The sequence below is a fragment of the Tenacibaculum agarivorans genome (assembly GCF_001936575.1).
In the GTDB taxonomy this organism is placed as follows: Bacteria; Bacteroidota; Bacteroidia; order Flavobacteriales; family Flavobacteriaceae; genus Polaribacter; species Polaribacter agarivorans.
The window spans coordinates 115,343-173,013 of sequence record NZ_MSMP01000002.1 but is presented as its reverse complement, the minus strand read 5'-3'; the positions used below and the strand labels follow the sequence as shown (position 1 = coordinate 173,013).

The 57,671-nt window shown below is 30.9% G+C and carries 49 protein-coding genes (2 of these 49 running past the window's edge); 17 read left to right on the top strand and 32 right to left on the bottom strand.

The window, feature by feature from the left end:
- The 7 genes from BVC87_RS02395 to BVC87_RS02365 form a co-directional block, all read right to left on the bottom strand.
- Positions 1–1,120, bottom strand: partial view of a DUF6443 domain-containing protein gene (locus BVC87_RS02395; RefSeq protein WP_075340753.1) — the beginning only. 4,769 nt of this gene lie to the left of the window's left edge; 1,120 of the gene's 5,889 nt are visible here — the first part of the coding sequence; it begins with the start codon at positions 1,118–1,120; the stop codon falls past the left edge of the window.
- Positions 1,121–1,147: 27 nt separating this feature from the next.
- Positions 1,148–2,365, bottom strand: coding sequence for a hypothetical protein (locus BVC87_RS02390; protein WP_075340752.1), 1,218 nt, complete (start codon positions 2,363–2,365; stop codon positions 1,148–1,150).
- A 277-nt stretch (positions 2,366–2,642) separates the two neighbouring features.
- Complete coding sequence (locus BVC87_RS02385; RefSeq protein ID WP_159439308.1) at positions 2,643–5,234, bottom strand: CHAT domain-containing protein; 2,592 nt, start codon at positions 5,232–5,234, stop codon at positions 2,643–2,645.
- Positions 5,235–5,271: 37 nt separating this feature from the next.
- Positions 5,272–5,892: a hypothetical protein gene (locus BVC87_RS02380; protein ID WP_075340750.1), complete on the bottom strand. Its 621-nt coding sequence runs from the start codon at positions 5,890–5,892 to the stop codon at positions 5,272–5,274.
- 40 nt (positions 5,893–5,932) lie between these two features.
- Positions 5,933–6,550 carry a hypothetical protein gene (locus tag BVC87_RS02375; protein ID WP_143569697.1) on the bottom strand — a complete coding sequence of 206 codons (618 nt, stop codon included), beginning with the start codon at positions 6,548–6,550 and terminating at the stop codon, positions 5,933–5,935.
- 12 nt (positions 6,551–6,562) lie between these two features.
- The gene (locus tag BVC87_RS02370; protein WP_143569696.1) at positions 6,563–7,156 is read right to left on the bottom strand and encodes a hypothetical protein; all 594 of its coding nucleotides are present in this window, start codon (positions 7,154–7,156) and stop codon (positions 6,563–6,565) included.
- Positions 7,157–7,170: 14 nt separating this feature from the next.
- Positions 7,171–7,764 carry a hypothetical protein gene (locus tag BVC87_RS02365; protein ID WP_075340747.1) on the bottom strand — a complete coding sequence of 198 codons (594 nt, stop codon included), beginning with the start codon at positions 7,762–7,764 and terminating at the stop codon, positions 7,171–7,173.
- Positions 7,765–7,859: 95 nt separating this feature from the next.
- On the opposite strand from BVC87_RS02365, the gene BVC87_RS02360 reads away from it, so the two are divergent.
- Together BVC87_RS02360 and BVC87_RS02355 are read left to right on the top strand one after the other, a co-directional pair.
- Positions 7,860–8,420, top strand: a complete 561-nt coding sequence (locus BVC87_RS02360; protein ID WP_075340746.1) for an RNA polymerase sigma factor — start codon at positions 7,860–7,862, stop codon at positions 8,418–8,420.
- Between the two features lie 2 nt (positions 8,421–8,422).
- Positions 8,423–9,232 (top strand): tetratricopeptide repeat protein, encoded by an 810-nt coding sequence (locus BVC87_RS02355; protein ID WP_075340745.1) that lies wholly within the window; start codon positions 8,423–8,425, stop codon positions 9,230–9,232.
- A gap of 433 nt (positions 9,233–9,665) precedes the next feature.
- Here the strand turns inward: BVC87_RS02355 and BVC87_RS23645 are convergent, their stop codons facing one another.
- From BVC87_RS23645 to BVC87_RS02340, 4 genes are all read right to left on the bottom strand, one after another.
- Entirely contained in the window at positions 9,666–9,836 is a 171-nt protein-coding gene (locus BVC87_RS23645) for a hypothetical protein (protein ID WP_200799154.1), read from the bottom strand.
- Between the two features lie 5 nt (positions 9,837–9,841).
- Positions 9,842–12,523 (bottom strand): leucine-rich repeat domain-containing protein, encoded by a 2,682-nt coding sequence (locus BVC87_RS02350; RefSeq protein ID WP_159439307.1) that lies wholly within the window; start codon positions 12,521–12,523, stop codon positions 9,842–9,844.
- Between the two features lie 133 nt (positions 12,524–12,656).
- Positions 12,657–13,397 (bottom strand): LytR/AlgR family response regulator transcription factor, encoded by a 741-nt coding sequence (locus tag BVC87_RS02345; RefSeq protein WP_075340743.1) that lies wholly within the window; start codon positions 13,395–13,397, stop codon positions 12,657–12,659.
- On the bottom strand, positions 13,378–16,281 hold the full coding sequence (locus BVC87_RS02340) for a sensor histidine kinase (protein WP_159439306.1): 2,904 nt from the start codon (positions 16,279–16,281) through the stop codon (positions 13,378–13,380). Before BVC87_RS02340 ends, BVC87_RS02345 begins: the two co-directional genes overlap by 20 nt.
- Before the next feature lie 360 nt (positions 16,282–16,641).
- Between BVC87_RS02340 and nirB the strand changes: the two genes are divergently transcribed.
- The 7 genes from nirB to BVC87_RS02305 all read left to right on the top strand — a co-directional run bounded on the left by nirB (position 16,642) and on the right by BVC87_RS02305 (position 31,347).
- Positions 16,642–19,158: a nitrite reductase large subunit NirB gene (nirB, locus tag BVC87_RS02335; protein WP_075340741.1), complete on the top strand. Its 2,517-nt coding sequence runs from the start codon at positions 16,642–16,644 to the stop codon at positions 19,156–19,158.
- A complete protein-coding gene (nirD, locus tag BVC87_RS02330; RefSeq protein ID WP_394331625.1) occupies positions 19,149–19,550 on the top strand; it encodes a nitrite reductase small subunit NirD in 402 nt (133 codons plus the stop codon). Before nirB ends, nirD begins: the two co-directional genes overlap by 10 nt.
- A 10-nt stretch (positions 19,551–19,560) precedes the next feature.
- Entirely contained in the window at positions 19,561–20,145 is a 585-nt protein-coding gene (locus BVC87_RS02325; RefSeq protein WP_075340740.1) for a DUF4202 domain-containing protein, read from the top strand.
- Between the two features lie 20 nt (positions 20,146–20,165).
- Entirely contained in the window at positions 20,166–21,983 is a 1,818-nt protein-coding gene (locus tag BVC87_RS02320) for an ATP-binding protein (RefSeq protein ID WP_075340739.1), read from the top strand.
- A gap of 172 nt (positions 21,984–22,155) precedes the next feature.
- A complete protein-coding gene (locus BVC87_RS02315; protein WP_083629203.1) occupies positions 22,156–29,559 on the top strand; it encodes an Ig-like domain-containing protein in 7,404 nt (2,467 codons plus the stop codon).
- 214 nt (positions 29,560–29,773) lie between these two features.
- Positions 29,774–30,418: a hypothetical protein gene (locus BVC87_RS02310; protein WP_075340737.1), complete on the top strand. Its 645-nt coding sequence runs from the start codon at positions 29,774–29,776 to the stop codon at positions 30,416–30,418.
- Between the two features lie 26 nt (positions 30,419–30,444).
- The gene (locus tag BVC87_RS02305) at positions 30,445–31,347 is read left to right on the top strand and encodes a hypothetical protein (RefSeq protein WP_143569695.1); all 903 of its coding nucleotides are present in this window, start codon (positions 30,445–30,447) and stop codon (positions 31,345–31,347) included.
- An 81-nt stretch (positions 31,348–31,428) separates the two neighbouring features.
- On the opposite strand, the gene BVC87_RS02300 is transcribed toward BVC87_RS02305, so the two are convergent.
- The 3 genes from BVC87_RS02300 to BVC87_RS23315 form a co-directional block, all read right to left on the bottom strand.
- Complete coding sequence (locus BVC87_RS02300; protein ID WP_075340735.1) at positions 31,429–32,847, bottom strand: exonuclease domain-containing protein; 1,419 nt, start codon at positions 32,845–32,847, stop codon at positions 31,429–31,431.
- The gene (locus tag BVC87_RS02295; protein WP_075340734.1) at positions 32,847–33,617 is read right to left on the bottom strand and encodes an XRE family transcriptional regulator; all 771 of its coding nucleotides are present in this window, start codon (positions 33,615–33,617) and stop codon (positions 32,847–32,849) included. Before BVC87_RS02295 ends, BVC87_RS02300 begins: the two co-directional genes overlap by 1 nt.
- Positions 33,618–33,796: 179 nt before the next feature.
- Positions 33,797–33,958 carry a hypothetical protein gene (locus BVC87_RS23315; RefSeq protein ID WP_159439305.1) on the bottom strand — a complete coding sequence of 54 codons (162 nt, stop codon included), beginning with the start codon at positions 33,956–33,958 and terminating at the stop codon, positions 33,797–33,799.
- Between the two features lie 207 nt (positions 33,959–34,165).
- On the opposite strand from BVC87_RS23315, the gene BVC87_RS02290 reads away from it, so the two are divergent.
- Positions 34,166–35,455 (top strand): IS3 family transposase, encoded by a 1,290-nt coding sequence (locus BVC87_RS02290; RefSeq protein ID WP_075340733.1) that lies wholly within the window; start codon positions 34,166–34,168, stop codon positions 35,453–35,455.
- 355 nt (positions 35,456–35,810) lie between these two features.
- Here BVC87_RS02290 and BVC87_RS02285 read toward each other — a convergent pair whose 3' ends face one another.
- Both BVC87_RS02285 and BVC87_RS02280 read right to left on the bottom strand, forming a co-directional pair.
- Entirely contained in the window at positions 35,811–36,260 is a 450-nt protein-coding gene (locus BVC87_RS02285; RefSeq protein WP_075340732.1) for a hypothetical protein, read from the bottom strand.
- 3 nt (positions 36,261–36,263) lie between these two features.
- Entirely contained in the window at positions 36,264–37,922 is a 1,659-nt protein-coding gene (locus BVC87_RS02280; RefSeq protein WP_083629201.1) for an RHS repeat domain-containing protein, read from the bottom strand.
- A 237-nt stretch (positions 37,923–38,159) separates the two neighbouring features.
- Here BVC87_RS02280 and BVC87_RS02275 point away from each other — a divergent pair, with 237 nt between their 5' ends.
- The 3 genes from BVC87_RS02275 to BVC87_RS02260 all read left to right on the top strand — a co-directional run bounded on the left by BVC87_RS02275 (position 38,160) and on the right by BVC87_RS02260 (position 41,155).
- Entirely contained in the window at positions 38,160–38,528 is a 369-nt protein-coding gene (locus BVC87_RS02275) for a DUF7222 domain-containing protein (RefSeq protein WP_075340730.1), read from the top strand.
- A 333-nt stretch (positions 38,529–38,861) separates the two neighbouring features.
- Entirely contained in the window at positions 38,862–39,287 is a 426-nt protein-coding gene (locus BVC87_RS02265; protein ID WP_075340728.1) for a hypothetical protein, read from the top strand.
- A gap of 425 nt (positions 39,288–39,712) precedes the next feature.
- Positions 39,713–41,155 (top strand): hypothetical protein, encoded by a 1,443-nt coding sequence (locus tag BVC87_RS02260; RefSeq protein ID WP_075340727.1) that lies wholly within the window; start codon positions 39,713–39,715, stop codon positions 41,153–41,155.
- 78 nt (positions 41,156–41,233) lie between these two features.
- On the opposite strand, the gene cap12 is transcribed toward BVC87_RS02260, so the two are convergent.
- Genes cap12 through BVC87_RS02245 form a run of 3 tightly spaced genes read right to left on the bottom strand, consistent with a single transcriptional unit; the run spans position 41,234 to position 43,471 of the window.
- Entirely contained in the window at positions 41,234–42,154 is a 921-nt protein-coding gene (gene cap12, locus BVC87_RS02255) for a CBASS system CD-NTase-associated NAD(+) hydrolase Cap12 (protein ID WP_075340726.1), read from the bottom strand.
- 3 nt (positions 42,155–42,157) lie between these two features.
- Positions 42,158–43,219, bottom strand: a complete 1,062-nt coding sequence (locus BVC87_RS02250; protein ID WP_075340725.1) for a nucleotidyltransferase domain-containing protein — start codon at positions 43,217–43,219, stop codon at positions 42,158–42,160.
- Between the two features lie 6 nt (positions 43,220–43,225).
- Positions 43,226–43,471, bottom strand: a complete 246-nt coding sequence (locus BVC87_RS02245; RefSeq protein ID WP_075340724.1) for an HNH endonuclease signature motif containing protein — start codon at positions 43,469–43,471, stop codon at positions 43,226–43,228.
- A gap of 453 nt (positions 43,472–43,924) precedes the next feature.
- Here BVC87_RS02245 and BVC87_RS02240 point away from each other — a divergent pair, with 453 nt between their 5' ends.
- On the top strand, positions 43,925–44,149 hold the full coding sequence (locus BVC87_RS02240; protein WP_075340723.1) for a hypothetical protein: 225 nt from the start codon (positions 43,925–43,927) through the stop codon (positions 44,147–44,149).
- Positions 44,150–44,279: 130 nt separating this feature from the next.
- Positions 44,280–46,265 (top strand): matrixin family metalloprotease, encoded by a 1,986-nt coding sequence (locus tag BVC87_RS02235; protein ID WP_075340722.1) that lies wholly within the window; start codon positions 44,280–44,282, stop codon positions 46,263–46,265.
- Here the strand turns inward: BVC87_RS02235 and BVC87_RS02230 are convergent.
- Together BVC87_RS02230 and BVC87_RS02225 are read right to left on the bottom strand one after the other, a co-directional pair.
- The gene (locus tag BVC87_RS02230; RefSeq protein ID WP_075340721.1) at positions 46,262–46,729 is read right to left on the bottom strand and encodes a hypothetical protein; all 468 of its coding nucleotides are present in this window, start codon (positions 46,727–46,729) and stop codon (positions 46,262–46,264) included. The genes BVC87_RS02235 and BVC87_RS02230 overlap by 4 nt on opposite strands.
- Positions 46,729–47,133, bottom strand: coding sequence for a hypothetical protein (locus BVC87_RS02225; protein ID WP_075340720.1), 405 nt, complete (start codon positions 47,131–47,133; stop codon positions 46,729–46,731). Before BVC87_RS02225 ends, BVC87_RS02230 begins: the two co-directional genes overlap by 1 nt.
- 54 nt (positions 47,134–47,187) lie before the next feature.
- On the opposite strand from BVC87_RS02225, the gene BVC87_RS02220 reads away from it, so the two are divergent.
- The gene (locus tag BVC87_RS02220) at positions 47,188–47,613 is read left to right on the top strand and encodes a hypothetical protein (protein ID WP_075340719.1); all 426 of its coding nucleotides are present in this window, start codon (positions 47,188–47,190) and stop codon (positions 47,611–47,613) included.
- Positions 47,614–48,101: 488 nt separating this feature from the next.
- On the opposite strand, the gene BVC87_RS02210 is transcribed toward BVC87_RS02220, so the two are convergent.
- The 9 genes from BVC87_RS02210 to BVC87_RS02170 all read right to left on the bottom strand — a co-directional run bounded on the left by BVC87_RS02210 (position 48,102) and on the right by BVC87_RS02170 (position 54,791).
- Entirely contained in the window at positions 48,102–49,448 is a 1,347-nt protein-coding gene (locus tag BVC87_RS02210; RefSeq protein ID WP_075340717.1) for a type IV secretory system conjugative DNA transfer family protein, read from the bottom strand.
- Between the two features lie 4 nt (positions 49,449–49,452).
- Positions 49,453–49,770 carry a hypothetical protein gene (locus tag BVC87_RS02205; RefSeq protein WP_075340716.1) on the bottom strand — a complete coding sequence of 106 codons (318 nt, stop codon included), beginning with the start codon at positions 49,768–49,770 and terminating at the stop codon, positions 49,453–49,455.
- A 32-nt stretch (positions 49,771–49,802) separates the two neighbouring features.
- Positions 49,803–50,117 (bottom strand): hypothetical protein, encoded by a 315-nt coding sequence (locus BVC87_RS02200; RefSeq protein ID WP_075340715.1) that lies wholly within the window; start codon positions 50,115–50,117, stop codon positions 49,803–49,805.
- Positions 50,118–50,153: 36 nt separating this feature from the next.
- Positions 50,154–50,480: a hypothetical protein gene (locus tag BVC87_RS02195; RefSeq protein ID WP_075340714.1), complete on the bottom strand. Its 327-nt coding sequence runs from the start codon at positions 50,478–50,480 to the stop codon at positions 50,154–50,156.
- Positions 50,481–50,495: 15 nt separating this feature from the next.
- The gene (locus BVC87_RS02190; RefSeq protein ID WP_075340713.1) at positions 50,496–51,281 is read right to left on the bottom strand and encodes a relaxase/mobilization nuclease domain-containing protein; all 786 of its coding nucleotides are present in this window, start codon (positions 51,279–51,281) and stop codon (positions 50,496–50,498) included.
- Positions 51,275–51,823: a plasmid mobilization protein gene (locus BVC87_RS02185; RefSeq protein WP_143569694.1), complete on the bottom strand. Its 549-nt coding sequence runs from the start codon at positions 51,821–51,823 to the stop codon at positions 51,275–51,277. The genes BVC87_RS02190 and BVC87_RS02185 overlap by 7 nt, the downstream gene beginning before the upstream one ends.
- Before the next feature lie 126 nt (positions 51,824–51,949).
- A complete protein-coding gene (locus BVC87_RS02180; protein ID WP_075340711.1) occupies positions 51,950–52,672 on the bottom strand; it encodes a hypothetical protein in 723 nt (240 codons plus the stop codon).
- An 85-nt stretch (positions 52,673–52,757) separates the two neighbouring features.
- Positions 52,758–54,032: a hypothetical protein gene (locus BVC87_RS02175; RefSeq protein WP_143569693.1), complete on the bottom strand. Its 1,275-nt coding sequence runs from the start codon at positions 54,030–54,032 to the stop codon at positions 52,758–52,760.
- A gap of 204 nt (positions 54,033–54,236) precedes the next feature.
- Positions 54,237–54,791 carry a hypothetical protein gene (locus BVC87_RS02170; RefSeq protein WP_075340709.1) on the bottom strand — a complete coding sequence of 185 codons (555 nt, stop codon included), beginning with the start codon at positions 54,789–54,791 and terminating at the stop codon, positions 54,237–54,239.
- A 57-nt stretch (positions 54,792–54,848) separates the two neighbouring features.
- Between BVC87_RS02170 and BVC87_RS02165 the strand changes: the two genes are divergently transcribed.
- Positions 54,849–56,429: a WG repeat-containing protein gene (locus BVC87_RS02165; protein ID WP_075340708.1), complete on the top strand. Its 1,581-nt coding sequence runs from the start codon at positions 54,849–54,851 to the stop codon at positions 56,427–56,429.
- Positions 56,430–56,484: 55 nt separating this feature from the next.
- On the opposite strand, the gene BVC87_RS02160 is transcribed toward BVC87_RS02165, so the two are convergent.
- Both BVC87_RS02160 and BVC87_RS02155 read right to left on the bottom strand, forming a co-directional pair.
- Positions 56,485–56,958, bottom strand: a complete 474-nt coding sequence (locus BVC87_RS02160) for a hypothetical protein (protein WP_075340707.1) — start codon at positions 56,956–56,958, stop codon at positions 56,485–56,487.
- Positions 56,937–57,671, bottom strand: partial view of a hypothetical protein gene (locus BVC87_RS02155; protein WP_075340706.1) — the 3' end only. It continues 870 nt past the right edge of the window; the window shows 735 of its 1,605 coding nt (coding positions 871–1,605); its start codon lies off the right edge, out of view — the gene reads right to left on this strand; it ends in the stop codon at positions 56,937–56,939. The genes BVC87_RS02160 and BVC87_RS02155 overlap by 22 nt, the downstream gene beginning before the upstream one ends.

The window sequence follows — 57,671 nt, the reverse complement described above, 5'->3', positions numbered from 1 at the left end:
TAGAAGTACCAACAGCACTACTATTTATATTTTCATCGGCATCTTGACTTTGACTATTAGAAACCGTTATCACTTTATAATACTTTGTTCCGCCCCCAACTGTAATAGGATAGGTTTTCCCGACTGTTAAAGTATTTCTTGTTAGAATATTTACTTTAAAATCCCAATCTTGAGAAGTATCAGCACAATAGTTTGCTGCAATAACTGTGGTATTACCAACAAATTTCATTCGGTGGTATTTATAAGAAGGATAATCACAAGGGTTAATAGACGCACCGATAGCAGTCCCATTAATATTTTCATCTGCATCTTGACTTTGATTTCCTGAGGCAGTTATGACCTTATAGTATTTTGTTTGATTATTGATTGTAATAGGATAAGTTTTACCTATTGGCAATAGATCTTTAAGTAATAGATTTGCTTTTAAATCGTAGTTTGTAGCATTATCATAACAATAGCGTCCAGTTTCTTGAGGCGAATTCCCTACAAACTTTAAACGATGATATTTATACGATGGTAAACTACAAGGATCTATAACACTACCAACCGCATTGATATTTATATTTTCATCTGCATCTTGATTTTGATTATTGGATGTAGTAATAACTTTATAATATTTAATTTGACTACCTATAGTAATAGGATAAATATTCCCCACAGGTAAGCGATCATTGGTAAAAATATTGACTTTAAAATCATAATCTTGTGAGGTATTTTGACAGTATCTTGCGACATCTATAGTTGAAGTACCAACAAATTTCATTCGATGATACTTATAATTTGGTCCTGGATTACAAACATTTGATAATTCAATTTGTGCTCCTGGTCCTACGGTTTCGTCAGCATCATTAGTAGAAGTTTGTGCAGCAGATTTAATAAAATAATAACCTAAATCTCCACTAACTTCCATAAAATAAATTTCACCTTCAGTTAGCGGTCTATTCCCCCAAATATTAAATTTATTGCCTCGTTTACTACCATTATAATTACAATAATTTTTGGCTTGTGCTTCTGTTGCACCAGCATAGATTGCTCTATGATAATAATACTGTTGGGCAAAGGATTCAAAAAACACTCCTAATACAATTAGGAGTAATAGTCTCGTTTTTAAGTTTTGCATTTTAAGATTTTTGGATTGATCTTCTTTTTACTTTTTCAACAATAAAGTCTCTAGTCTAACTAATCTAGCTTCAAGGTCTTTGTTTTTACTTTCAAGCTTATTTTTAGTCAAGATCATTTTTGAAATTGACGCTTTTTGTTTCTTTAATTGCTTTTCTTGCTCAATTGTATATAAAGTCAATTCTTCAATTTTTTCTAATAACTTCATGTTCATAACTCCTAAATCTACTCCTTCTGTTTCCATAATTTTAGCCGATGGAATATTAGGCAAGTGTCCTTCTTTTTTGATATAAGCCTCTACTTCATCAATAGATTTTAAATCATAATCATGTAAAAACACATAATCAGGTGCAGGTACACTTAAATCTATTTTCACTTCTTCTGCATGTACTCTTCCTTTTACGGTTAGTTTTGCATCTGGATTATTAGTACCAATTCCTACTAGTCCTCCAGATCTAATAACCATCCAATCTTTTTTGATGCTATCTGTTGATGAATATCCTCTAAAAACAAATCCTCCATCAGTATTACCATTAGTAGCATTTACATCTTGCATTTCAAAAATGATCCCATCTCTGTATTCTCCAAAATAATTTATATCACCAAAAAGTTTAAAACCTTCCCCTATATTCATATAAAAATCACCATTAACATGTAGTTTTGATTTTGGATCATTAGTACCAATTCCAACACTACCATTTATATCATCTATACGTAATCTTTCTGCTCCTTTGGTTTTAAAAATTAGATCGTTATTATATGATGAAAATGCATTGGTTGTTGAGTATACATCTTTATTGAAAATTATTTTAGGTCGATCTGTGTATATATGCGCCCAAGAAGTATTTTGAGCACCAACATCTATATAACCATGTTCAGTTTTTACTTTTAATGCTCCTCCTGGTGCATTACCTCTAATATTTCCATTTATGTGTAATCTTTCTGCAGGATTTGAAGTTCCTATTCCTACATTACCTCCTTGTGTATTTAAAAATGTATTGGTTTTACTATAATGATTGATATATGTATTTCTTCCATCTTTAGAATCTAAATGTAAATTCCCATTCGTACTTACAACAGAAGCTTTTGTTGTTTCTCTACCATTTCCTCCTACTTTTAAATATTCTCCCCAAGTTGAATTAGGTCCGTAATAATGAAATCCATTCCCTTTAACAGGTATTGACTGTGCATTTGTAGTAAAAGTAAGCCCCCAAACTATAGTAGAAATTAAAATGCTTTTTTTCATTGTTTTTAGTGTTTAAATAGCTGTTCTGATTTTATGTATTAAAATTTTATAATTATTTGCATTTTAAATAGTCATTTATATTCCCCGAAATGACCAATTCAAATTATGCTTAATACGTATTAAAGAGTTTTAAAATCTTCTAAACAAGACTGTGTTTATTCACAATTTTTATAAAAATGGAATACTTTAAAACTTACATACAAAAACACGTTCCTGTATGGTTGAAATTGTTACTAAAACAAAAAGTTTTTTTTATGAAGTAATTATTTAGATGGGCTTAAGACCTAGAAAACTTTTTTCGAAAAAGAAAAATTAGCAGTATTAAAACTAAAAGTAGTACCGCAATTTTAAGATAAACTCCATAATGGGTTTGAGGTACAATAGTGGAAGTATTACCGATTACAATTAATGACGCCCAATAATAAGGTGAGGCTTCGGCATCTGAGTTATTTTGTAGATAGTTCAATTTTGCATTTCGCAATGCTTCTGATTTTGTTTGTCCTTGACTTAAGTAATGATAAAAATCTGAAGTGATTGTTGTGGTAGCTTTATCATTCACTTCCCATAATGATGGAATTACTGACTTTGTCCCAGATGTAAAAAAACCTCTTGCTAAACTCATAACACCTTCTCCCTTGCTAATTTTTCCTAATGATGTATTACAAGCACTTAAAAGCACCACTTCTGCATTTGTTTTTATAGTATCAAATTCAGTAAAATTTAATTTAGTATCCCTAAAAGCAATCCATGGATTGATAGTATCTGATGCATTAGCATGGGTAGCTAAATGTAAAATTTTATAGTTTTTAGCATCTCTTATAAAACTACCTAAGTTTGCTTTTTCTCCTACTAATATAGTACCTGAATAAATTTTATTTCCTTTCGTAATTTCCTTTTCACTATTTTTCAAACTGATTAGATTTTTAGGGAAATCAACCGGGGCTACTCCCAAAAAATCATAAGAGGCATTATTAATTTTTTCAGTGTTTTCTTTTTTAAAAGTTAATGAATAATCGTAACTAATTTCATTCGTTTCAATAAGGTAACTTTGCGTATTAGCTATAGGTACTAAAGATTCAAATGGAATAAAATTAATAATATGATCTCCTAAAATAGTGATATGTCTATTTTTTAATTGAGACTGTATATCTTTCGGAATTAAGGTATTATAAATTTCATTAGCTAACTTGAAATACTCTTGTTTATCAGACTCTTTTTCAAAAGGTTTATCTAAATATCTCCTCAATTTTTTAACCGCTGAAATTAATGTTTCAGTTTGTACTACTTTAAATAGTTTTTGATTTGAATTTGATAACAAGAAGCCATAGGCATAAGGGACTTCCCCTGCTAGTCGTTCTGCCATGATATAATTTAAAACAATATCATTTTCATCTAGCACAACATCTTTTAACTCAACAATTTTAGTGAGCTCCGGATGTAAAAAATAACTATTTTGATTAGCAATAGTAGAATCTTTCTTAATGTTTAATTTTTCTTTTCTTAAATCACTTAAAAGTAACATTGCTTTATTTTTCTCAATGAAATAAAAAGCATCTTCTGTTGCATTTACTTTATAACATGCTTCTAAAGCTAAAATGTAAATTTCTGAAGCTAAATCTCTTAACAATAATTTTGAATTATAAGATAAATCTTCTTTCAACATTACATTAACTAATTGATCACTTTGCTTTGCTTTAGTAATGATCAGGTTTGCAACCTCATCTGTATGCTGTTCAACCAACATTCGATCCCAGTTCTCCATTTGACTTCTAAACAACTCTAGTAAAAGCTCTTTATCTTCAACCTTCTTCAATTGTGCTATGGTAATTTTTCTAGGTTCTTTTGTTATCGTTTCATTTAAAAATAATGAAAGTGAGGTTAGAAAATACTGCTGGGCTATGTTAAACTCTTTTCTTAATGAAGCATTTTCAGCTATACCTAAATAGGTTCTAGCTTTTAAGACATCTTTTTCAGACTGATTTTTTAACGATTTTAAGTAATAGTTCTTTGATTTTTCCAAATCAATTTTCTTGTATGTCACTCCAAGATTGAAATAAACTTCTTTTAATTGTTCAGAATCATTCGCTTTTTCTGCTAATTGTATGGCTTTGTCAAAATAGTGTAATGATTTCTCAAAGTCATCATTTTGTGAATACTGTGCTGCTATATTATTGTAAATATCATATTGTATTTTTTCTTCTTGATTTTCGAGTCTACTATATATTGAATCTACTTGTAAAAAATGAAATAATGCTTTTTCTCCAGAAGCTTGACTTCGAATATTCTTATTTGCCACTCCAGCATTACGATGTACTCTTCGCTTGAATTCACTTTCTTCTTTATCAATAAAATGAAGTGCTTTCTCATAATGTGATGCTGCAGCATAAAAGTCAGATTTTGAATCAAAACCTTCACCCAGTTTAGTATAACAATATGCAATGTATTTTCTTGATTTTTTATCAAAATTCCTACAATCTTTAAATTCTAATGCTTTTTTATAACCTTTAATAGCAGCCGTGTAATCTTTTTTAAATTTATTGTAGAAACCAACATTATAATAGCTTGTCTTTAAAGCACAAGAGTCCAGAGGAATTGATTTCTCCTTGGCTTCCGCTCCTAAAGCATTATAAAAAATGGCAGCGTCTATACTATCCTTATAGATTTTTTTGGCTAATTCATGAGCATCATCTCCTAGTTGCCTATAATTTTTTTCTTTTTTATGTTGATCAAATAGATGATTATACAATGTAAGTTTCTCAATATCTTTTTGAGGCAATGCTCTTATCGAATCATAAGTTTTAGAAACTTCTTGTGCTATACCTTGATATATTAATGTAAAAAAGACCAAGATGGAAAATAGTATTTTCATCTTGGTCTTTTGAGTATGATTAATTAAGTCTTTCAATTTATTTTTTAGGAATATTTTTATCGTTATCTCCTCCTCCTTGGTCAATAGTATCATCGTCTTGAAAAATTTCTATTACTCTCACAGGTAATGGTACTTGATCACAACTATCATAAAAGAAACGTCTGCTCCCACCATTTGTTTCCCCTGGTCCATCGTCTCCACCACTGTCTATTTCTATCTTATCAGAGTTAGAAGCTACAATTAAGTTTTTTTCTCTATCTGCTCGAGGAGGAAATGCTTTAGTCTTTTCAATAAACCACGTATCCACATAAGGACAATGGTCTAAAGCTACGAATATATCTACACCTAACCTAGCTTTTACTTTCTGTAAAAATCGAAATCTTTCATAAGCCATCCATTCATACGGAAATAAAACATAATATTTCTTATATATAGGTTTTGGCTTTACCGTTGTTGATTGCCTTTTAAAGCTACTATTCTTAATTCCATTTTTCTCTAATAATTCAGTAGCATTTATTACTCCTTTAGGAAGCTCAAATCTTTCAAATTCAGATTGTTCTAAATTTTCTTCGATTCCTACGGTTTCTTTTTCTTCACTACAACTAGCAATACATACTAAAGAAAATAATAGTATTGTTTTTAAAAAAAATCTCTTCATTTTATTTTGTTTTATTTACAAATCATCTCTATTATCCTAATTATTTCTTAGGGGTGTTTACGTCTTCATTAGTTGTATCATCTCCTGTATCTTCACCATCATTTGTAGGATCTCCTAGAGTAATTATCGGGGCTCTTTGTGGCAAAGGAACCTCATTACAATTACTGTAGAGAAACTTTGGCAAACCAGGTCCATCATTATCTTCTTCCAATTCTATATCTTCCGAATCTGAAGCTTTAATTAAATTTCTTGTCCTATCCAAGCTTGGAGGAAATATAGTAGTTTGTTGTATATACCATGTGTCTACATAAGTACATAAATCAAATTCTACAAAGACATCTGATCTTTTCTTAACCTTATTTAAAAAGTTTAGTCTATCAACAAATGTCCATTCATAAGGGTATAAAACAAAATACTTTCTGTAGTTTGCTGAATTGCTTCTAGTAAGATTTGTGCCTACTAAATTTTTCTTAACCAATATACCTTGTTTAGACAATAACTGTTCAGCATTAACCGCTGTATCAGGCAACTCTGATTTTTTATATTCAATTTGTTCAATAGCTTCTTTTGTAGTCTCTATAACTACTTTTTCTTCGTTACAACTCGTCATAGTTACTAATACTAGAAATATAGCTATCTTAAAAAATACTTTTTTCATATGAATTTATTTTTAGTTATTCTCAATATATTCTTCTGAAAATGTTACTTCATAACATGTGTTATAGACAGTTTCAGGTGGTAATTTTGGTCCATCATCCTCATCTTCCTCTACCCTCTCTTTACCTGTTGAAGCAACAACTAGGTTCTTTCTTCTATCCTTACCTGGGACAATACTATTTTTGGGAAAGTAAAAAGTATCGACATTACTACAAGAATCTTCTATAGATACTATATTGGGCGAAACTTTAGTTCTTAGATGAATAAAAAACAATACTCTATCTATGATTCTAAACTTTTTAGGGTAAATGATGAATATCTTTCTGTATCCATTAGCCAGTAATATTTGTTCAAACGAAGTGTTATTTGTTCCTCCTCCTTCTATAAATATAGTACTACCTTCTTTACTTTGAATTACATTCTTTGATTCTTCTTGATTATATTTTGATATCAATTGATCTATAGTAAAATATCCTTCTGGAAGCTTATCTATACTAATAACTTCATTATTATTTGATTCAGAAACTATTCCTTTCTCATCCTCTACACAAGCATAATTCAAAAAAAGAACAGACAGTATTGATATTTGTAAAATTATTTTTCTCATTGAAATTTATCGTATTAATTAACATATCCTTCAGGAAGCGGTACTTCATCACAAGAATTATAATGCAAAGATTCTCCTTTTGGTCCATCATCTTCCTCCTCTTCTTCCTCTCCATCAGTAGATCCAGAGGCTACTATTAAATTCTTCTTTCTATCTTTTCCTGGTACAATACTATCTTCAGGAAAATAAAAAGTATCTACATATTCACAAGAATCAATTTCTGTTAATATTGTAACCCCAGCATTTAGCCTTAAATCACCATAAAACCGCATTCTATCTGCCAAACTCCAGTGAACTGGATATAGTACAAATATTTTTTGATAACCATCAAAACGAGAAGAAGGTCTACTAGGAGTATATGTATCTGGTCCTCCACCTCCTTTTGATCTTCTATTTAAACCTTTTATGGTAAACTGATTATTTAATGAATTGTTATAACCCTCTATTATTTTATCTAAACTAATGACATTATCCGGCAATTTTTCAATTATAATCTGTTCTTCATGCATAGCTGGGGTAGAAATTACTACGTCTTTTTCATTATCAGTGCATCCAAAATTAAAAGTTAGCAATACAAGAATTGCACTTTTTACAATAGTTTTTTTCATTATAAGTAGTTTTGTTTCTATAAAAGTTCCCCAACTTCTAAAAAAGTTACTGCCAAAAATAAAATAAATTAAATTAAAACGTTATTTTTCTCGAGATGTTAGAGAACGCTAGAGACATAATAAAAGAGATTGCTTCTGGAAACAGAAGGATTATAGATGAATTGTACCTAAATGTATTTCCTAAAATAAAAAGCTATGTGTTAAAAAATAATGGTCATATAGAAGATGCGGAAGATGTTTTTCAAAAAGTTTTAATACAAGTCATTGCTAGATATAATACTAAACCTTTTGTAATCCAAAGCTCTATAGAAGGCTTTTTATACATTGCAGGTACCAATTTGTGGAAACGTGAGTTAAATAAACGAAAAAAGAGAGTAACAAATTCTACAGTAGTTGAACTAGTAAGTGATGATGATGATCTTGTACTGTCAACCTTAGAACAAGAAAAATGGGAGCTTTTTCAAGAAAAGTTAAGTACAATTTCTGAAAATTGTAAAACTTTACTCAAATTCTTCTTTAAAAAAACTCCTTACAAAGATATTGCAGTACACTTGGGCTATAAGTCTGATAATGTAGTACGACAACGTATTTTTAACTGTAAATCGCAATTGACAAAAGCTATACGTAACGATATCAGGTATAACGAATTAAAATAAAGATGGACAAGTATTTAGAGAGTATAGATAGATACCTAGATGGCATTATGACCGAAAGTGAAATCGAAGCTTTTGAAAAGGAACTTAAGGTTAATAACGAATTATCTGATGCTTTTACACTTCAAAAAGATATGAGAACTGTATTTAGCGAAGATGAATGGAGCTCAATGGAAAATTCTGTACTTAAAACAGAAAGGGCCAAGCAAATTAAAGCATATTTGAAGAGTGATGAAGTAACTAAAGTTAAAGAAGCAATTGGTGAAGTTATTTCTGAGCGTAAAAAACCACTGAGTAGAAAAAACTTTATAAAAAAAATAGCTATTGCTGCTTCAATTCTTTTAGCAACAACACTATCTTATTTTATATACGACAAAAATAGTACTGAGCTTGATTATGGTAATCTATTAGCACAAGAAATTGAAAATTTACCATCTTTAGTAAATCGTAGTGAAAATAAAGACGAGCTTTTGATATCAGGCCAACTACAATTTGAGAAAAAACAATATGAACAAGCTACACAGCTCTTAACTAAATATCAAAATAATACTCTAAAAAAAACTAAGGCGCTAAGTTTTATTTACAATGGGTTAGCTTATTTAGAATTAAATGATTTTGAAAATGCATTACGTCAATTTGATTTTTTAGAACGATCTGAAAGTTTACAAGCCAAAAAAGCACATTGGTATAAAGCACTTATTTATCTTAAACAAAAAGACAAAGTAGCTTTGAACAAAGAATTAGAAATAATTGTTACAAACTCCCAAAATTATAAGTACAAAGAAGCTCTAAAATTATTACATAGAAATAAATAATCTCTAGTATTTTTCTATAAATTATTTACTTGGTTTTAACTTATATCTTTAGATATTTTTCATAACAACAAGTGCATTTCAGTTTTTTGGAAAAGGGGAATACTATACGTTCAAACTTTGTTCGTCTTACTCTTAATTTCAGTGTACTACTACATTTTTTGCATGTATTTTCAAAGATAAATTTCACCATAACTAACTAATTTCAAAGTGTATAAATATTTTTTTTGTAGATTTCTCTAAGACAAGCATCGGGGGTGGTTTATCTTCTGAAGAATGAGGTTGTCTAAAAAGCTATTTTTAACGTCATTACGAAAAATTTTAATTTTGAAGTAATCTCATTAATAGTAACTTAAGAATTAAAGATTCCTTCATTTTATTCGGAATGACGATTTTTTAGACAACCTCGTTAAACTAAACCCTTCAATTTAGTGAATTAAAAACCTCCTCCTGGAGGTTCTGGACTTGCCGCTTGGGCTTTCTTGGGATTTAAAATTAAATAGGTACCTAAGGCTGTTAATGCAGTATATTTACCATACTTACTTATCTTTTGTAGTGCCTCTTTTCTATTAATAGTGTTCTCTTTTGGTTGGGTATTTTCTTTCATCTTTATTATTTTTTGATGATGATTTTTTTATGAATTGTACCTGCTTTAGTTTCTAATTCTATCATATAAATTCCTGTTACTACTTGTGATAATGAAATCCTGTTTTTTCCATTACCTTTATGTATTCCTGAATGTATCATTTTACCTAAAGCATTGTAAACTTTAATTCCAAAATCTTCATTTTGTACTCCCTCTACAAATACTTCCGTATTTGAATTATACACTATTATATCATCAATCGTTTGCTCTGGGATCACAGACTCTACATTTGATTTTGTATGTAAATACAATCTTCCTACTCCATCTATAACTTCAGGAAATTTTATTGTATAACTAGAAGTCTTATCTAATTTTGTAAACGTACCTTCAATTCTATCTTCTAAATAGACATTTAAATCTTCTGAAAGACCTAATGATTCAATAGTAAAACTGACCTCTACTCCTGCTTTTGCTTTTACTCCAACTGGAATAACTAGATTCTCATAATCTGAATCTGGTAACGATTGAATGGTAAAATTGATGTCAGAAGAACTGTCTGCTAAACGTGTAAATACATCAAACTCCGCTCCATCAAAATTTCCAGCATCATAACCTGGATCTAAACCTAAAGTTGAGTTATTGTTAAAATTCACCTCAGTTTTTACTGTATTTTTATTTGAAGTAGCTAACAACTTGATATGCTTGGTATTATTTCCTCTTAAAAACGTTCCAAAACCACTTGCTCGTCTTCTTTCTTTTAAAAAGCTAAATGAAGTAGTAGTAGAAGCAGATCTAACGAAAAATCCTTGACCGACAGTTAATATTGAGGTAGAAAAAGTCGTTGGTAAACTTGGTATATATTTTCCTTGCGTATTATCCCAAAAGTATAAAGCTTGAAAAGACGGATCAAAATTTGTAAGATTATCGTTAACAAAATTATCACTTGAAAAATTACTAGCTAAAGTAGCTGTATATGGATTTCCAATAGCATTCCACTGTGAAGGTTCCACTGATTTGGTTACATTTTCCGTTTCTAAAGTTCCTGTAAACAGTACTGACCCATTCGTATTTCTAGAAATACTATATCCTCTACCCTTTTCAAAAGTCAGATTATTTGTAACCAAATCGTCCGTAGTATAGTACACCCATTTTGATCCTGTAGGTTGACTATCATCATAATATGCAACAGCATATCGATTAGGTGTTACTGTGGTATTGATACGAATATCATTGGCTGGATTTTCAACAAATTCTTTAATACTTTGCCCTTCAACTGGTGCAGATATAATACTCCATTCATTGGCTACTAAACCTCCTCGTTCATACGTTATTATTCCACTTGATGTACCTCTAACAATAAATATACCAGTGTTATCTGATGACGAACTAATTGTCACTGATCCTTTGTTATCAAAATTTCCTTCAACAACAATTACTCCTCCTGATGCTGAAACATCTAAACTAGCTGAATCTTCAATATTAAGATCTTTAATATTTTGAACTCTAGTTCCAATTACAGGCATATTTACTCTACTAGGAATAATAACTTCATTAATTACATTAGGTCTAGTATTATTTTCCCAATTTGTAACTTCATTCCAATCTGTATTGGTATTTCCAGTCCAAAATATATCTCTATCTTGAGTTACTGTAATTGTAAATGTTTGTTCACCAGAAGTGTCTACACCCCCATTAGCTGTTCCTCCATTATCTGATAAACTTATAGTAACTGTAGCTATTCCATTTAAATTGGGTGCAGTGGTAAAGCTTAAGCTTCTTGTAGCAACGTCAATATTGGGTTGTACAGAAAATAATGCATTATTATTATTAGATACATTAAACGTTAGTTCTTGTATCATATCTGAATCTCCATCATCAATACCGAAAACATAATTACCTAAAGTTAATGCTCCAGCATCTTCAATTACAGTTTGATTAGGAGATGATCGTAATGTAAATGATGGTGCATTATTAACAGGTATAGTTTCAATAGTACCAAAACCACTCCAAACACTTGCTGATTGATATGCAGATACTGCACCTGTCGGTACTTGTAATGTAGCTAAAGAACGATCAAGACCACTGAATACATTAAAATTAATTCCCACAGGCGTAGCAACATCAATACTAAAGCTTCTTATTTGGGGGCTATTCTCAAAAGCCCTAATATCGATAGTTTTAATAGTACTTGGCAATTTAACAGTTTCAAGTGCTGTATTTAAAAATGCTCTTATACCAATTTCTTCAACACCTTCTGGAACAATAAGTGTCTTTAATTTACTAGCCCCATCAAATGCTCCTGCACTAATATTTTTTATGTTTTTAGATAAATGTAGTGTTTCTATTGGTGTTACTTTAAATGAAGTAGAACCAATAGATCTAATATTATCTGGTAATGTTAAATTTTCAAGAGAAGTGCCTTCAAATGCTCCATTACCAATATCAAGCATAGTACTGGGAAAAACAACATTTTTTATTGTTGTTTTATTAAGAAAGGCAAAACCACGTACAGAGATTACTGTATATACATTACCTCCATTCATTACTGTTTCTGGAATGTCTAGTGTACCTGTTACATCGGGATCACCTCCTGTAACACTAGCTTCACTACTGTTCAAAACAGCATAGTCAATATTATTTACAGTAAAATTTTGCGCATTAATAAGTATACTTACAAGAGTTAATAAAAAAAGTAATTTTAATTTCATTGCCATTTATAATTTTATGTATAAGTGACGAATTTATTCCTATACATAAATATAAAAAGCTACTCTTTGTGAAATCTATTAGTTTACTTGTGAAGTGTTACATTTTTCTTGTGAAGTAAAATTCATTTTTTACTTAAAACAATCGTTTAATTCTTTCTGAGAAAATATCATAATTAACTTTAGCTAATGGTATTCTAGTACCATTTTTCATAATTAAATAACCTCCTTCAGTTTTTACATATTCTTTTACATATTTAATATTTACTAAATATGATCGATGTGATTTGAAGAAAAACTCATTCTCTTCTAATTGATCTACAAAAAACTTTAAAGTCTTTGAAATTACTTTCGTGTTTCCATCTTCTATGTAAATATTAGTATAAGACCCATCTGCCTCTAAATATTGAATTTCATCATAAGACAGAAAAATTATACCGTTAGGTACTTCAATAGGTAAAGTATTTAAAGTTAGTTTTTTTAATTTTTCTAACTTTTGACTTACTTCTTTTTCTTCTATTCTTTTTTTACACTTTAGTACAGCTTCTTTTAAGTGATTGATATTTATAGGTTTTAAAATATAATCTACCGCACTCAATTTAAAAGCTTCTATAGCATATTGATTATAAGCGGTTACAAAAATGATATTAAAGTTTACATTTTTATCTTCGAAAAAATCCAATATTTGAAGTCCTGAATGATTTGGCATTTCAATATCTAAAAAGACAATATCGGGATCATACTTGTGAATCAGTTCAATTCCAGCATCCAAATCTGTAGCAGCATACATATTTTTTATTTCTGGAAATGTTTCTTGTAATACTGTTTTTAATAATACTATTGCATTTTCTTCATCATCAATCAATATAACTTTCATACTCTTGTGGAATTTTAATAATTACTGTAGTACCTTCAGGTAAGTCTTCCTTACTTTTTTTATCTACTATTTCTATAGTAACTTTATCTAATCTATTTTTATTCAGTAAATCTAATCTGTTATCATTTGCTTTTAATGCATATGATTTATGGTACTTGTTTTTTTTCTTTTTCAACAATGATGCTTTCTCCCTTCCTATTCCATTATCATCAATACTACAAATTAGACTATTTTCTTTATTATCATAATCAAATGTGATAGATAACTTCTTTTCACCATCTTTTTGAACTAAACCATGTATAATAGAATTTTCTATATAAGGTTGAAGAAATAAAGAAGGAACAGTTAATGAACCTAGTCGATGTATTACATTTGAATTAATACTATAATTAAAACTTTCTCCTATTCTTACTCTTTCTAATTTTAAATATACTTCTATTGCTTTTATTTCATCTAAAAGCATTGTGAACTCTTTTGAACTAAAATCCAAATACATTCGCATTAGCTCAGAAAACTCAGCCAAGTATATACTTGCTTCTTCTTTTTTATTCGTAATAATATAGCCTTGAATAGAATTTAAAGTATTAAATATAAAATGTGGATTCATTTGAGATCTTAAATTTTCTAATTTTGAAAAAATAAGTTCTTTACTTAGCTTTTCTCTATCAAACAACACCTTTTGATTTTTTCTTATTCTCCATATTACTCCATAAAAAGATAGGAGTACCACAATAATTGAGCCACCAATAAACCACCATTGTAACCAATACGGTTTTTCAATAGTAATTAAAATATCTTGTGAATATGCTATGGTTACATTTTTTTGATTAATTGCACGTATTTGAAAAGTGTAATTTCCATGAGGAATGTAAGAATACTTTACATTGTCTTGCTTAGTAATTTTCCATTTTTCATCTAAGTTCAATAATCGATATTCAAATTTATCTTCTTCAGTATTATATCCTAATCTTTTGAAATAAATTTCTACTTGATTCTGATCATGTGATATTACATATTTTTTTTTCAACGGGTATTTTTTGTCTCCGTAAGCAACGCTTTGTACAAAGACTTTAGATGGTATAATCTTTCTATGTACAACACTTTTATCAATAGTTACAAGTTCTTCAGTACCTAATACATATAGTTTATCTCTATACGCTTGAATGGCCTTAACTTTATTAACTAAAAGTTCATTTCTTAAATTAAACTTGAGTATAGTATTTGTGGTTGTATTTAAATAATTTAAGTTTTTTTCATCCAAAATCCAAAGATCGTTTTGATCAGCAACAACTTGTAAAACTTTTTTTGAATCAATATTTTTAATATTCTCAATAGTACCATTTGTATCCTTTTTCAAAAGTCCATAATTGAGTGATGCTATCCAAATAGTTTTATCAGTAGTTTCTGCACAAGAATTCGTCTGAATAGATTCTCCATTATACTTCAATTCTTTTGTTACCAAATTATGATCTATTTCATATAATGCACTTCCAAAAGATGCATATGCATATTGATCAGATGAAATAAAGTTAAACCAACTCCTTCCTTTATGCAATATCGAATCAGGCAAATTAGCTATAAATCTTTTTAAAAGTTTAGGTTTAAAAGGGGTAAATGTGCTATTAATTTTAATATTAAAATCAAGCTTTTGAGTATACAAAAGATCATAACCAGATATAAAAAAAGTGTCATCTAACTTTCTATAATTAATATCTTTATTTATGCCACCGGGAGCAACAAACATCATATTTGTTGTTAAATCCCAGAAAACTCCAAGCTTAGATCCTGAAATATATATACGGTTCTTATTAATTTTTTTTCCCCAGTATATTTTACCAATTTCATTACTTAAATCTATAGTTTTACTATCATTAGTAATAATATTCTTCATGGTTATTTTTCCTTTTTCTCTGGCATAAAACATATAGTGTTTATGGAAAAAAATAAAAGCTGTTTTTTTAGACTCATCGGTTAAATATTCTTTTCTAATATTTTTATTCGGAATCATAAATAGGCCACTTTTAAGTGTTGCCACTACAACTCTACCCATGTAATCTTCAATAACCTGAACTACATACTTATTTTTAAAAAATATCTCTTTGAAGACATATTTTTCCCCATCAAAATCATAGACGTACAATCCTTCATTTGTACAAAACCAAAATTGGTCTTCAATTTTTTTTATGCTATTAATGTACTTATCTTGTAATTCATTAGGAAGTTTATTTTGGGAAGTTATTCCACTTTCTATATCTACATGATGTAGCACTTCTTCATATTGAATCTTCGAATCTTTTGGATGTTTTGTTATAGATTGAAAACAGTATAATTGATTATTAAATCGATGTAATCTATTATACAATTTATTTTTAAAATCAATTGCGAAACCTCTTGCTATGTTCGTCTTGTTTTGTATTTGATATAAAGAATCTAATATTACATAAGTGGCATCACTATATTCCAAAATACTTGGATTTTTGTACATATGGTTTACATACTCTCTTTTGTAAGTTATTTCTTTTGTATCTATATCTATGAATAGTGTTTTATTAACATTCGTTATTTTTAGTGTATCACCAGAAACTATAAAATCTGATAGCATAGGAATATCAGAAAATTGATCTTCTAAATCTACAAGTAGATGAAGTTTATCTTCTTCTACATAGAAAAACTGATCTGATAAATTATTACACCAAATTCTACCTCGATTATCTTTTACTAAATTAAAAACTGATAACCTCAACTTATTAGGATGATCAAAACGCTTACATAATTTACCATCGTACCGAAGTAAGCCTCTATCTGTAGCAAGCCATATATAACCTTTGTCATCTTCTTCTATATCATAGATCTCAACATTAGGATATCCTGTTTTCTCGAGCACACTGATATACACTGGTTCTTGACACAGGCTAATTTTTACAAGAAATAATAATAATAATAAGGTAAATATGTTTTTGATAAAGTACATGAATTGGATGCACCAAATTTAAAAATTTACCTTATCTCTACAAAAAACAACTTAGATCAACCAACTTTTAGGGTGTAATATTAAACTCCTCAATTTTAAAATCAATTTCACATTTCATATTTTACATTTATAACCACTTGAATTTAAATAAATAAAAATTTTTACTTAACGTAATTAAGAATTTAGCAATTACTCTAAAAACACGTACTTTTTTACAATAAATACGTATAAAATTAAGTATTAATACTTAATTTTAAACTCAAATTCATCTTTATGAAACACATTATTGTTGTAGGAAATGGTATGGTTGGATACAAGTTTTGTGAAAAATTTGTTGAAAAGGCCAATAAAAAAGAGTTTAAGATTACGGTTTTTGGAGAAGAACCTCGACCAGCATATGACAGGGTTCATTTGAGTGAGTATTTCGAAAATCAAAATGCCAAAGCTTTAGAAATGGCTCCTCGATCTTGGTATGAAGAACATGATATAAAATTAGTTACCAATGTTCGTGTTACTGATATTCATCGAAGTTCTAAAACCATAACCACAGCTAACGATGCACATTATACTTATGATTATTTAGTGTTAGCAACAGGTTCTGTTCCTTTTGTCCCAAATATTAAGGGAGTAGAAAAAGAAGGAGTTTTTGTATATCGTACTATCGAAGATTTAGAAGGTATGTTAGCCTATGCTGAAAAACTAAATCAAGAAAAAACAAATGCCAAAGCTGCAATTTTAGGAGGCGGTTTACTAGGCTTAGAAGCTGGTAAAGCAGTTTTGGACATGGGCTTGGAACCACATGTAGTAGAATTTGCTCCTAAATTAATGCCTCGACAATTAGATAGTAGAAGTAGTAAAGTATTACAATTAAAATTAGAATCTATCGGGCTGCAAATTCATTTGAGTAAAGCAACTAGTGAAATTTTAGGTGATGGTAAAATTACAGGAATGCAGTTTGGAGAAGACGATCGATTAGCTGTAGACATGTTAATTATATCAGCAGGTATCCGACCAAGAGATGAATTAGCTAAAACTTGTGATTTAGCTATGGGAACAAGAGGCGGTATAATTGTAAATAATAGAATGCAAACTTCTGACCCTAATATTTATGCCATTGGAGAAGTAGCTTTATATAATCAAATGATTTATGGATTAGTTGCGCCAGGTTATGATATGGCTGCTGTTGCAGTAGATCAAATCTTAGGAACTGAAGAATCTTTAATGGCCCAACATATAGATATGTCTACTAAGCTTAAATTAATTGGTGTAGATGTGGCTAGTTTTGGTGAACCATTTATGCCTGCCGATAAAGGACATTCTATCATTTTTGAAAATAAAACACAGTTTTTATACAAACGAATCAATGTTAGTCATGATGGTAAGAAATTATTAGGCGGAATTTTAGTTGGCGATGCCTCTGACTATAGTATGCTTCATCAAATTTATTTAAATGGAATGGCTATTCCTGAAGATCCTGCACAATTGATATTACCAGCAAGTGATGGTGGGGCTGCATTTGGAGATGTTATGGATTTACCTGATGAAGCACAAATATGCTCTTGTGAGAGTGTCACCAAAGGACAAATATGTAAGAGTATTGAAGATGGAGAAGCAACAGACTTAGCAGGAGTTGTAAGCTGTACTAAAGCAGGAACAGGATGCGGTGGATGTAAACCTATGGTTAGTGATTTAACCAATGCTACATTGAAGTCTTTAGGTATTACTGTGAAAGATCATATTTGTGAGCACTTTGATTATAACCGACAAGATTTATATAAAATTATTCAAGTAAAAGGCTATAAAACTTTTAATGAGGTATTGGATAATCATGGAAATGGCGGACATGGATGCGAATTATGTAAACCTCTTGTTGCTTCATTAATGGCCACTATAAATGCAGACACGGCGAATGAAGAATATGCTATTCAAGATTCTAATGATCGTTTTTTAGCTAATATTCAACGTAACGGTACCTATTCAGTTGTACCCAGAGTACCAGGCGGAGAAATCACTCCTGATAAACTAATTGCTTTAGGTCAAATTGCCAAAAAGTATGATTTATACACTAAAATTACAGGTGGTGTACGTGTAGATTTATTCGGTGCTACTTTAAACCAATTACCTTTAATTTGGAAGGACTTAATCAGTCATGGCTTTGAAAGTGGTCATGCTTACGGAAAATCTTTAAGAACTGTAAAGACTTGTGTAGGATCTACTTGGTGCAGGTATGGAATGGATGAAAGTGTGAGTTTTGGTATTGAACTTGAAAATCGTTATCGAGGAATTCGTGCACCACATAAAATAAAAGGAGGAGTTTCTGGATGCATCCGTGAATGTGCTGAAGCTCGTGGAAAAGATTTTGGCTTAATTGCTGTTGAAGGTGGATGGAACTTATACGTAGGTGGAAATGGAGGTGCTAATCCACGTCATGCTGAACTATTTGCTGAACAAATCGATAATGAAACCGTAATTAAGTACTTAGATCGCTACTTAATGTTTTACATGCGAACTGCTAAACCTTTACAGCGAACTGCAGCATGGCAAGAACGATTAGAAGGTGGATTAGACTATCTCAAAGAAGTGATTATTGAGGATAAATTAGGTATAGCTGAAGATTTAGAGAAAGAAATGCAAACCCTAGTTAATAAATTTAAATGTGAATGGACACAAGCCATAAATGATCCAGAAATGATGAAACGTTTTAGTCATTTTGTCAATAGCGAAGAAGAAGATGATAACTTAGTTTTTGTACCAATGCGAGAACAAAAAATGCCTGAACCATGGAATTAATAAATACACAAAATATAGAAAAAGCTTTAGAAAAGTATAAAACTACCAAACTACAAGACGTAAAAGTTTGGTTTAAAGCAGCATCCATTCACGATTTCCCTACTGATGGTGGGGCTTGTGTAAAATACAAAAACAAACAAATTGCTGTTTTTAATTTTACTAGGTCAAATAAATGGTATGCTTGCCAAAATATTTGTCCGCATAAAATGGAAATGGTTTTATCTAGAGGTATGATTGGCGATGCAAAAGGAACTCCAAAAGTTGCGTGTCCGTTACATAAAAAAACATTTTCTTTAGAAAGTGGAGAAAATTTAAATGGTGATTTAGAAGCTATTGCTACTTATCCTGTAAAAATAGATCAAGAAAATGTGTATATTGGTTTTTCAGACTAAAAAATAATACATGAAACCAACCCGTTTTGAGACAGCGATAGCGTTAATCGATCAAAAAAATGCAGAAGATCCAAATGTTTATGTCGTTGAGACTATCAATTTTTCTAAAGAGCTATTGTATTCTCAACGTATGTCTAGAAAACTATTGCAATTCAATCCAAATGCATCTAAGGCACTACAACTAGCAGCTAGGGCACAACATATTTGCCGTTGGTCTATACCTAGAAGTGAATATCCAATGGACAGAGTTGGATATTTAAAATGGAGAGAACAATTGAAAAGAATGCACGCAAAGGTTACTTCTGAAATACTAGAACAAGTGGGTTATGATGAAGAATTTATTAAACGAGTAGCTTTTATCATTTCAAAAAAGCAAATCAAAAAAAATGAAGAATCGCAAACACTTGAAGACGTAATTTGTTTGGTGTTTTTAGATTTTTATTTTGAAGAATTTGCAGCAAAGCACAATGATGATAAAGTAATTGATATTGTTAAAAAGACATTGGTAAAAATGTCTGAAAAAGGAAAACAGGAAGCATTAAAAATTAAATTTTCTGACAAAAGCTTGTCTTTACTTAAGAAAGCAATGATGTAAGAATTTTCTATTGTTAAAGAATGACTAAAAATTTTCATTCATTAGATCAACACACATTTAATAAATTAAGTCGTTTGTACGTACTTGCTTTAAGTACTATTGCGGTTTCTGTGATTATTAGTCAGTTTTTAATTCGAAAACACTTAAAAGATCAACAGAGTGATTCTACTGTAATTAATATTGCAGGTCGTCAGCGTATGTTAAGTCAAAAACTTACTAAAGAAGTAGTTACTTTATCTTCTAAATCAGACCTTCAAACTCAAATTCATTTAAAAGATGAAATAAAACAAACATTAAGTTTATGGGAATTATCTCATAAATCATTACAAAATGGAAATGATTCTTTAGGATTACCTGGAAAGAATAGCAAGATTATCATTAAAAAATTCAAGGCGATCAATCCCGTTTTTGATACTATACAACAAGCCGTACAATCTATAATAAATCAAATTGAGCTAGATCAGAATTCCGAAAATCAGGTTTACAGCCATAAAGTAAAAACCATAGAAGCAAAAGAAAAAGACTTCTTAATCATGATGGACGATATTGTAAATCAATATGATACTGAAGCTAATGCAAAGGTTAATTGGTTAAGACGTTTAGAACTCTTACTCATGATAACTACACTTTTAATATTGTTGGCTGAATTTTTGTTCATCTTTTGGCCCACAGCAAAATCTGTAAGAGCCACCTTAAAAGACCTACTTTTAGCTGAAAAACTAGCTAAAAAAATGGCTTTTGATGCTGATGAGTTAAGTGCTGCTAAAGAAAAATCTGTAAAAGAATTAAAAGCTTTAAGTAGAGCCATGGACAATACATTATTGTCTGCCAGAATTTTACCTAATGGAACTATTATTCATATGGGAGATCGATTCTCAAGATTTTTTAAACAATCTAAATTCAATACTGATTTCTTATGGAATGTAATATCTACAGTCGAAAATGAACAACGCCAAATTGAAGAACTGATCTACAAAAATAAAAAAACAGGTTGGCAAGGTGAAGTTAAGGCAAGCATTAACGGCAATAAATCAAAGGATATTTGGCTTGAAATGGCTATCATTCCTTATAATCCTACTAATGAAAAAGCTGAATTATTAATCATTGCTTCTGATATTACTGATAAAAAAATGGTACAATTAGAAGTGGATCATTTAAAACAGAAAGGATTTGATGAAGAAATGAATCAACAAAAAATCATTTCAAAAAAAATCATAGAAAATCAAGAAAAAGAGCAAAGTAGAATTGCTAAAGATGTGCATGATGGTATTGGTCAAATGCTTACGGGATTAAAATTTAACTTAGAAAGCATTAATCCTGAAGATATAAACAAAACTAAAATAAAAGTTCAGCAGTTAAAAGAACAAACAAGCGATATTATAAAAGGAGTACGTACTGCTACTTTCAATTTAATGCCATCGGAATTATCTGATCATGGATTGGTTCCAGCATTAACTAAACTTACTAAAGAACTTGCTAAACTTACTGAAAAAAATATCTTATTTGTAAATAGAACTGATTTCAATTTACGTTTAGATTCACTAACCGAAATTAATATCTATAGAATTACTCAGGAAGCGATTAACAATGCTATAAAATATGCTAATTCTTCCCATATTTTAGTTTCTCTATCTCATAGTGAGAATATTTTAAGTATAACTATTGATGACAATGGTAAAGGTTTCAATTCTGAAAATGTAAAAAATGGTAAAGGTGGAATGGGATTAACTTTTATGAAAGAACGTATAAAATATATTGATGGTCGATTATTTTTAAATTCTGAGGAAGGTAAAGGAACTAGAATAACGTTAAACATCCCTATTTCAGAAATCAATTAAGTTTTCTTCATTTCTACCAATACACTCTTCTATTCAACATACTTCAAATTCTAGGATTTTAACAACTCAATTTCAAAAACTCTGAAAACACTGAAAGTAAAAAACTTAGCTTTTTTAAGAATCAAATATTTTCCGTACCTTGATCGGTAATTAACCTTATAAATCAAATATCATGATTAACAACTACCTGTTATTGATGAAGGATAAACTATTGCCTTCATCTAACCATAGGATGGTATTACTACTCCTATTATTTTATTTTTCTTTCCTGAATTTAAAAGCTCAAAAAATGCAACGAATGCCTGGTGTACAGGTTGTTTGTCCTGCTAAATTTGAAGATATGCATTCTAGAATGGGAATGAAACACGCTTCTGAAAGAAAAAGTACTTTTACAAGAAGAAATGCTACAGCTGAAATTATAGTTACTTATGGACCTGGTGCTCAAGCAAACCCTGAAGCAAGAGCTGCTTTTGATTTTGCATTAGCTATATGGGCTGAAGAAATTGTTTCTTCTGTTCCTATTCGAATTTCAGCAGAATTTGCAAACTTAGGTGCTGGAGTATTAGCTTCAGCTGGTCCATCAACATTGGTTAGTAATTTTCCTGGTGCACCTCAGCCTAATGTATTTTACCCTATTGCTCTTGCAAATTCAATTGCTGGTGAAGATTTAGCTCCAGATCAAGAATTTGATTTAATTGTCAATCTAGGAAATGGAATTCCTTGGTATTTTGGTACCGATGGTAATACACCTGCTGGACTATTTGATTTTGTTTCTGTAGCTCTGCATGAAGCAGGACACGGATTGGGATTTATAGATGGCGGAAATGTTAGTGGTGGTGTTGGTAGTATAAACAATGGTGGAAATCCTTTCATTTTTGACACTTTTGTTGTTGACGGAGAAAATAATTCAGTATTAGATTTACCTAACCCTTCTGCGGAATTAGGTAATTTTTACACTAGCGGAGATGTATTTGTAAACGGTGGATTTGCTGTAGCCGCTCTAAATGGTACAAACCCTGAGTTATTTGCTCCAAATCCTTTTCAAGGTGGTTCTAGTATTGCGCACTGGGATGAAGCAGCTTTTCCTCCTGGAGACCCTAATTCTTTGATGAGTCCTCAAATTGGAAGTGCAGAATCAAACTTCGATATAGGAGATATTACTCGTGGTTTTTTCAGAGATATGGGATGGGTTTTAGCAGAACAGGCACCTATTACTGTAGTTCCTAACCAAATTACCAATGAACTTAATGTTGAACAAACAATTTCAGAAGAAGTTACAGTAACTAACACTTCTGATGCTCCAGTAACAGTTACAGTCGCTACAAGTTCAAACCCTGTTATTATTAGCTCATTAAGTACCAATGGTTTCACATTAGCTGGTGGTGAAACTACTACATTTGCAATAGAATTAACTACAGTTGGTGTTGAAAAGGGTATATATGAAGAAAGCGTAGATATAACTATAGACGGTTTTACTGAAGTTATAAGTATCCCTATAAATATTAGAGTTTTAGATGGTACCGAAGCACCTGAAATTGTAGTAAATCCCACATCTTTTAACGAAACTTTACAACAATTGGATATTACAACTCGTAATTTAATTGTGCAAAATACAGGAGATGATGTGTTAACCTATGAAGTTACTGTTAATGGACTTCCACAACCAACTATAGCAACTAAAGCGTTAAAAACTAATGAATTTATTCGTAACAATGGGGTCAAGGTAGAATCTATCAACAACTCTTCTCTTTTAGTAAAAAAAGAAGCTCAATTTGTAACCTTAAACAATAAATTTAATCGTTTAGTGACAAATTTATTTGCTGCTGACTTTGAAGATTATAACCTGGGTGATTTAGATGGACAATTGGGTTGGTCAATTACACCAAATACATGGATTGTTACAGATTCAAATCCTTTTGAAGGTGAAAAAGCAATACAACTACAATCAGATGGTAGTACCACAAGAGCACTAGCATTTACTCCTTCTATAACTCCAGGATCTGAACCTTTTATGGTGGCGTCTGCAGATATTAATATTCAAGGTAGTGGTGTCACTTGGGAGTTTATTCCTCAATCTAATTCTGCTGAATTAGTTAACACCAGAGTTCGTTTTAACCCGGACAATACTATCGATATTTTTGATGATGATATAGGTACTTTTACAAGAATCAATACAACGACTCCTGAAGGATATTTTAATATACGTATAGTAGTAGATAGAGATGATGCAGCTATGAATATCTTCTTCGACGATGAATTAATTTACAGTGGAAGAGCTGCTACTAACCAAATAGAACAAATTGTATTATTAACAGAAAGAGAAGGCGCAAATTCTAGTATGGACGTTGATAATGTTGAAATTACAGATGGTGATGCTAATGCTTTTTTCTTATCTGTTTCACCTGTAAATGGTTCTGTTGATTTTGGATCAGAAACTACACTAGCTGTAAAATTCGATACCCGAACTTTAGATGTTGGTGAATATAACGCTACTATAAATATTGCTAGTAATGACACTACAAATCCTAGTATAGACATTCCTGTATCATTAACCGTAGTTTCTCCACCCACAATTGCTATTGCTCCAAATTCATTAACTTTAGCAATAGATGCGCAAACCGATGTGCCTCCTGTAAAAACTGAAAGCTTTATTATTACTAATACTGGACAAGCTAATTTAGATTTTACAACTGCTGTTGGAAGTATTACATTTACTCCTCCTACAAGCGCTACTAGCAATAATCTTTTAGCTTCTATTGATTTATCCAAATATGGTGTAGAAAACAATATTGATAATCAGCTACAAAAAGCCTCTAAATCTGGTATTACATTAGCAACATTAAAGAAAAAAGCTTTAGAAAATAATGCAACAATTATTGATTCTATTGCTTATGATACAGGAAAAACATTCCCTGATGATTTTGTTGGTTTTAATAATGGAACTCCAGCAACTACAGCTATTAGATTTGATGTAGATAGAGATTTTACACTTTCCGCTATACGAAATGCATACAGAACTGAAACATCATCAGATCCAATAATTCTTGAAATTTATGAAGGCGGCAATACTCCTGCCGATGGTACGCTACTAACATCTCAAGTCATTACAGAAACTAGTACTGACGGTGTTTTTGCCATACAAACATTAAATCAAGAATTTAATTTTTCTAGCGGGGATACTTTCTGGGTGGTATATAAATATTCTGGAGAAATCAACTTCCCACAAGGTATAGATGATGGTGCTCCTGTACGACCTAATACTTATTTTGTCAGTGATGATGGTGGGGCTACTTATGGAACCGTAGATTTCGTCTTTTTAACCAGAGCACTAAGCATTCAAACAAATAACTATCTTAGCATACAACCAGCTCAAGGTACAGTTGCACCAGGAGAGTCTTTAGAAGTAACAGCTAGTTTTGATGCTACAAGTTTAGCTAACGGAAACTATACTGCTGACATTATTGTTTCTAGTAACGATCCTGTTACTCCTACTTCTACTGTTTCAACCAACCTAGATGTAACAGGGCAAACTTCTTTTATTGAGTTGTCTGATGAATTGATTTTATTCAACAATGTCTTTATTGGAAATGAATTAGAAAAAACCTTTACACTTACAAATTCAGGTTTGGAACAAATTAATATTAGTTCTATAATTTCAGATAGTGAATCTTTTGTAGTGACATCACCAACTACCGTAATTCCTGCAGGAGAGGCTATTGATGTAATTGTTAATTTTACTCCAAATACAACAGGTAATATTAACGGTATAATCACTGTTACCAGTGATGCTGCTAACGCCTCTACTTTACTGGTTATTCTTAATGGTGTAGGTGTAGAACCTCCTTTTGCTGTTTTAACTCCTGAAACTGCTACAGCATCTGCTGATAGTGGTCAAACGGTAGATACTCAAGTTTCTTTAAGAAATGACGGTAAAGCTCCTTTACTATTCTCTTTTCCAGATCTTGCTGTAGCTGCAGCTCTAGCTAAACCTGATGTACAATTAAATGATACACGTATTCTAGAATTCTCAAGTACTAATCCTCAAAAAGGAGCTAAAGATACGAGAGTTGGTAATAAAGTTTTATTTAGTTTAGGTACTGATAATGGATTTGGTTATCGTTGGATAGATAGTGATGAAAATGGTGGTCCTGTATATAACTTTATCGATATTTCAGGTACAGGTAGTGAAATTACTGCTGATCTTGGTGGTGATGGAAGTACTAGCATTCCTCTACGTTTTCCTTTTGAATTTTATGGAGTATCATATACCAATGCAACTATAAATGCTAATGGTTTTATTACTTTTGATGAAGCTCCAACATCTACCTTTATCAACAGTCAAATTCCTGTAGATAATAGTGTAAATAATATGATCGCTGGTTTATGGGACGACCTAGAACCTCAAAACTTCAATGGTGCTGTTCACTATCAAACCATTGGAGATACATTTATTGTACAATGGACCAATGCATCTGTATTTTTAGGTTCAGCCAATGAAACGGTTACTTTCCAAATTGTTTTACATGCTGATGGAAATATCGATGTATATTATGAAGATGTTGAAACTGCGCCTTTCCTTACTTCTGCTACGGTAGGTATTGAAAATGCTGATGCAACTGACGGTGCTCAAGTAGTATTTAATTCAGAATATATAAAAAATGGATTAGCCGTACGTTTTATAAAACCTGCGGTTGGGTTAACTAATTTTATTTCTACAGTAAGTCCAATATCAGGTATTGTTCCTGCTGGAGGCTCTAGAAATTTAAGTGTTACTTTAGATGCTACAAATTTAAATGATGGCGTTTATTTTGATGAACTAGTTGTTTCTAGTAACTCACCAGACACTTCAAAAAGTACATCACTTATTGAGTTAACTGTTAAAGGATTCCCTGAAATTCAAGTTGCTAGAGATACTATTACTTTCGAACCTATTTTTGTTGGTTTACAAAGTAGTACTGATTTATTGATAGAAAACACAGGAAACAAAGCATTAGAATTTGACCTAAGTTCTCAAAATTCTGACTTTAGTTTTATTGCAGACTCTACTACCATCTTACCTGGTGAAAGTCAATCAATAACAATCAATTTTGCTCCTTCTACAGTTGGATCAATTTTAGATAACCTATTGATTACAAGTAACGATGCTTTTGGTAACGAATCTGTACAAATTCCTTTGAGTGGAGTTGGTGTTGATCCTCCTGTAATTAATGTTATTCCTGAAGATTTCGATTTAGTATTACGAAGAGAAAAAACAACTACTGAAATTGTTACTATAGAAAACAATGGTAATAGTGTTTTAAACTACTCTCTAATCAATTTACCTTTTTCTACAGGAGCTTCATTAGCTACAAGAACACCTGGGTATTCTACAATAGAATATGAAGAAAAAATTATAAGTAAAGAACAAACCGATAACCGAGTAGGCCCTAAATTTTTAAATGAAAGTGGTGGTCCAGGAACATTCGGATATATCTGGTTGGATAGCAATACTGGTGGACCTGCTTATGATTTTATAGATATTAGTGCTACAGGTACACAAGCTAATGTAGGTGCAGATGGTGATGAAACTGTTAATTTACCTTTCCCTTTTAATTTCTTTGGTGAAGATCAAGAAAGTATTATTATAGCAGCTAATGGGTTCTTAACATTTACTCCAATTACAGCTACGTTTGGTGCATTCTTAAATCAACAAATTCCATCTACATCTAATCCAAACTTTTTAATTGCAGGTTTATGGGATGATATAGAACCACAAAATGGAGGTGGTGTATTCTACCAAGCTTTTGATGATTACTTTATAGTGCAATATGAAGAAGTTCCTGGTTTTGGAACATCGCCACCAAAAGCCCCAGTAACTTTCCAAATCATCCTGTTTAAAGATGGTACTATTAAAATGCAGTATAAAAATGTAGACTCTGAAATAAGTACAAGTTCAACTGTTGGTTTAGAAGGTCCTGGTGGAGAAGCTGGTTTACAAGTTATCTTTAATACAGAGTTTTTAACGAATGAACTTGCAATTACATTTTTACCTCCTGTTATGGGAAGTGTAGAGCCTGGTGCTTCTGCTGAAGTTCCTGTTGAGATTTCTGCCGTAGGTTTGGAAGCAGGTATTACATACGATTCTAGTATTCTTATTAGTAGTAATGATCCTATTACTTCAGAGCTTACAGTTCCTGTTACTTTAGAAGTACTTGATACTCCTGAAGTAATTAGCTTTACTCTTATAAATGCTACTACTAATGAAGAAATTGGTCCTTTAAATGAAGGTGATGTTATTGATCTTAATGACTATCAAGGTATCAATAATTTTAGTGTAGTTGCTAACATAGGAGACTTTGATGCAGGTAGTGTGGTATTTGACCTTAATGAAGAAGTACCTTTTAAAGTAGAGAATTTTGCTCCATTTTCACTTAATGGTGATCTTAATGGAAGAATCTATAGAGGTGTAGCACTTGATTTTGGTAATAATAGTATTACCGCTACTCCTTTTATTGACAAAAATGGAAGCGGAGAATTTGGTATTCCTTTGAGTATTAATTTTGAAGTTATTGATTCTAACCCACCAACAGTTACTGATTTTGTTCTAGTAGACGCTCGTACAAATAAAATTATTGGTCCTTTGAATGAAGGGGATATTATCGATTTAGCAGATTACAGAAGAAATAGTTTTTCTGTTATTGCCAATACTGCAGGATCTCGTGTTGAAAGTGTAGTATTCGATTTTAATGATCAAATTGGTTTTAATACTGAAGATAGACTTCCATACACTTTAAATGGTGATATAACATTTAGAAGAACTAATTATTTCGGAGTTCCATTTACAGTTGGTACCAATAGCATTACTGTTACTCCTTATAGAGAAGATAACGCAGGCGGAGATAATGGTGAATCTGCAACTGTTACTTTTGAAGTAATAGATAGTGACGCTCCAGTGGTAACTAGTTTAACGTTAATTAATGCTAGCACCAATGAACCTATAGGACCTCTTAACGATGGAGATACTATTAATCTTTCTGATTTTTCAGCAAATCGTTTCTCTATTCTAGCAAATACTGAAGGAGCTGATACAAGAAGTGTTGTATTTGATTTTAATGATAGAAAAAGATACAATGTAGAAAACTTTGCTCCTTATTCTATAGGAGGTGATTTCTTTGGTAACTTCACCCCTATTCGTCTTCCTTTAGGATTAAATACAGTAACAGCTACACCTTACAGTAGAGTATTCGGTAGAGGACCTGCTGGAACTGCAGTAACTGTAACCTTTACTGTAATTGATGACAATTCTGCACCTGAAACATTAGTAGGTCAAATATCACCTAACCCTGTGGTAGATATTGCTACTGTTTCTTTACAAGATCGTACAAATAATAGCTTTAAAACTATAGATACTATGAATTTGAAAGCTTCAATTCATACTTTATCTGGGTATACTATTACACAGCCTGTTTCATTCCAATTAAATGAAGAACAAAAAGGTCAGATCGATGTAAGTGCTATTTCACCTGGAATTTATATACTAAATGTGACAGATGAAAATGGCGAAATATTGTCTAGAATCAAGCTGATTAAAAAGTAACTTTTTATTTTTTCAAAATCACGATAAGAAAAGGTCATCTATATTTTAGATGGCCTTTTCCCTTTTAATACACTTCTTCCCTACTTCAACCAGATTATATTTTTTATTTTTTTCAGGGTAACCTTTTTTTTAAACAGTATCCTATACACGAACAATTGTTTACAAGACTGATCATCTTGTTTTAAAATAATTTAACAATCATAATTTTTAAATCATGAAACAACTAAAAAAAGTAGTGTATTTATGCATCTTTCTAACTAATCTTATCGTCCTAGCTCAACAATGGGATTATACCGATAACTTATATCTACCCTTAGGAAGTGTGGAAAATGTACAAATGAGTGGTAATAATTCTCCATATGTACATCCAAGTGATGCACAATATCAAAGTCATGTATGGACTGATGTCAATAAATTACGTTCTATTCCTTACGGGCAAAAATTCGCATTCCCTCCTGTTGATCTTAGATACTGGATCACTTTCGGTGGATTTGGAGACGCTAACAATTCTGGTCAAGGATTTCAAGCTTGTGTAGACAATGGTTTAACTCCATATATTGCCAATAGCACCTTTATTACATCTGGAAAATTGGCTTTTAAAAATATCAAAATACCTGGTCAATTAAGCACTTGGGGAACTAGTATTTGGATCAATATTTTTTCACAATGTCATGATGGAAATAATCAAGGATATTGGTGGAAATTTGAAAAAAATCTTACCGCTGATGAAGCTAGGAGATTTGCTGCTTCTCATGAAGATCTGAACAGTGCTAACGAGTATGTCAATGGAGTTTATGTGCATTTATCGCTAGCAGGTACTCCATCTTGTAATCCATCTACCACATACCAATGTCAATAATCTATATTATTAAAAATTACAAACACATGAAAACATATAAAATACTTACACTATTTGCTGTAGGATGTCTATTATCATTACAAAGCTGCGACCAAGAAGATACCAGTTTCACTTCTGATACTAACGCTAAAGTTGTTGTAATGGAATTATCAAAAACCAAAAGTTTTGAAGGAAATAGTTTAGGAATCTACAGTAATGAATTTAAAGGGTTACAAGATTTTACACTACGAAATAAAATTACAAAATATGGTATGTCTAATACTCCAGAGAACTACTTGAGTTCTTATGGGATTACTAAAGATTTGACTGATCTTAACGCTATTAATAAAGCGTCTTTTGGAACTATTCGTCTTGAAAAAGATCATAAAATTATGGCTCCTGTTATTCTTCCTTCGTTATCGAATAAAACAGGAGTTGCATCTAAGCAACAAGTACAACAAGCTATTACACAAATTATTCATGATAATTATGGTAAAGAACGTGATTTTACTATTGAAACTAATCAATACCAAATTCACGAGAAAATGTATGTTCCTAAACAAATCAACATTCAGCAAATAGGAAACTATAACTCATCACTCCAAACCTATGAATCTCAAAAGAATAATCTATCAGTTCAATACAATATTGATGAAAATAATAAAAATGGTGTGGCTTTATTGGTTTTATGGGATGGCTCTAGAAGAGATATGAATACGGAAGAGTTGGCTAGTTTAAACATGGGCTATCAAAGTAAAACTATCATTTTTGATCCAATTGATAGTGGACATATAGATGTACCAGCGCATGCACTTTCTAAATTTCCAAATCAAGCTAATCTTACTTTAGTATTAATGAGAGGTAATGGAAAAATTATAGAAAAAAATAATACAACAAATTATATTATAACAAGTTCTGAACATTATCAGCGAATGGTATTACTAGACTAAATATAGTACTAGTTACTTATGGGGATTTGCAAGGGAAATCAATTTTAATATTCGATTTTCCTTGTTTTTTTATCTGATTATTTAGAATTCCATTTTCAATATTGGACTTGTAGTATCACGTTCAACTTTAAATGTTGGATCTAGCTGTACAATACTATCTGGATGTTTTTTAAGATATCCTTGAAGAATTTTTCGCACATCCTGATTATCCTTCTGATGTTCTACAGCTTCTAAATAATCTTCTGGAGTATATTCACTTTCCTGCTTTTGTACATAGCCATAACCTTTATAAATATTATCTAGAACCAAAGCAAAACCTAACTCTTTTTCACTTCTTCCACTTTCTAAGACTACAAAATTCTTTCGATCAAAACGTAATGATTGTACAGCCAACTCTACACGTTTATTATACGTTTCTATAGCTTCTTCTTCTTTACAAATTCCTTTACAATCTTTTATTTGATAATGAAAACAACTGCTAACATTCGTTTGTAAATTGCAATATTTAGGACATAATTCAAAAGTTTGACATAGTTCCTCCACAAACTTTCTAGCTTCTGTAATTGTATAAAACTTTCTAATGGGTTGCTGTACATGTTTTAGATTATTCCAAGCCAAATGCATAATTCCTTTTCGATCTACGTAACTAAACAAAGCAAAACTATGTTGTATTCTTCTCTGAGCTCTATTAAATTTAGGAAATAATCGTTTAATCTCGGCAGATTCTAATAAAAGTGCCAATAGCTCACTTCCTGTTTCTGTATAGGTAATATTAGCAGTGGCCATACACATAGTAATTTCTTTCTTTTTCTTATCGTGAAAATGACTTAATACTCTTTGCTTAATATTATTGGCTTTACCTACATAAATCACCTGTTTATCTTCATTCCAAAAGTAATATACACCATGTTTTTGTGACAAATTAGTATATACTTCCTTAGGTAAAAGCGGTGGTAAAGTTGCTTCTTTTGATCTTGGATTTAAAAAGGAGTTGATTATTTTAAAATCATCTTCTTTATCTTTTGCTAATAATTTTTTAAATAAAATAACCGTGGCCTCTGCATCTCCTCTAGCACGATGCCTGTCAGTAAGTGTTATTCCTTCTGAAACACACAATTTTCCTAAACTATACGAGCGTTTTCCTGGCAGTAACTTTCTTGATAAACGAACTGTACACAACTTCTTTCTCTTGAAAGAAAAACCTAAGGAATTAAATTCTTTTCCTATAATTCCATAGTCAAAATTTACATTATGCGCCACAAAAATACAATTCTCAGTAACCTCATGTATTTTTTTAGCCACTTGCTCAAACTTAGGTGCATTTTTAACCATTGTATTGGTAATCCCTGTAAGTCGAGTAATATTTGCAGGTATATATGTAGTAGGATTAATCAATGTAGTAAATTCATCAACAACTTGTTCGCCATCAAAAATAAAAATACTAATCTCAGTAATTTTAATCCCTCCATCAGTTTCTATGTCTACTATAGCGTATTTCACTATTCTAGCTTTGCTAATGACTTTAATTCAACCCCTAACTGAGTTAACATATTTGCAATACTGCTAATTTTCAACTCTTTTTCATCATACTCCTGAGTGTTAATACTACAGGTAAACTCCCAAAGTTCTATTACTTCCGATAATGGTACAGTATAAGAGTCATAATTCTTATTATCGGGTACCAATACTAAAGAATTCTCCTCTTCTATTTTATTATATACCCGCTTGTAGGTCATTCCATCATTTTTGGTTACAATGATATACGAAGTTCCATTTTTAACATCCTTCACATCTTCAACAAAGCTTGCTACCACATACGAACCATCTTTCATAGGGTGCATGGAATCTCCTTTAATAGGAAAAGCTCTGTGTTTCCCTGTGGGCAAAAATGGAAGTTTTATTTTTTGTAATTGCTCAATATACTCTGGATCGTCATAGCCTAATAAATATCCTGCTGAAGCTTCTGTAGGCACAACTTCAATCATATTATCATTACTACTATCTACAGCAATTGGAAATAGTACTCTTTGATTTCCTATTTCAATAAATGAAGTATCTGTAGCATAGGTTAAATCGTTTTTCACCAAAATGTCTATCGGTAACTTAAAATAATCGGAAAAGCTAATCAATGTTTCAATCGGTGGCTCAGAACGTCCTTCTTCATATGAAGATACTCTTGATCTCGTTATCGATAATTCCTCAGCAAATTGTTCTTGAGTACGCTTTTTAAGCATACGTAAATGACGGATATTTTTTGCTATATTTCTCATTTGCTACAAATATAAGCAAACCTTGCTACATTTTAAATATAGCTAACTAGTTTTAATTGATACTATTTATAAGAATACAAAAACCACACTATTATACAATAGCATGGTTTTTAGTTTAGTGTTTACTTACCGACTATAATGCAAACGTGCGATAAGTCTAATTTATTAGTGTATTGTATTTAAAGAAAAACACATATTCTGTTAACACATCTTGAGGCAAAATCTACAAAGTAACAATCTCGCCTTGTTACACAACCTATAGGAAAACGTAAACCTCCATTTATAGATTGTTGTTCTTTTTTATCTAACGATTTTCCTAATTGACTTACTTTTTTTAACATATTTCTAAATTTAAAGGTTAATAGTTACTAAAAATAACAATAATTTATTCACAACAGAAAAGATATGCTAATTTAATTCGATAAGAATTTAATTATCTATTATACGTTCTCAATTAGAAATTACTACCACCCGATTACCGTAATAAAAACAAGTAAAAAATTAAAAAAATAACGTTTACATTCGCAGGCTCAAAACGCTATGAAAAAATGTACAAAAGAAATTATCATCCTTTGGTGATCATTTTATATACTAGTGGAATGCTAGATAAAAATCAAATTGCACAAATACCAAAAACTACTCGATACAATTGGAAACAATTTGCTCATAAAAATTATTATGGCAACGATTGGACTAGTGATTACATAGAACAGTTTGATGCTATAAAAGATGTATTTGCTTCTAAATTCTTATTCAAATCACTTCGATTTTTAGCAGAAACTAGAAAAGGATATTTGAATATGTTAGGTGAACTTGCTCATAATAAAAAACTATTACAATTACATGCTTCTAAAATAGTAAGTTCGATTGAACATTTAGCTTCACTATCTAAAATATCTATTATAACTGCCTGTAAATATTATGGTGTTTCTAAAGATTGGTATTACACCCAAAAAAGAAAATTGATTTGTGGGTTAAGTCCGTTTCAGAAATGCTACAAACAACACCCAAATCAGTTAACAATTAAAGAAGTTGTAGCTATTGAAAATTTGGTTACGAATCCAGATCATTTTGGAAAAACGAAAACCACTTTGTATTATCATGCAATTATCAATAATATGGTTACTTGTGGTAAATCTACCTTTTTTAAATATGCAGCAGCTTTAGGATACAAAAAGCCCAAACGTTTTAAAAACAAATCGAAAAAAGGATTCAGAGCTTCTCGTATTTTTGAATGGTTACATATAGATATTACCAATGTGCATACTCAAGAAAATGGAATACAAAAAGTAGCTTTTATAAAAGATAATTTTTCTAAAACTATTTTACACTACAGTTCTACTGATGGAAAAGCAGGTAGTGAATTTATCAGAAACCTTTTTCAAGAAACCTTTGATAAGTATCAATTATTGAACACTGTAAGTCCCATTAATATTTTGTCTGATGGGGGAAGTGAAAATAAAGGAGAACTGTTAACTTGGATTCAGAATATACAAGCTCCACCAACAGTCACCAAAATTACTGCTCAAACGAAAGATTTTCCTTTTTCTAATTCCATGTCAGAGAGTACACATAGTATTTATAAAACAGAATTTATGAATGGGAAACTGTCTTTAAATACCCAAACACATTTACAATCTTTAGAGCGATTTGTTCAGTATTATAATTATGAAAGATATCCTACAGAACTATATGGATATACGCCCATGGAAATTACCCAAGGAAAAATCCCTGATAAAGATAGATTCAAGGAACAAATTTTAGAAGCTAGACAACAGAGAATTATTATCAATCAGCAATTTAATGATTGTGATTCTGCTATATCTTGTAATTCTTAATAGCAAAGAAAAAGTAGTCATTGCGAATGAAACGTAGTGAAATGAAGTAATCTACCAATCTATTTACAGATTACTTCTTTCGTTCCTCAATCGTAATGACCTATATATTCTTATTAGAGTAGCAAAATCCTTTACTAAACACAAAAAGGGAATATTCGTGTTTTGAATATCCCTTTTTATGTTCTGATTTTTATAAACTGTTATTTTATAGGCTATTCCCAATATTGGAACCGTTTTGTCGCGGTTTCAAGTAGAGAGTGCCATGCCCGATTTCTCGAGCAGTTTTTTAAAACAATAATTTGAAAAGGTTTTACGAATAAAGAATATTCGCACTTCAAATATTTCTTTTTAATATCTAGTAATCTGCGCAATCAAAACTAGGTTTACCTTTAGCATTCTTAAGCAGAATTCTTAATATCTCATTATAAGAATCAACCATATTTCCATAAGTTCTGACCTTAGGTTTACCTTTTAAGTTTATACCAAAACACCAAGCATCTTTCTTTTTTATTTTATTTAAATTTGTTTTTTCTTTTTCTATTTTTTTTAAAATTTCATTTAATCTACTTAAATCGGAATCAATAATTCGAAATTCTCTTTCCAATTTAACATTATAAATATTACTACCTGCATCATCTAGATCGATTTCATATTCCCCTACCTTTAAAGTTCCATATCCATCTTCCGAAAACTCAAAAACATGAGCGCAACCATAATTTGCATAAAAAACCCTATTTGTCTTTTCACTTTTACAACTTATAAATGAACATAATAATAGTGCCACAAAAACATTTATTAATTTCATAATCTAGTATTTAATTCTTTTATTCATTCCTCTATCTTTTCTTAGGTCATTTTCTGAATAGTATTTACTACGCTTTGATGTTGAAGGTCTACTATAAATACCTGTTGTATAAAGTTCTTCAGTTCTTGCCCATTCTGTTTTAAACTTGCCATCTTTTCCTCTATATCGATACATAGCTGTCTTGTCTAGTGAAACAGAAGCACCATCTAGAGTAGCTAGAGAATGTGCTAACTCGTGTCCTAAAGCAATTTCGTTAGGCATTTCCTCATTAACAGATTGACCTGTATTCTGATCTTCTACTAAGGGCATAAGAATACCATCATATAGCTTATACTGTTCGGTTTTTAAATCATCTGCCATACTAAAAGAGCCTATAGTAACTATACTATCTGAACCTGTTCCATTCGTAGAATCTGATTCATTAACAGCTTCTTCGTGTGCTCCTTGATCTGTATTACTAACTTTTATAGTAACAGTTTTATCATGACCAATTAAATCTCTAATTAGACCTGTTCCGTTTTCTTTTTTTCCTTTATTTTTTTTAGCAATAATAACTTTATTACCATCCATTGTTAGTTTATCATCTGTAAGTTTTTGTAAATCTGCTAAAATAGTTTTTCTCTCTGTTTTAGACATCTTAGAGTCCAGAATAATATCTTGCGGTGACATGCCATCAGGATCAATGTAATAAATAGGATTATTAAATGCGTAATTATATGGTGAGTGTCTTCTCATTTGTTCCGCAAGTGGATCAAGGTTCATCCACCTCCCTAAAGAAGCATCATAATTTCTAGCATCAAAATCATGCCATTCAAGTCCAAGTTCTTCATTAAGTTCCTTTCCTCCAAACCCAAACTTCTGAGCTGTAGAGTTTCCATGCGGCTGAACTACGTCATTATAGCCTTTATGTTTAAGTCCAAAAGGATAATAATTGGATTCTTCTATAATTTCACTCTGTACTATTTGCCCATCGTTATTAGCGTCAGTGTACGAGAGTCGAACGTTACCCAAATGGTCTTTGTATTGGTATACGTAATCAAACTTTAGGGATCCTGAAACAAGTTCAGGACTTATGTATCCTTCTGCATGATTAAAGAACTGTAATTCATTATTTTCATAGATATACCCACTTGCATAATCAGTAGTTATATTTTCTACAGTCTTACTTAATTTCATTCCAGTAGCATCATAGGTATAATCAATATTTTTACCATTTATAGTTACTCTAGTCGGTAAGTTTAAGTGATTGTAGGTAATACCTGTAATTCCTTTGTTTCTGTCAACGGTCATATTTCCATTGGCATCGTAACTATAATCATTACCTGAACTATTGCCATCTTTAAACCCAAAGGTTTTATTTGCAATATCTACTACTTTATTCAACTTGTTTCCATCATCATAAGTATAAGTTAAATAGTCCATTACAAAAAATGAAGTGGCAGAAGCATTAGTGTGCCCATTTCTTATCAATTGAGTAATATTTCCGTTTTTATCATACAATACACTTTGTAAATCATATTTCCCTGTATTATCAATTGCTTGTGTAATTCGGTTTAAAGCATCATAGGTATAGTTATCGTCAATTTTTTTTAAACGGTTGCATTTTTTTGGTGGTATACCTCCAAAAAACAAAAAATTACGGTATGTATTCTGATACATCATAGCTCCTTCAAATATATAAAAAACATTACTAACCGCAGTACTTTCAGATATTTTTCGGAAGAAATTTCATCTTATTAAACTAACTGTTTAATTCACTCATTTCAAAGAATCTGTAAATACATCCAAAGCTATTATTCCAGTCTATCAAAAATCAAGGACTTGCCTGTCATTCCTCCTTGATTTTTGTCTCCTTTCATAATGTAACGCCTGATGTATTTAACTTAAATTCTTATTATCATGAGTACATCAAATCCAAACAGTTTAGTTCAAAGATTACAGGAAATTGCAGAAAACAATCCTCAAACTATCAAAGCTTTTGTTATCAATGAAGCTTTATCTAGTGGCTACAATGACACTAAAGGTTTCTTTGCACATTTAGCCGAACATGGTTGTATTTCTGGAATGATTCCGTCACTAACATATTATGCAGATACCGAAGCATTTTTTGACACTTACTACGAAGAAATCATTGAACTTAAATCTGAGTTTGAAGAAGCTACAGGAACTCCATTAAATATTCCACATCAAATCAAAAACTACCTTGCTTGGTTTGCTTTTGAGCAAGTAGCTTATCAATTAACTTGTGAATTAGGACTTGATATTTAGTTCTAAACTTCTTTTTTATTTCTAAAGAGACTTCTTGTAAGTCTCTTTTTACTATTCATTATTGGAGAAGCTTTTACCATCATTATATTTTCAATGAAACAATTTGTTTAACACCTGTTATGAATGGATACAAACACACGCAAGATAGTTGCCTCCCTCCACCTCTTACAAGTCCAAGCATTTCATGTTGTCGAACATTTTTCTCCGAAAAATAGCCGCCCAAGACTTGTCTATTTTCATCCGCTAGCAACTGTGTTTCGCATGTGTTTGATACCACTCTATATAACAGGCATCATCACAAAGAATAATGTTTAATTTAAAAATTTTAGAATCATGGCAACAGCTACAGTAAAACAAAATGGAACAGCAAAAAAGACTACTTCAACAAAGAAAACTGTTCAAAAAAAATTAGCAAAAGAAGCTATAGGAGAGCCAACAAGTCCAATTACTAAAGACGAAATTACAAACACTCCTGAACCACCAAAACCAGTGGTAAACTTAGATGATCGTATGTTGAAATTTGAACAAATGAAAGGTTTAGCACATCAAAGAGAACGTTTAACAAGTACACTTTCAGAACTGAATAAATTCAAGTACAATCAATCTGATTCTGCAAGTTTCGAGATCGTAGATTCACAAAAACTTTCTTTTATGACTACAAACACAAACCTTATCCACATGGTAACTAATTTCCTTAGGAACACCTTAGAGGAGAGAAAGAAACAGATTGAGAAGCAATTAATAACCTTTGAGTTATAGTTCAGGTACTTCGCCACTTCTCAATTTAGAAACCTCGTTCATCTGAACGGGGTTTTGCTTTTTTATGTTTCATTCCCTAATGAAAAAAATATATCTTTGAATTTCATTGAAAAATAAATATCTGATTTTATAAGAATATAAAACAAACGACATATAAACGTAACAATTAACGTGTTACTATTCATTCTCTAGTTCAAAACTTCGCCAAAGTTCAATATAATAAGAGGAAGATAATAGTAGGGCTATACATCTATTTGGGTGTGTTTTCCCTATAACTATTTTCAGTCCTCTTGGGTTTCTTTAGGCGAAGTACCTGAACTAGCTGATTTAGTTGGGATTCACACCTTCTTTGTTATTTTAATTTTCAATTTAATCTATTTTTAATACGCTTTTAAGAATCCCAAAAAGCAATAAAACTTCATCTTATGAAACATTTATTTTGGGGATTACTCTTAGCACTTATTGTTATAACTCCAATAACAGCACAGAAACAAACTACTACGTTAAGTTCAAGTAAAGCATTAGACTTAATGAGTAAAGCAAGGAAAAACGATTTACATTATAATGAATATCTTAATATAGGATATTACTTACTTAGAGAAAATAAACCAGATCGTGCCAATAGATATTTTAGTATGGCTGCAAAGAAATATCTATATTTTAATAAGGAATACAAATATTTAGGACGTAATAAGCTAGCTAAAAAGTTAGAAAAATTACAAAATGAAACAGATAGTTTAATTCGCTTAAATTATCTCACTAGTACCAATCCTAAAATTCTTAAGGAAATAGAATTATATAAATCAGTAACTAAAAAATCATATTCGAAATTAATTCGACTTATTGAAGATGAGCAACAGAAAAATAAAATAGTAAGTAGATACTTAGTTCGTTGGGGTAAAAAAAGTAAAATATTAAAAACTTTCATTCCTGAGCATCGTGAATTGATGAAGCCGAAAACAGAGTTTGAAACCAAAACACAATACAAAGCTAGAAAGAATAAGTACGAAGCTCTTGAGAAGGAAGCTACAAAAGAAATAGATCAACGTATAGCAAAAATAGAAATCCCTTTTGATAAAGCTTTAAAAGCTTGTGCTAGTCAAAAAAGTAAAGTAAAAAAAAGAAAAGGAAGCAATGAGTTTATCAAAAGATATCCTCCTATGTTAGCTAAATATTCAGACAATCGAAATTACATTAAAGACTTGAAATATAATGCTGAGAAACAAGAATTCACTATTGTTGTTCGATTTAAAAACGAAAATAATGTTCTAAAACCTTATGTAAATAAAACCTATACTGTTCAAGTTCCACAGAACGAAGCACAGCAATTTAAAGTATTGAAAGAAAGCAATCAATATTTCTTTTTCTTACAGGATTTAAGAGCAGTTATTTCTGGTGGTAAAACCTACCTTATAAATCCTATTAATACTTGGTATACTCGTTTAAATTGTGATAAAAACAACGAAAAAGCTACATTACTGGTAAATAATTCTCCCGATACTAAAGAGATCAATACTTACTTAAAGAATATAATTAGTAAACAACCAGCTTTTATAAAAGAAGCTAAGCGTTTACAGGAATCTTATTTGAGTGATTATACAAAAGGGGTTAGAGCAGAAATATCAATAGCTTTTGATGAAACAGGAAAGTATAAGCATACTTATATCGAATACAAAATAGGAAACAGATTAGCTACTGAAAATCTTCACAGGGATGGATCGGATAAACAAGGAGGAGCTAAAAGGAGTCTTCTTTACAGTGTAAATGAGATTATGAAAAAACAACATGTAAATATTATACCTCCAACCAAACAATGTCAGCCCCAACCATCATCTTTTACTTTTGATTACCCATTATCGAAAAAGTAAATTAAAAACAATTGCTATCAAATTCATTTGATAGCAATTGTTTAACTTCTCTATTTTATTATAGTATCAGAATCTTTATCAAAACCTTTCAATAACAATAAAATCATTACAGTTATTTCTCTGGAAAATAATTTCAAGAGATTCAATAAACTTATTTAATTCTCTCTCTAAGATAATTTTATAATCTTGAGAGTGCTCCCTATATTCTTTGGGTAATAAATACGAAATAGCATGATTTATTCCTGATAGAGTCGTTGGAAAATCAATTAATATCAATTTATTTTCATCTGTTATGGAAATATCTACACCAATATTTCTCGGTCTATTAGTTGAACCAAATGAGATTTTTTCAACACCTATTCTGTTTTGTTCTTTTTGAAACTGTAAATTCAAATTATCAGATAAAGTTTCGGGGATCATTATTTTAAAAACACAATCATCATACTTTTTACCTTCATAAGTAAACCCTCCATTATTAATATAGTATTCATTAACATATTTAATGAAGTTTTCGAAATATGTTGAGGCAAGTACACTAGAAGGAAAAAAGTTCAAATCTATGTGAGTGGATTTCAAAAATAATTCTTGTATTTCTTTAATCTTATCAAATAGATTTGTTTTGTTGTACATAGACAATTTAATTCCCCCGAAATCTGTTGGTATCTTAACGTCATCACTAACGAGAAAAGCGCATTTATCTATTCCTAATCTACCTATAAAAAGACCTAATTCAAAAAGGACGTTATCTCTAGCTTGAAGATATTCTTTTCCTCTAACTTCTACTTTATCATCAGGAGAACCAATCAAAATACCATAATCAAACTTTAATGTAGCTGATAGCAAATCTGTTAAGAAATTTTGATTTAACTTAAAGACCGATTTATCCCAAACTGATTCATTCCATATAACTACGTCAAAATCTCTATCTAAAATTTCTTTGACTATTTTAGCTGTACCTAGTTCCTCTGAAGAACTACCTATAAAAACTCTTTTCCTCATCTTTTAATAAATAAAACTAGCACCAATTATATCGTTCTTTATTAAATTAACCTCAGTTAATAAAGTTCCTAAATGCTCTACTTTTTCAGGATTATTTCTAAATATATATTCAGTATCATCAACAGATTTAATACTATCTCTATATACCTTATCAAAATAAATCTTATACATCTCTTCGTAAATCACATGAACTAATTCTAAATAACTTTTATCAGAATATTTATAAGTGGGAATATTATAGGATATAGAAGTTATATCAAAACTAGTAAGATCAATCTTATAATCTGAATCAACCTTAACATTTTTTAGGAATCTGATCATTTTTTTCAAACGACCATTAACTCCAGAGTCTTTTTGATTAACAAGTTTTATCTTTCTAAAAGGAAAATCCTCAGGTAAAATTTTATGATCATTTTTATCATAAATTTTAATTCCTCTTTCTTCTTTATCTGCTTTTGCTACTGCTTTTACATTTTTATACCAAGAAGCAGTTACTACATCTACTTTTCTAGATGGGTTTGTAGGTTTAACTTCAATAGATTTACCTTTGGTAGTATCAACATATTTATACTCTCTGTTTAAAACATTTTCAGCATCAATTCTAACCTCTCTTAAAGTCATCTTATCATCTCCTTCAAAACTAGTTCCTTCTGCAATAACAGATAATCTTTCTTTTTCTGTATAGGAATACTCAAAAGATTCTTTAGCTTTTTGAAAGTTCTGTCTTCCCTCATGAAAATAAAACCTATTGGTTATTTGCACCAGATCAATATCACTATGACCTTTAATATGAGTATTGGTCATTACTGAGCCTTGAAACTCAAAATCTAAACTAGAATTATTCTTTTTTAAATGTTCTCTTACTTTTTTACCCGCTTCAAAAGTCCTTTCTGTGTATCTAGGCTCAACACCCCTCATAGCTCTTTTTACATATTCATTAGCCTTAACGGTAGTTCTTCCTAATTCATCTCTAAATGATTTCTCTAATAAAACAGATTCATTCACAATATCAGGATTAGTTCTGTTTTTAACTTTTCTAATTAACGATTCATAATCTTTCGCCATAACCTACTAATATTTATTACCTTTTTTACGATTCTCCTCAGTTTGTAATGGTCTCAAATTATTTAAATGATCTGTTCCACCTTTAGATTGAGGCTTAGAATGATCTATTTCCCAACCCATCGGAGTATTTTTACCATAAGAATGATAATAAATTTCATTTCCTAAATCGTCTCTTCTGTAAAGATTTGGATCTTTACCTCTGACTTTCTTTCCTTTGCCCCAAACTTGCTCTTTTTTGTTTTTGTACGACATTAATTATGTAAAATATTTGTTTACCCCAGCTTAAAAATCGGTGTTGGAGTAGTTTAAACCGAGAAAAAGGGATGAAAGTTTTTGTAAAAACAAAAAAAATGTAGATTTGCAATCACAAAACATGAAAAAAGTGGCTTACCCTTTTTCTTTTTTGAAAGCCACCTTACAAAATCAAAAAGTCTTATCGGTGAGAGGTTAAGACTTTTTTCTTTACAAAAAATTGTCAACCTTCATGCCAAAAGAAATGTTAAAATTCAAAAATGACAGTTTGTCATTTCAAAAAGGATATCCATAAAAAAACTAGAATTTACTAACAAAAAAGCATATTTAATAAACAATATTACTGACAAACACCTGATAATCTGTCAATTTGATAAGCCCCAATAATCAAAATAATTTACAGCTTTTTAAAATTATAGGCTACAAGTATTGTGAATTAAAAAACAATATTTTATGGAAGTATCAGAGAATTTAGAAGTAGCCGAAGCCTATTTTTCACAAGATTTCCCACGCTTTTTTTCATTTATAACTACAGAAATAAGAGTATTAGAATTTGCTTCTGATTTAGCAGCATCTAGTGGCAGAGAAAGTATTAGTCAGAGTTTAAATTTAGAAGCTAAAAAATTAAGCATAGCGCTCAATAATGTAGTTCAATATTACACATCTGATTTGCCTTAATGATTCGTAGTAATTTGTTAGGGTAACAGTTTTGAAATGAAGCAGTAAAAGTCTTTCCTATGAAAGGCTTTTTATTATTTATTTGATTAAATTTACTAAAACTTTGTGAACCCCGAAATACTAAAAGAAAATGAAAAAAACTACTGTAATACTCCTAACTTTTTTAATCGCTGTACTATCTTGTAAAAATGATGATGAAATAGAAACTAATACTGATAATACCCCTAGTACAATTGATGTAGATCAAAAACAAAATTTTTTCAATTTTAGAGATTCTTCTAATGTAACATACTCTATTGTCTTTGATAATTTACCTAATAATATAACTAAAGAAGATTTTGAAAGTGCAACCCATTCTGCTTTTTCGAAATGGGGGCAAGAAACTTTTTATTTAAAAGACGGAAATAAATTCAATTTTCAATATCAAGAAAATAACCTAAATAGTGACATTATTTTAAAATTTACAGACCTAAGTTTCTTCCTAGAGAATGCTGGTTTATTACCAGAACAGTACTGTCAAACTTTTAAGTGTTATAGTGAAATTCTTGGTATGAGTTCTAGTGATTGTGGGATAAACCAATCGAGCTGTAATACAAAAATGCTTGGACAAACCTTTAAGCCTTTATCTAATAGATATCCTGCTATACAAAGCCAAAGAATTGATAATCGTAATACTCTAGCACAAGAGGCTATTCAACAAGGAATTTTGGAACCAGAATTTTGGAAATATATAAGGATCATTAAAGATGATGAAACAAAAAATACTCCAGAAGTAATTGAATGGAATTATAAAAAAGATAATGAATTTGTTTCAAAGGATGATTTGGAAACAACTATTTTACATGAAATAGGTCATTCTTTGGGGTTAAGGCATTCTGATGGATTTAGTGATTTAATGAGTCCTGAAATTCATAAAGGAGTTACCAGAGAAATAGGTTCATTTGAGAGAGAGCTTATTAAGAAAATATATCCTAATGAATTTGGAATGTTTCCATTTATAGATGATATAGAAATTAATCAAATTATTACAAGCACCAATAATTTTGAAAATGATTCAGATATTAATCAAGAAATTACTAGTCATGATTTACTAGATTCTCTGTATATAACTATCGAAGGTAAATTTATACCTACGCAAATGAATGTTTTACTGGATTATTTTGAATGTGAGGAATTAGAAGATTTAACTAAATGGGGTCGTGAAAAAAGACGTTATAAAATTGCTTTTAATAATCTGAAAAATTATTCTGAAATACCTTTTCTAATCTACCAAAACAAAGGACAAGTTCATCCTCCTGAATTAAAAATAAAAGAAGCTACTATTTCACTTAAGAAAAAGCCTGGTATAGTAGCTTACAACCCTGCTCAACAAAAAGTTGTAGAATTATATTTTGATGGAACATCCAATACAAATCACAACACACCATTCAATGCAGATCCTTTAACCATGGAAGATGGTGTTTTTAACCCTAAAACATTTTCATATATACTAAAAAATCAAAATGAAAATAGAATTAGAATATATTCATTACCTGAAGATAATATTACAAATATCAACGTCACTAACCTACAAAATAAAGATTTGAAATTATTAACATACACTGAAAACAATACAGTCGTAGCAATAAAAGACAATGACTTTATTAGTATAAACTTAGAGGATGGAAATTTTTCAATTCTAAAGAGTGGCTTGCCTACATCAGACGTAAATATTGGTTTTGGTAGTACTATTAATCTTAATAACACATCATATACTTATTATAATTCAAGTCATATTGTTACATTGAATTATAAAACGGGTGAGATTCTACATGAAGTACTATACACTATTGATAGTCTAGATAAAAGTAAAGGGTTAGTATATAGCTCGCAAGATGACACCTATTACTGTATCAAAAATGATAAAATAGTTGAACTAGATATCACTAATGGAAATACTACTGATCTAAATATTGACATTCCTAATTCCACTACTGGAAGAACGTTTTTACACCCTGAAAACAACAAATATTATTACAACCATAATAACACTTTATATGAGGTAGATTTATCTAATAAAAGCACAAAAACATTAATGAACGTTTCAGGATATCTACACTTACGCCCCATTTATTAATGTCCCAAATCTTGATATTCTAGGAGCGTTGTATTATGGTCTGGGTTATATAGGATTCTATCATAATAAATCCATTCTTTTAAAGAACTATGATAATATTTTTGCCCATATTGCATATAAGCCATAAATAAAAAGGCTACAGTAAATATTGAAAATAAGATTAATATACGTTTATTCTTCTTATTGAAGAGAACCAGTGCAATAAGAGGTAAAACTAATAATATTCGTATTATAACAAACATAGAGGCAACACCAAAACATGAATAATCATCATAAGTAGTTTTAAATGCAGATTTCCAGTTCATAGGAAAAACATACAAAGGATACGTTTGCGAAGCTGTAATAGTACAACGATTAAAGTGATGTACAATATTGGGATAAAATTTATGAGCAAATGTGCTAGGCACAAATAATAAAGTAATAACACTCAACAATGAAACAAGAGCTAGTTTAATTTTTTTCATTAATTATGATACACTGAACGAATAATAAAATTATCTTTTATACCTAGCTCTGTATAGGTAAGAAAACTAAAACCTATGAGAAAAATAATAAAGCAAGCTATCGTATATTTATTCTTTTTTGATAATAAGAAGATCCCTATACCAGATAAAAATAAAATAATTCTCGTAAGAAAAAATGTCATTGCTAGCGTATTACAGTGACCTCCGTTACCTGTAAATTGATCTCGAACTACCATCCAGTTTACAGGTAATATTTGTGGTGGTATATTTAGGTGATTTATATCTTCACATCTTCTATGCTCAGATAAATCGTTATAAGTAAAAGTATGTGCCATTACTTGAAAATTCCCAAGCAATAAAACAACACCTAAAAAGATCGTTTTTAAAATTTTTAATAGCATCATAATAATTATATTTGGAAATACCCGAAATAACAAACTATTAAATAATTTATTGATATGAGAGATAATATGTACTCTGATGATTATGCAATGCGCTATGAATATTTGATAAGAAGAGCCCATCAATGTGGAAGGCATGGTGTAGCTGGAGCTGATGCAGATATTTATAGAAGATTTTTAACTAATGCTTCTATTTATAAAACAGAAAAAGAAGCTATTGAAAACAACCAACCAAGACAATGGAGAAAGAGTGAAAGTGAAATGCTATCAGACTATATGGTTAGTGCTGGTAAAATAGCTGCTTTTATAGAAACGGCAATAGATCTAGTTAATAATGAATATTATAATGATTTAAACCAAGATCAAAAAGATAGATTAAGTCAGGCACAAGGACAGTTATTAGAAGTGAATATTGAAAATATAACTGAAGCTATTGAAATTGCTGAAGCTGTAATGCTAGAAATAAAATTATATCCAAAGTAAAAAAACACTCAGTTTGGAGTGGTAGTAAACTTGGCGGTTTTGCACTAGCAAGATAGCTTGTGGACGGACACGCTCACTACGTTCACAGTTTTTCGACCAAAGCCATCTTGCCAAAGGAGACCTTTGGAAACCCTAAAAAGGAAGTAATAAAAAAGGTTGATAGTAAACTATCAACCTTTATATCTTTTCTCTCGAATAATATCGGCAAGCCCGCTAAAAATCCTGCCCAAGAACTCAAAGAGATATTCTATCAAAATAAGCAAACAACGAAGCAGTATTTTAAAAAGATCTGTTAGTATTTCTATAAGCCAACGCCATACAGTTCCAAGTACCTTTTGTAACGTTTTTGCAATCGTCCCTAATGGACTTTTTATACCGAAGATTCCGCAGAACATCGTAATAATAAAAGACAGTACAGCGATGTACACAATTAGATTTATTAAAATGGTAAGTATTTTATGTAGTAACATATCATTTGTTTTTTGTTATTATTTTCCTGCGATTCTTTTAAGAGCTCTTTGCTCATACCAGTATCTCATTTTCAATATTTTAATTGGCATGCTCCCTGATAAAAGCACCGCCTGATTAGATGGAAGCTGGCGGACAGACAAGGCAGATAACAAGGGACGTTCTATCATTCGCCCCTCGTGTTCCACCGTAGTAAGTCCTGCATATTCTTCCACGTATTTGCTGGTTTTTAAGCCACATCCGCCAAAGATTATTTTCGAAACCATATTCGATAAAATCGTGTCTCCATGCTTACCATAGACAGCGTGGATTTGGTTCAAGTCCTGCAATACTAGTATCGTGGTAATTCTTCGTTTTCGAGCAGTTACAGCGATTTTATCAAACGAGTCAATATGATACGAGGAGAACTCCTCCAACACGACGATACAGTCTCTATCTGTAGGCTTGGGCATTTCCATTAGGTAGCTGTACAGTTGGCTGTTAAGCACCGATAACAAAAATTTCATTTTCGCCATACGGTTCTCGCTAATATGTACATACACAATCGTAGGCTTTTCGCCTTTGCGGATGCTCCCTAGGTTTAAGGTATCTTTATTTGTGATGTAGCGCATCGTTTCGCTACTCATCATCGACAAATAACTCTTACAAGTCGCTATAATGGATTTACGAACCTTTGGCTCTGTACCACCGATAAAACTCTCGTACTGCTCGTGGTACTGCACGGGTAACCATTTTTGTACATAGGCGTTTAAACGCTGTTGTTGAACGTCGAACCACCCCAATATACGTTCTAAATTTTCAAGATTCATATCTAGTTCCTGTCCGCCATCGTGTATCAAACTGAGCAATAGGAGCTTTAACGGGGTTTTTGAGGACAGCTCCCAAAAATCCCCTTTTCCAGTTCCCTCTGTTCGATTACAAACAATAAGCAGTTCTACAAAATCATCGACACCACCTCGGTGCATATTTTCTTTAACCCATACCAGCGGATTAAACTGTAAAGAACCGTTTTCAATAGGATTATCCCAGTCTAAAATTTTGATGTTATAGTGCTGTTTAAAATAGGGTTCTGTCCGCTGTCTTATTTCCTTACTTGGATCGAGTAAAAATATAGAAGCTTCGGGCTTTACTAACAGCAAAAATGTAATGACAAGCTGGCTTTTTCCCGAGCCAACCACACCACATAAAACAATTCCTCTATATCCAACCTCTTTACGCAAATAGCGTGCTGTGCCGTCTACAGAAAAACCAATATTTTTAGTAGTAAAAATTTCTCTTTCTTCACGGGCGTTCATATGACGGGCGTTATCAAAAACGCTGTCATTTTTGCCCTTGTAGCCGAATATTAAATCAATTAAAAATCCCATAGTCTTATCGTGTTAACTCATTATCTTTCGTCTCTCGTTCCGCCTGATGGCTAAGCTCATTCCACATAAGTGCTTTATATTCTTTGGCGATATAGTCATCAAATAAGAATACATGACGCTCCTTATAGATAACCCCCTTAATAATTCCGTCAGATTCATACAGTTTGTATTCAGGGTCTTCCTTTAGCTTTTTATAAAACTCCGTAAGGGTTTTGCTCTCTTTTGCCGACCAGTATAAATGTTCATACAGCCTAACTTTGGAAACATTGTTTTCTATTCTGTTTTGAATATGTGTTGCTATTTTCTTAATTGTATTTTTCATATTTCGTGATGTTAAAGAGTTATAAGTATCATTTATCGTTCATGCTCCATGTCTTGCTCATTATCAAGAGCTAGCATATTCCAAATAAGTACTTGATGCCGTCTAGGAATATAATCTTTAAACAGATAGATCTTTCCTTTATGTTCTATTCCTTGAGTTGTCCCTTCTAATTTAAATAAACTATATTGAGGATTCTTTTCTATTTTTTCATAAAACTCAAGTATAGTATTGCTTTCCATCGCACAGAAATACAAGTATTCTTCTGGTGCTATATTAGATGCATTCAGATCAATCTTCTCTTGAAGTTTTTCTGATATTTCTTTAAAGTTTATAAACTTTTTTTCCATGTTGTGTTGTATTAAAAATTAGTAATGTTGTTGGGGTTATCGTGTTAAATCATTGTCCTTTGCAACTTGCTTTTCTGCTTCATATGAGAGTTGATTCCAAACAAGTAATTTGTATTCTTTAGGAATAAGATCTTTGAATAAAAAAGGATGATTTTTATAAAATACTCCTTGAATGACTCCGTTGGATTCATATAGAGTATAATCTGGGTTTTCTTTTAATCGTTTATAAAACTCTCGAAGGTTTTCACTTTGTCTAATGCAATCATGAACATAATCAAGCGTATTTGTCCAAGTTGCTACATAATCCATTTTTTCTTGAATATTTTTTGAAACATTCCTTATTTCGTTTATTATTTTTTTCATGGTTCTATAATTTTTTTAATGTGATAATTCTTGTGAATTTTGATCTCCTTTACTGAGTTCGTGCCATTTCTGAAGTTGTTCTAAAGCACTGTATCTTTCTGGAATGTATTTCTTAAAGCGATACTTCTTCTCTTTGTAATACACTCCGTTAATCTTGTTCCTATAAGCGTAACATTCTAACTCAGGATGCTCAGCTATTAGCTCTAAAAATTCATCCGTGTACCTTGCCTTATCTGCCAGTTCAGTAAGAAGATTTAAAACCTCTTGTTTATGTGTTTCTTTAGGGTTTATAGCGACTTTCTTCTCTTTTTGATATTGGTACACCAGAGATGCATCCAACTCCTTAAAGTGAGCCATTTGAAAGGATTCCAATTCTTTCATTCTCTTGACATACTCAACTTTATCTAATCTGATTGATGTGTCTGAATAGGCGTTATTTCCCGAAAGACACACGTGCAAATGATGATGATCTTTTTCAACGTGTTTCCTTATATACCCAATTGCATTTGGTGCACGTAATCGTAAAAACTCAGCAGTTAGTGCATACAATGCAGCATCATCTAAATATGGGGTACTGTCCTTATGAAAACTAAGTACTATGTGTTTTGCCTTGGTGCGAACACGTTTACAAAAGCTATGATTATACTCAAAAGCCTCAGCTATCTGTTCTAAAGAATTAGTATCTACCGCAGGAAGATTATGGAAATAACAAAAATCGTCGTCTTTATTAGCCCCATCACTAAAATATTGTAGCAGCCTTAGAAAGCTTCCATTATTATAAGTCATTTCCTTTACTAACATGCTTGTTGTCGCAAGTGATTTATAATGGTTTCCAGATGATCTAATGTTCTTGGATTCTTTTCAAACTCAGAACGAATTAAATCTTCCAAAGGCACAAACTGTAGCTCATTTTCAATTCGCTCATTCATTCGATGAAACAACTTTTTTAATTCAGCAATATCCGAGAAACTAAGCGTATTAAAGGCATTCGCACGGTATGTCAGTTGGTTAAGCAAGTTCCCCCATTTATTGAGGGAAAAACAGACCATTTGCAACCCCTTATCCTTGGAACGCACATATCTTTTTTCTCTATATCCCTCAATACAATCTCTAAGGAGTTGTGCCACCGTGATTTCAAGCTGTTGAGCTTCCTTTTTGAGTTCTTTATATTCATTATGTGAATACCATAATTCTATTCTCTTTTTACTTTGTTTTCTTGCTTTATTTCTTTCTCTGAAATAAAGTCTACGGTGTTCTTTGTATAGCTCATCCCTTTCAATATCACCTAATTGGATATTTGCTTTTCCTCGCTGTTGTAAAAATTCTTGAAATGTTGTTGGCATAACGTATATTTTTAGAGGTTTCAGTAGTAACATGAGTTTGGAAATTCCTTAAAATTTTATTTCCAACTCTTAAAAAGAAGGAGCTAAATACTTAGCTCTCTTCTTATTTTAGATAACAGTATAGACTTATAAGTTGGCTGCCGATATTACCGTTGCTCCTCGCTTGGTGAGCATTTTCTCATACAGTGCAAGTAATGGCTTGAAATACCTTTCTGTACCTGTACTTGCATCGTGTATTAAATACACCGTGATGTCCTGTAAATCATTCGGTAATGGCATTTCTTCCTGTAATAGCTTTTCGATTTTCTTTGGAGTTCTGATGAGTTGTTTCAGTGTTTTTTCGCCTCGATCATTTCGTTCATCTAAAAAACTCAAAAAGTCAGAATTTTCAATCAGGTCAGAAAATATGATAAGGATCTTCTTATTACTATCTGAATTTGCTAATTTTCTTAATTCACGTGCCATTGGTAAATAAACCGAAGAAGCTCCACGACCTGATTTGTCATTCTTTGCAGCAGTTAAAACACTATCTACATTTTTACAAAAAGCGGTTAATCTTCTTTTATATCCATAAATATTCCCCTTAAAAAAAGTTGGTGGTGGAGATAGTATAAATTCATGATGCTGATTCAAAAATGTTTCCTCTATCAGTGATTGACGGTAAATCACTCGATTCTTTGTTCCATTGTGTTTAACGGTAAGTACCTTTTTTAAATCCTCTATTGTTAAATGTTCCAGAGAATGTGTACCTAAATTTGAATTTGTTACATCAATAAGTGTACTGCATTCAACTGTAGGAGCGGGTTCAAAACTACACCCCGTCATAAAAATCACAAGGATCAAAAGCATAAAGCTGCGTGATAAAAAATTAATGATTACTGTTAAAAAACCGAAGAAAAATTGAACTAATTTCATAATGATATATATTTAATTATTAATTAAGATTTGTATTGAAAAGTGATTGGATATTGTGATTATGAATAGGTGGAGTGTACTGTTCCAAAGGATTCATAATTTTAATAGTAGGCATAGCAATATGACCTCCATCTTTGCGAAACGTATTGATTTGATCTATGTATATAGCTACACATTCAGAGGCTAATGCGTTTAATTGTTTGTGTAATTGGATTCCTCTACTTAGAGTTTTATTATACTCTACTTGGTGCTTCTTAAGATCACGGTACTTTTTATCTAATTTTGCATCTAGTTCCTCTATGCGTATTTGATACCTTTTAGATAATTTATCTAATTCTTTTTCTTCTTTCTTGTTCAGGCTATCAAGCTCTTTATCTACATCATTAATAGCTTTTTCATTACTAGCAATATTGTCTTTGATACGTTTATGTTCTCGGTTGGTCTTTAATACTTTTTCAGATGGGCGAACAAAACGCTTGACTAAAACAATAGCTACAAAAAAACCAATGTTTATAATCATCATATTAACAAAAGACATAGCTGGTAAATCAGAATTTTCTTCAACTACTTTCGAGCGAAGTATTGCCATCACATAAGCAAGCCCAATAGTAATTCCAACATATACCCCAATACCAATAAGTTTATCTTTCATTGGCTTATTACTATCCCAACTTTTAGCTGCTCCCCAACCTAAAAAGTAAAAAACAAGCCCAATACAGAATGCAAATACAAATGAAGCAAACTGGCTTTCTCTTGTGAAGTAAGAAGCAGCTTGAGCATTCCCGAAAAGTTCACCACAGAGTAAAATTGCAGTAAATAAAAAAGCTAAGATTTTTTTGATTCTTACATTGTAAAAAGGAGAACCATCTAATTCAATTTGATCATCTTTTTGTTTTTGTTTTAAAGCTTGTTTTTTTGCTTTCTTTTCAGCCCTTTTTTCCCAAAACGTTTTTTTAATTTTTTCTTTTTCTTCTTTCTCTTCAGTTTTTAATTCCTTTTTAGTCTGATGAATATTTACAATGACATCATTGTTTTTATATTCCTCAATTAATTGATTAAAACCTGTTTGTTCAGTCTCTAAATCCTTTAATAATGGACTACAAATTCTATTGAGTTTTTCTTCACACTCATGAAGTATTTCATTAACAAACGGAATAGATGTTGCTGAATCATTTTTAGATAAGTCATTCTTACCTACTTTTTTTCCTGCTAACAGCGCTTTTTGCTTTAGCTCTTCTGATAATTGGTTGACCTCTTTACTTGGGTCAATCATTTTTCTAAATATTTTCATCATAAAATTCTTTTAAAAACAACCTCATTTTGATGTGAGGTTGTTGTTGTTTTATGATGCTAAATTATCTCTGATTTTCAGTGTTTTTAGACCAATTAAGACCAACTAAAACCAAATACGACAAAACAAATTTTACTGCTGAAAACTATTTTAAACCAACCAGAACCAACTAAAACCAAACAATTTTAAACACTGATTAAGAGTGATTTATGTGTTTTTGTTTTTGAAAACAGAATGTCTTTCTATGAAATCTTTAACTTCATTTATTTTTTCTAAATCAAATAAAGGAGGACAGACACGATTGGTTTGAACTTTTAATTTTTCTACACGATTATTAAATGCTCTTTCTCCTAACCCTTCTTCTACATGATTACTAGGAACTATTAAATAATTACCAGTAGTTTCTTTATGCTCTTCTATAAGTTCTTCAGTTATTTGGTATGCTGTTTTATTAGAAGATGGTTCTTCACCAATTAAAGCTGTTAAATCTTTATCGTCTAAACTACGCAAACGCCAAATGACCTTAGTTTTAGTATCTGCTATAAGTTGCATAAAATGAAAGCCATAATGATCTGGTGCTAATGTTCCAAACATTTGCTTTCTCCATGCCAACATTTCTTTCATCAAAGTATCAATCTCCTTTATACCATCATCCTTCAAAATCTCAAAGGCACTTATACTGGCAATAGGAATACCATCGTATAAATGTTCTCCTTTTTTATAAGTTGGGAGATATTCAAATCTGTTCGTTTCAAGTTCCATTTTATTAGCAATCGTTATATTTACATTGTTAGATTAAATAAAAAAAGTCCCTTGTCAATGACAGATGATGAACTATTTGCATATATTAAATATAAAATTTGCCTTAACCTCGATTATAACATAGAAGATCTTAATGAAACAACAGAAAAAAAGGTCTGGGACAGTATTAGAGGTAGTTTAAATACTACTGTTAATGAAAATATCTATGAATATTTAGTAGATAGAGAAGAAGGTAAAATCACAGAACAAAAAATCAATAACAGTTGTGCTAGTGATAAATATAAAATAATACTCAAACAAAAATCTGAAGAGTATGATGCTTCTGAAGATTTATTAACCAAAAATTCTACTCTAGAAAAATTATTCACAAATAATCTGTCTGGTTTTCATAAAACTTCAAAGGACTTCCTTGCTTTATATTGTGAAGGTCTAGGATGGAAAAGTCTAGCTTCTGATAGTGAAATTAAAAATTTTGTAAAACAGCAAAATCTAACTGGGAATATTCAAAAAAATATAGACAACAAGCAAACAAATCCATTTCCAACAAGCATAGAAACAGATATAGAAAATACAGAAGAGTCTGAAAACAATGAACCTATAAACGATTCGAATACTAATCAAAATGATTCGAAGCAAAAGTCTAAAAACAATGCTGTAAAAGTTTTAAGTTTTTTAGTTTTAATCGCAATTATTGGTGTTACAATTTATTGGTTTATCTCTAATGAAAATAGTCAGGGAGAAATTCCGAAGAACCCTAAAGAACCAACAATTAAAGATTCCTTAAGTTCCAATGGAGTAGATACCATTATTGTTGAAACACAAAAATTAACTTCTAAAAAAACGCTGAAAATTTCTGATTTAAAGGATAAGCAAAAACCAGCTCTTACAACTGTAAACGACACAATATCCGAACAAGAGGCTAAAACAGAAGATGATATAGATAAAACCATAAAAAGGTTATCTGATAGCTTTATGGATACAGTACTTATAAAGGATAACTATAAGGTTGTGTCTAAACATGGCATAGGAGAACACCTACTTGATGCTAATAATAACATCGTTACAGAATTAAATGGTGCTAGCCTTATCAATGACAATGTAATTATAACTAAAAAGCCTGATGGAATTTATGGTGATAAATACGGAGCTATAAATCATAAAGGAGAAACAGTAATTCCTTTTAAATACAGTAGGTATAATAAATTAAATAATTCTCTAATTATATTCAGTCTTAACGAAATTGGAAATGTTGATGTTCGCATAGAAGATCAAGATCTATACAAATCTGATGGAGTATTACTATTTAAAAATTGTTATGCTGAACAATTCTCTGAATTTAAAGATGATGTATTGCCAATTGCTAAAGGAGATAAATTTGGACTACTTAATAAACAAGGTAAGTTAATTGTACCTTTTAAATATCAAAGTATTGAAGCTATAAAAAATGGTTTTGTTGTAGTTGGAAAAGGGTCTTACAAACGTAGAAAATATGGAGTGATTAATACAAAAGGTGTAGCTATTATACCTATGGATTATAAAGATGTTACCGTCAAATCCAATAACCTATTTGAAGTCAGCAAAAAGAATAAACGATATACGGTTAATACAAGTAATACGTGCGTAAAAGATTGCGATTAAGTATTCTCTTAAAAAGTTCCAAAATCGTTTATGATGTTCCTCTAAATAACAAATATTAATATTCAAACATAGAGCAAAAATCTTCAAAGGCAAAAGATCTAGCAAATTCCAAATATGCAAAAACAAAAATACTGATAAATGTAGGATCAACAGTAGTTAAATAAGGAGTAAGTGTGTGAACTATTGCTGATAAGGTAAAATTCTTAACAGCAGTAACAGACTTATTATCTTTCATCTCATTACACATTTGCCATAAAGCAGTTTTAACCTGTCTAACAATTTCTTTTATAAAGTTATTTTTTTCATCATCATCAACTCCTTTATACAATTCCTTTGGAAATCCATACTGATCTTGATAAAACAAGTTAATACTATCTATACAATATTCATCAAACTCATCTTCTTTGTAATTTTCAGAAATACTTTTTGTTTTAGCCTCTAATTCAGAAAAAGCTTCATCAAATCTTTCAATTTCATTTTCTGATAAACCTGTTAGTTTTTTCAAGTCTAATATTGCTTCTTTATCCATTGTCTCAAATTGTTTTTACTTGTTTCTAGCACTTCATTAAAAATCCCCATAATTTCGAAAATTGGGTCATGAATAATGTAATCTTTTAAATAAGTGATTTTACTTTCTGTTGCATCAAATACCAATTCTAGCTTTATATCTTCTTTTATATAAGCTCTAGCTACCCATATATACTTTGGATAATTTTGATGCATCAAAATATTTAATTTCTTCTTATTATCAATAGTAGTATTATTCCTTATCTCTTTTTTAAAATCATTAACTTTAGTAAGATAAATTTCCCACTCAAAGCGTTTTGACATCTTAACTCCTATCTTATCATACATTACATTAGCTAAAGTTCTTAAAATAACACTATAGCTTCTAATTTTTGTTAATACTTCCTGATAAGAAACTCTTACTTTATGATTCAAGGGAACTATAATGGTTTCTATTTTAGCGTATTTATATTTCTCAACTTTCTCATTATCAGTCCTCCAAGTTGTATACATTAAATCTTGAGGTATATTACCAATCTTAACACTAGCACTAGAGTCAAAGACTATTCTAGCAAATGGACATAGTTGATCATCATGAGCAAAAAACTTTGTCATACGACTAGACTTCAGTTTTAAACCTTTTCTTCCAACAGCCATTTCAGGGTGACCACCTTCAAAAGAAAATCCATTTATTGTAATAGCATGAAAGCTTTTAGATGAAGCTATTACTTTATG

What these genes read in the sequence shown, in the direction of transcription:
- BVC87_RS02345 (WP_075340743.1), bottom strand. Translation starts at nt 13,397, where the DNA reads ATGAAAGTTATATTGATTGATGATGAAGAAAATGCAATAGTATTATTA.
- BVC87_RS02325 (WP_075340740.1), top strand. Translation starts at nt 19,561, where the DNA reads ATGAAACCAACCCGTTTTGAGACAGCGATAGCGTTAATCGATCAAAAA.
- BVC87_RS02225 (WP_075340720.1), bottom strand. Translation starts at nt 47,133, where the DNA reads ATGATGCTATTAAAAATTTTAAAAACGATCTTTTTAGGTGTTGTTTTA.
- BVC87_RS02245 (WP_075340724.1), bottom strand. Translation starts at nt 43,471, where the DNA reads ATGTCGTACAAAAACAAAAAAGAGCAAGTTTGGGGCAAAGGAAAGAAA.
- BVC87_RS02235 (WP_075340722.1), top strand. Translation starts at nt 44,280, where the DNA reads ATGAAAAAAACTACTGTAATACTCCTAACTTTTTTAATCGCTGTACTA.
- BVC87_RS02260 (WP_075340727.1), top strand. Translation starts at nt 39,713, where the DNA reads ATGAAACATTTATTTTGGGGATTACTCTTAGCACTTATTGTTATAACT.
- BVC87_RS02370 (WP_143569696.1), bottom strand. Translation starts at nt 7,156, where the DNA reads ATGAGAAAAATAATTTTACAAATATCAATACTGTCTGTTCTTTTTTTG.
- BVC87_RS02365 (WP_075340747.1), bottom strand. Translation starts at nt 7,764, where the DNA reads ATGAAAAAAACTATTGTAAAAAGTGCAATTCTTGTATTGCTAACTTTT.
- BVC87_RS02210 (WP_075340717.1), bottom strand. Translation starts at nt 49,448, where the DNA reads ATGGGATTTTTAATTGATTTAATATTCGGCTACAAGGGCAAAAATGAC.
- BVC87_RS02205 (WP_075340716.1), bottom strand. Translation starts at nt 49,770, where the DNA reads ATGAAAAATACAATTAAGAAAATAGCAACACATATTCAAAACAGAATA.
- BVC87_RS02190 (WP_075340713.1), bottom strand. Translation starts at nt 51,281, where the DNA reads ATGTTAGTAAAGGAAATGACTTATAATAATGGAAGCTTTCTAAGGCTG.
- BVC87_RS02230 (WP_075340721.1), bottom strand. Translation starts at nt 46,729, where the DNA reads ATGAAAAAAATTAAACTAGCTCTTGTTTCATTGTTGAGTGTTATTACT.
- nirB (WP_075340741.1), top strand. Translation starts at nt 16,642, where the DNA reads ATGAAACACATTATTGTTGTAGGAAATGGTATGGTTGGATACAAGTTT.
- BVC87_RS02355 (WP_075340745.1), top strand. Translation starts at nt 8,423, where the DNA reads ATGGACAAGTATTTAGAGAGTATAGATAGATACCTAGATGGCATTATG.
- BVC87_RS02290 (WP_075340733.1), top strand. Translation starts at nt 34,166, where the DNA reads ATGTACAAAAGAAATTATCATCCTTTGGTGATCATTTTATATACTAGT.
- BVC87_RS02315 (WP_083629203.1), top strand. Translation starts at nt 22,156, where the DNA reads ATGATTAACAACTACCTGTTATTGATGAAGGATAAACTATTGCCTTCA.
- BVC87_RS02195 (WP_075340714.1), bottom strand. Translation starts at nt 50,480, where the DNA reads ATGAAAAAAATAATAAACGAAATAAGGAATGTTTCAAAAAATATTCAA.
- BVC87_RS02185 (WP_143569694.1), bottom strand. Translation starts at nt 51,823, where the DNA reads ATGCCAACAACATTTCAAGAATTTTTACAACAGCGAGGAAAAGCAAAT.
- BVC87_RS02280 (WP_083629201.1), bottom strand. Translation starts at nt 37,922, where the DNA reads ATGATGTATCAGAATACATACCGTAATTTTTTGTTTTTTGGAGGTATA.
- BVC87_RS02180 (WP_075340711.1), bottom strand. Translation starts at nt 52,672, where the DNA reads ATGCTTTTGATCCTTGTGATTTTTATGACGGGGTGTAGTTTTGAACCC.
- BVC87_RS02385 (WP_159439308.1), bottom strand. Translation starts at nt 5,234, where the DNA reads ATGAAAATACTATTTTCCATCTTGGTCTTTTTTACATTAATATATCAA.
- BVC87_RS02250 (WP_075340725.1), bottom strand. Translation starts at nt 43,219, where the DNA reads ATGGCGAAAGATTATGAATCGTTAATTAGAAAAGTTAAAAACAGAACT.
- BVC87_RS02175 (WP_143569693.1), bottom strand. Translation starts at nt 54,032, where the DNA reads ATGATGAAAATATTTAGAAAAATGATTGACCCAAGTAAAGAGGTCAAC.
- BVC87_RS02380 (WP_075340750.1), bottom strand. Translation starts at nt 5,892, where the DNA reads ATGAAGAGATTTTTTTTAAAAACAATACTATTATTTTCTTTAGTATGT.
- BVC87_RS02375 (WP_143569697.1), bottom strand. Translation starts at nt 6,550, where the DNA reads ATGAAAAAAGTATTTTTTAAGATAGCTATATTTCTAGTATTAGTAACT.
- cap12 (WP_075340726.1), bottom strand. Translation starts at nt 42,154, where the DNA reads ATGAGGAAAAGAGTTTTTATAGGTAGTTCTTCAGAGGAACTAGGTACA.
- BVC87_RS02360 (WP_075340746.1), top strand. Translation starts at nt 7,860, where the DNA reads ATGTTAGAGAACGCTAGAGACATAATAAAAGAGATTGCTTCTGGAAAC.
- BVC87_RS02220 (WP_075340719.1), top strand. Translation starts at nt 47,188, where the DNA reads ATGAGAGATAATATGTACTCTGATGATTATGCAATGCGCTATGAATAT.
- BVC87_RS02285 (WP_075340732.1), bottom strand. Translation starts at nt 36,260, where the DNA reads ATGAAATTAATAAATGTTTTTGTGGCACTATTATTATGTTCATTTATA.
- BVC87_RS02160 (WP_075340707.1), bottom strand. Translation starts at nt 56,958, where the DNA reads ATGGATAAAGAAGCAATATTAGACTTGAAAAAACTAACAGGTTTATCA.
- BVC87_RS02295 (WP_075340734.1), bottom strand. Translation starts at nt 33,617, where the DNA reads ATGAGAAATATAGCAAAAAATATCCGTCATTTACGTATGCTTAAAAAG.
- BVC87_RS02390 (WP_075340752.1), bottom strand. Translation starts at nt 2,365, where the DNA reads ATGAAAAAAAGCATTTTAATTTCTACTATAGTTTGGGGGCTTACTTTT.
- BVC87_RS02350 (WP_159439307.1), bottom strand. Translation starts at nt 12,523, where the DNA reads ATGAAATTAAAATTACTTTTTTTATTAACTCTTGTAAGTATACTTATT.
- BVC87_RS23645 (WP_200799154.1), bottom strand. Translation starts at nt 9,836, where the DNA reads ATGAAAGAAAATACCCAACCAAAAGAGAACACTATTAATAGAAAAGAG.
- BVC87_RS02170 (WP_075340709.1), bottom strand. Translation starts at nt 54,791, where the DNA reads ATGGAACTTGAAACGAACAGATTTGAATATCTCCCAACTTATAAAAAA.
- BVC87_RS02200 (WP_075340715.1), bottom strand. Translation starts at nt 50,117, where the DNA reads ATGGAAAAAAAGTTTATAAACTTTAAAGAAATATCAGAAAAACTTCAA.
- BVC87_RS02305 (WP_143569695.1), top strand. Translation starts at nt 30,445, where the DNA reads ATGAAAACATATAAAATACTTACACTATTTGCTGTAGGATGTCTATTA.
- BVC87_RS02310 (WP_075340737.1), top strand. Translation starts at nt 29,774, where the DNA reads ATGAAACAACTAAAAAAAGTAGTGTATTTATGCATCTTTCTAACTAAT.
- BVC87_RS02320 (WP_075340739.1), top strand. Translation starts at nt 20,166, where the DNA reads ATGACTAAAAATTTTCATTCATTAGATCAACACACATTTAATAAATTA.
- BVC87_RS02240 (WP_075340723.1), top strand. Translation starts at nt 43,925, where the DNA reads ATGGAAGTATCAGAGAATTTAGAAGTAGCCGAAGCCTATTTTTCACAA.
- BVC87_RS02165 (WP_075340708.1), top strand. Translation starts at nt 54,849, where the DNA reads ATGACAGATGATGAACTATTTGCATATATTAAATATAAAATTTGCCTT.
- BVC87_RS02265 (WP_075340728.1), top strand. Translation starts at nt 38,862, where the DNA reads ATGGCAACAGCTACAGTAAAACAAAATGGAACAGCAAAAAAGACTACT.
- BVC87_RS23315 (WP_159439305.1), bottom strand. Translation starts at nt 33,958, where the DNA reads ATGTTAAAAAAAGTAAGTCAATTAGGAAAATCGTTAGATAAAAAAGAA.
- BVC87_RS02275 (WP_075340730.1), top strand. Translation starts at nt 38,160, where the DNA reads ATGAGTACATCAAATCCAAACAGTTTAGTTCAAAGATTACAGGAAATT.
- nirD (WP_394331625.1), top strand. Translation starts at nt 19,149, where the DNA reads ATGGAATTAATAAATACACAAAATATAGAAAAAGCTTTAGAAAAGTAT.